Here is a 55,023-nt window from a genome sequence, read left to right on the forward strand (position 1 = left end):
CCTGCGCCCGGTCCTCCCGCACGGCGTACAGCTCCGCCAGCGTCATCGGCCTCTCCGGCGCGGTGGCCCCGCTGCCGAGCCACCGGCGCGCCTCGGCGGCCGACAGCGGCTCGAACGCGACCTGGCTCAGGCACCGGCCCGGGCGGGTGATCGCCGGGTGCAGGCGGCCGACGTCCTCGTTGGTGGTGAGCAGCACCAGCACCCGCAGCCCGTGGCCGAGGATGCCGTCGCAGAGGTTGAGCAGCCGGCCCAGCGAGGCGCCGGCGCGCAGCTTCGCGTCCGCGCGCAGGTACTCGTCGCAGTCCTCGGCGATCACCAGGCGCCACTTCCCGTCGTCCCGGTCCGCGCCGGCCCCGGCCACGTCCAGCAGGTACTGCGGGCCGTCGAACAGCCGCTCCGGATCCATGACGTAGTGCGTCTGGCACCACCCCGCCCACGCCCGCGCGAGCGCGCGGGCCGCCGTCGTCTTCCCGGTGCCCGGGGCGCCGTGCCAGAGCACCAGCCGGCCGGCCCGGGTGGCGGGCGAGCGCAGGGCCATGAGGTCGCCGAGCGCGGCCGCCGTCCGGGCGGTGTAGTTGCCCGCCACCTCCTCCCACGCCGGCGCCTCGACCCGGCGGGTGGTCATTGAGCCCTCGCCGTCCCGCTCGGCCCAGAAGCGCATGCGCACCGAGCCCTCGGGCAGGGTGGCGGCGCGCCGGGCGCCGTCCGCGAGGTGCGCCACCGCCGCCTCGACCTCGGCGCGCTCCCGGCCGACGACGTCGATCTCGGTGACCTGCCCGCCCCCGTCGATGCGGGCGAGCACCCCGCCCCAGGCGGCGACGACCGTGCGCTGGTCGCTCAGCTGCTGGTCCAGCCGGATCTCCGCGCCCTCGGGCAGCAGCGCCGGCGGGTCGGCCACCGCGCCGGCGACCTCCGCGTCGCGGGCGTACCGCATGCCCTCCCACTGGGCGCGCACCAGCAGGCCGGTGCCCACCTCGCTGAGGTAGCTCAGCCAGTAGTGCGCGTCCAGCCCGTCGTCCCCCATGACGGCCACGCTACGGCGGAGGACCGACGGTCCCGGCCCGGCCGGCGGCGCTCAGAGGGCCGGCGGTGCGCCGCGCAACCGGACGACGGCGGCGCGGTGGTTGCGGCGGCCGACCGCGCGCCACGCGGTCCGGACGGCGGGCGGGAGGGCGGCGAGCACGCGGGCGCGGTCGATGGCCGAGGCGTCCTCGAGCACGAGGCCCAGCACCAGCATCTGCTCGCGGCCCGAGAGGGTCGACCCCGACGCGCGGATCGCGGCGGCCCACTCACCGGCCGGCAGGTGGGCGGCGAGCAGCGGCAGCAGGTCGGCCTCGTCCGCCGCGGTGGGCTCCGCCACGGCGTCGGCGACGAGCCCGCAGGCGCGGACGAAGGCGTCGCGCGCGGGGCCCGTGCCGGCCACGGCCCACTGCCGGGTCGCGGTCGAGAGGTCGCGGAGCCGGGAGTCCAGCGGGGCGGTCCGGTCCGTCCATGCGAGCAGGTGCCGCCGGGCGCCGTCCACCTCCGCGGCCGGCAGCGACCGGAGCAGCGCGGGCCACAGCCGCTCCCGCTCGACCGCGTGGTGCGCGAGCAGCACCCGTGCGACCAGGTCGGCGTGCTCGGTGAGCTCGGTCGTGCGGCCGGCGTCGTCGGTGGTCGCCCACGACGCGAGCTCGGCCAGCAGCCGGAGCTCCCGGTGCACGGCCCGGTGCAGCACCCGCTGGTAGGCGGTCGCGGCGCCGCCCGGCGCGGGCGGAGCAGGAGAGGAGGGGACGGGGGTCGGCAGCTCGGGGCGGGGGAGGACCGCGGCGGTCATGGCACCTCGTCGGGAGTCGGCTGGAGCTGGGGTCGACGCTAGGGACGGGGACGTCCCGGCCGACAGGGGCGGACGTCCCGGTCCGGACGGGACCGTTTCGCGGAACGGGGCTCCGGGACGACGACGCACCGGCGCCCGGGCGGAGGCCCGGGCGCCGGTGGTCGGGAGTTGCTGCGAGGCTGGACGCATGCCGCCCGTCCGCAGCTCCGGCGTCCTGCTGTTCCGCCGTGGCGGGAACGGCGTCGAGGTGCTGCTCGGCCACATGGGCGGCCCGTTCTGGGCGCGCAAGGACGACGGCGCCTGGTCGATCCCCAAGGGCGAGCACGGCCCGGACGAGGACGGCGAGGCCGCCGCGCGCCGCGAGTTCGCCGAGGAACTCGGCCGGCCGGTGCCCGCCGCGGCGCTGCACCCGCTGGGCGAGGTGCGGGGCCGCAAGCTGCTCACCGTCTGGGCGGCCGAGGGGGACCTCGACGCGACGGCGATCAGCAGCGGCACCTTCCCGCTGGAGTGGCCGCCGCGATCGGGGCGCGTGCAGGAGTTCCCGGAGATCGACCGGGCCGCCTGGTTCGACCTCACCACCGCGCGGGCGAAGATCGTGCAGGCGCAGCTGCCCTTCCTCGACCGGCTGGCCGCGCACCTCGCCGGCTGACCACTGCGAGGGGATCACCCGGCCGGGGTCTCAAGGTGGGATCGCGCGGTTCCGATGTACGACGGGTGAGCCGCTCCCGAGCGCCCGAGGTGGCGACGCTGCGCGTCATGGCGCAGACGCTCGCCATCCTCTACGGGTTCGGCGGCGCGGCCGGGCTGCTCATCACCGCCGGGGCCGGGCCGGGCGCGCACCGCCCCGTCCTGCTCGTCCTGGCGCTCACCGCGCTGGCCGCGGCGGCCGGCGTCGGCCGCTGGGGTGCCCGGTGGCCGCGCCCGGTCTTCGACGTCGTCGTGGGCTCGGCGACCGTGCTCATCTCGATCGGCGTGCTGGTCAGCCCCGACCCCGCCACCGCGCTGGCCGCCGCCGCGCTCATCGCCTTCGTGGTGGTCGACGCGCACCTGTTCTTCTCCGGCCGCCGGGCGTGGGTGCACCTGGCGCTCGCCGTCGGCGCCGTCACCGCGGCGATGCACGCCTCCGGTCAGGTGCCGCCGGCCACGGCGCTGGGCCTGGACGCGGTCCTGGTCGGCCTCGGCGTCGTCATCCGCCGGCTGGTCATCCGCGCCTCCGGCGCCAGCCGCGACCCGCTGACCGGGCTGCGCAACCGCCGCGGTTTCGACGAGGCGCTCGACGAGCTGCTGTCGGAGGCGGCCCGCACCCGCGAGCCGCTGTCGGCCGCGCTCCTCGACGTCGACCACTTCAAGCAGGTCAACGACACCTACGGCCACGAGGCCGGCGACCGGGTGCTGTGCCGGGTCGCCGACGTCTGGCAGGCCGAGCTGCCGGCCGGTGCGGTGCTCGCCCGGCACGGCGGCGACGAGTTCTCGCTGCTGCTGCCCGGGACGCGCGGCCTCGACGCGCTCGCCCTCGTCCGCCGCATCTGCGCCCTGCACCCCGACGTCCCGCTCTCCTGCGGCGTCACCCAGCACGCGACCGGCGACAGCGCCTCCCAGCTGATGCGCGGCGCGGACCGCGCGCTCTACGACGCCAAGCTCCTCGGCCGCGGCCGGGCGGAACTCTTCCCCGGTCCCGCCGCCCGCCCCGACGGCGCGATGCCCGGGGTGCGGCCGCCTCGCGGCTGAGGAACCGCAGGTCACCGCGCTCTCACCCGGGAGTTCCCGAACCGGGTCACCCAGCAAGTCGGATGCATCGCAGTCCGTGACGGCGCGCACGGTCGTGATCGCGGCGAGACAGAGCATGGCCTGCGGCACCCGGCTCCCTGGCAGGTTCGCCCGCATTCCACGGGGAGTCGATCGAGGGAGAACAGGGATGCGGTACTTCAAGGCGGCGGCGGGTGCAGCCGCGGCCATGGCGCTGGTCGTCGTGTCACCGGCGGCGGCCGGCGCGGACGACGGCAAGGGGCACGCCCCGGGTGGGGACGTCACCACCGTCGTCGGAGGGCTCGACGGACCACGGCAGCTCAGCGAGTACAAGGGGCGCCGGCTTATCGTCGCCGAGGCCGACACGGGGGAGGTGACCTGGATCGACCCGCGCGGGGGGCGGTCCCACACCATCCTGTCCGGCCTGGGCAACGCCCAGGGCGTCGACTACGTGCGCGGCCTGATCTACGTCGCGATCGGGGAGTTCGCCGGTCCGCCGGAGGCGGGCGAGGGCCTGCCCAGCCAGCAGGTGGTCGAGGCGACGCCGGGCGGGGAGATCCTGCGGACCTGGGACCTCCTGCAGTACGAGCTCGACAACAACCCCGACGGCCAGCAGCAGTTCGTCGACGGCGAGCCGTTCGAGACGCTGTCCAACCCGTTCTCGGTGCTCGCCCAGCCGCACCGGATCCTCGTCTCGGACGCCGGTGCGAACGCCGTCCTCTCCATCGACCGCAAGACCGGGGAGATCAGCACCTTCTTCGTCCCGCCGGTGGTCACCGACGTCGAGGGGTGCGCGGAGGCGTTCAACAACCCGGGCACGGTCGGCTGCGACCCGGTGCCCACGGAGATCACCGAGGGGCCGGACGGGAAGATCTACGTCGGCACGCTGGGCGCGGAGGTGCCCGGCGCAGCGCGGGTGTACGTGCTGGACCAGCACGGCACGCAGGTCGGCGTCATCGATGGCCTGACCGGCGTCACGGGGGTGGCCGTGGACCGCAAGGGCACGGTCTACGTCTCCAACGTGCTCGAGGGCGCGCCGATGGGTGAGGGCCCGCCGCCGACGGACTTCGACCCGTCGACGGTCGGCGAGCTCACCCGGATCGAGCGGGACGGCGACCGGTCCACCGCGCAGGTCACCATGCCGACCGGCCTGGAGATCGAGGGCGGGGACCTCTACGCCTCGGCGTGGAGCATCGCCGGCTTCCTCGGCATCCCGTCGGCCGGTGAGATCCAGCGGGTCGGCCCGGGCGCCTTCACGACGGCGGCTCCCTGATCCGGCGGTAGCACCGGGAGGGCGGTCGGGGATCTCCCCGGCCGCCCTCGCGGTCTGCCGGGGTGGGGTCAGGGCAGCCCGGCGTGCGGGACGGCGACCTCCGTGGCCACCAGCACCGCCTCGCGCGCCGGCGCCCGCGTGTGCTCGTAGAAGTCGGGCGCGCAGCACAGCAGCAGCGTGCGGCCGTCGTCGCCACCGAGCGCGCAGGCGTAGGTGCCCAGGCCGTCCGGCGCGGCGATCTCCTCGACCACCCGCCCGCCGGGTGCGACCCGCAGCACCCGCGAGCCGAAGCCGTCGGCGACCCACACGTGCCCCTCGGCGTCGAGGGTGCACCCGTCCGGGACGACGACGACCTGGCCGAGCAGCTCCTCGACCGAACCGCCCACCGGCTCGGGACCGAACTCGGCCCACGTGCGTCGTGGACCCAGCGAGCCGTCGGCGGCGATGTCGAAGGCCGAGAAGCGGTTGCCCCAGGTCTCGCCGACCAGCAGCGTGCCGCCGTCCGGGGTGATCACCGAGCCGTTCGGGAAGCGCAGCCCCTCGGCGACGACGGTGACCGTGCCATCGGGGTCGACCCGCTTGAGCGACGCCGGGGCCGGTGCGCCGCCGCCCATGAGGTCGAAGCCGAAGTCGCCGACGTAGGCCCGGCCGGCGGCGTCGACCACCATGTCGTTGAGGTGTCCGCCGCAGACCGCGGACAGGTCGGCGTGGGTGGACACCTCGCCGTCGGTGAGCCGCAGCAGCCGCTGGTCCTTCATGGAGACCACCAGCAGCGAGCCGTCGGGCAGCCAGCCCAGCCCCGAGGGCTGGTTCTCCACCTCCAGGACGACGGTCTCCGGGCCGCCCGCGGCCGCCACCCGGCTCACCGTGTGCCGGTAGAAGTCCGACACCCACCACTGCCCGTCGCGCCACCGCGGCGCCTCGAAGTAGGAACCGCCCTCCAGCATCGTCCGGAACGCTCGATCAGCCATGCCGCCGGACGCTACGACCATCCGGACCCGTCGACCACCTGCGGTTTCCACCTCCGGAGGCCTGGGCAGGGGGTAGGCCATGGCGACGGAAGACGCGCACCGGTGAGCGTCCGGGACCTCCTCGAGCGCGCGGTGGACCGCGTCGAGGCGTGGCAGGTGCTCGACGCGCCGGGCTACCAGGTCGAGCACGGGGTCTCGCTGACCTTCCTGCTGGCCGGCCGGTACGCCCGCCCGCTGCAGGACCTGCTGCACGGTGTCTGGCTCGGGCACCCGCTGCACCCGGTCCTCGTCGCGGTACCGATCGGCTCGTGGAGTGCGGCCGCCCTGCTCGACGGCCTCGACGCCACCGGCCGCGGCGGTCCGGGTGCCGGGCAGGCGGCCCGCGCGGTCGTCGGTCTGGGGATCGCCGGCGCGGTTGGCTCGGCCGCGACCGGGATGACCGACTGGCAGCACGCCCACGACGAGGCCCGCCGGGTCGGGATGGTGCACGGCGCGCTCAACAGCGCCGCGCTGGCGCTCTACACGTGGTCGTTCGCCGACCGGGGCCGCGGGCGCGCCGCACGGGCGCGGGTGACCGCCGCCGCCGGGTACGCCCTCGTGCTCGCCAGCGGCTACCTGGGCGGCGTGCTCTCCTACCGCCACCGGCTGGGCGTCGACCACTCCGCGGCCGGCCGGTCGCCGCGGGTCTTCACCCCGGTGGCCCGCCTCGCCGACCTCCCCGACCGCGAGCCGGTCGAGGTCACCGCCGACGGGGTGCCGGTCGTGCTGGTCCGCACCGACGAGGAGGTGCGGGCGCTCGGCGGTCGCTGCCCGCACCTGGGCGGCCCGTTGGCGGAGGGCTGGCTGCACCGCGACGAGCTGGTCTGCCCGTGGCACGGGTCGCGGTTCGACGTCGGTACCGGGGAGCCGGCGCAGGGGCCGGCCACGGCGCCGCTGCCCTGCTACGACACCCGGGTCCGCGACGGCGCGGTCGAGGTGCGGCGGCGGGCCCGCCGGCGCCCCCCGACGGCGATCACCACGGGGGCGGAGGCGGCCCGGTGAAGGCCGACGAGGTCCTGATCGCACACCACGACGTGCTGCGCGGGCTGCTCCGCGAGCTGGCGGAGACCACCGACGACCAGACCGGCCGGCGCGAGGAGCTGCGCGACCGGTTCCTGCGCGAGATCGAGATCCACGCCCAGATCGAGGACGAGCTGTTCTACCCCGCGGTCCCCGACGTCTCGCCGCTGCTGGCGCTCGCGCACGCCGAGCACCGGCAGATCGACGACCAGGTCGCCACCGTGATGCGCCTGGACGTCACCGACCCGGAGTTCACCACCGAGGTCCGCATGCTGGAGAAGACGGTGCGCCACCACACGATGGAGGAGGAGCAGCGGATGTTCCCCCAGTCGCACGCCCTGGGGGAGGAGCGCCTCGAACAGCTCGGCGAGCAGCTGCGCGCCCGGAAGCGGGAGCTCGAGGACTCCGGCGGGATGCGGCTGATCGTGCGGCTGAAGCGGGCGACGCTGCGCCACGCGTAGCCGCGCGGCGGTCTCCCCGCCGCGCCGCCGTCCTCGGCCGCGCCGCCGTCCCCGGCCGTGCCGCCGTTCCCCGGCCGGGCGCGCACGGCCGGGGAACCGGAGCCGGTCAGACGACGCGACGCGCCGTGTTGTAGCCCCACATCGAATCCACCGGCACGACCGCGACCGGGTTGCCGTAGGTCGAGGAGTGCACCATCAGGCCGTCGCCGATGTACATGCCGACGTGGCCGACCGGGTCGTAGAAGAAGATCAGGTCGCCGGGCTGCAGGTTGGCGCGGTCGACGTAGACCCCGGCCGTCGACTGGGCCCGCGAGGTCCGCGGGATCTCGACGCCCGCCGCCTGGTAGGCCGACCAGGTCAGGCCGGAGCAGTCGTAGCCGCCCGGGCCGGTGCCGCCCCAGACGTAGGGCTTGCCCTGCTGCGCCAGGGCCGTGTCGACGGCGACCTGCGCGGCGTGGTTCGGGGCGACAACGGTGCTGGTGACGACGGGCCCCGTGCCGCCGCCCCCGGCGTCACCGGTCGAGGCGGTGGCGGCGAACGGGGTGAGGGCGATGCCTGCACCGGTGAGCAGGGCGAGCGCCGCCCCGCGGGCGGAACGACGGGTGGTGGACGTGCGAGTGGTCGTCATGGACGACGGTTTCTCCTGTTCTCCGACAACCGCCTACCGGGTGAGCTGACGGGTTCGGGCGGGGAACGCGCCCGGCGCCCCGGACTGGCCGGTGGCGCTTCACCCCAGAACTTCGGTGGGTCCCCGGTCCGCGCGACGGCTTGTGCCGGTGCACGGTTCGGCGGTGTCCGTCCGGGTGTCACCGGGGGTGGTGACGGCGGGTCCCGGCCGGACCGCGGGGAACGCTAGGTCGGTCACGGATAGGTCACAACGCGACCGACACGCCGCCCGTCGGCGCTCCTCGGTGCTGCCCGGCTCGTCGCCGCCGACCGCGACTCGCGAGCCGACCACCGGGGTTGCGCCGGCGGCCGGAGGCCTGCGTCGGGGTCCGGTGACGGACCGCTGTCGGCCGTGTACTTCTCCGGACGGCGGTGTGGCTCAACGCTGCGTGCTCGACCCATCGGGCCTCCGTAGCCGCGGGCCAGCGACCGTCGCAGCGTCCGCCGCGTCGTAGCGGTCGGTCGACGTCGGCCGGGTCGCGACGTCAGCCCCCGTCGCACCGGTCAGCCGACGTCGCAGCGGTCAGCCGACGTCGCAGCGGCACGGGCAGTCTTCGGCGTGCACCGGCCGGCCGCTCCGGTCGTCCAGCTCGTCGCACTCCGGCGGGCACGCGCACGTCCAGCCGTCGTCGATGTGCCGGAAAGCCCCGGCCTCGAAGCGCCGCTGCAGCTCCTCCTGCCGCCGTCGCGCGGCGCCCGCCCGCCGGGCCGCGGCGCGCTCCTCCGGGGCATCGCCGGGCTGGGGGAGGAGGTGGTCGTCCGGGCGATCGCGGGTGCGGTCGGCGGCGTCCTCCCACGGGCTTCGCCGGTCGAAGGTGTACGTCGGTCGCGGTCGCCCGGGCTGGTGCTCCCACCGCCATGCGCGTTCCTCGCTGAGCATCGTGTCGAGATGGGCGGGGAACCGCCGACCGGCCCTGTCGCGGACGGCGCCCGCGGCCATGCCTTCGACCGGGCGACCCGCATCGTCGAGCAGGACGAGCCGGAGACCGGCGAGGTCCGCCGCGGCGGCGAGCAACCGGGCGTCAACGCCGCGGGTCCCTGCCTCCATGGCGGCCACGGCGGACTTCGAGACGCCCAGCCGGGCCGCCATTTCCCGTTGGGACAGATCGGCCCGGCGGCGGATCCGCCGCAGCAGACCGCACAGGTCGAACTCCGTTGGCACACGGTCGTCGGGCACCCGCCGAGCCTGTCCACCGGGCCCGGCCAGGTGCGACCCCATGTGCCCTTCTGTGGATAGTCACGCTCTGCCCACACCCGCGGGGCAGAGGGGTACTGGGCCGGGAGGGCGCCGGACGCAGCTAGATCTCTGCCCACTGCGGCGGGGCGGAGGGTGACTGTGCCCGGAAGGAGTGTGGCGGTGGCGCGCTGGCTGTCTGCCCACTGCGGCGGGGCGGAGGGTGACTGTGCCCGGAAGGAGTGTGGCGGTGGCGCGCTGGCTGTCTGCCCACTGCGGCGGGGCAGAGCGTGACTGTCTTCGAGGAACCTCTCCCCGTCCGGCCCGGGCAGCCGCCGCGCCTCCGACGGCGCCGGGCCGAGGGGTACGAATGCGGCGGGACCCGCGGCGGTTTCGCGGGAGGGCGCGGCCGACGGTGGCCGGCACCACAACGGGGTCCGGGGCACATGGCAGCATCGCCGGGTGGCCCGTCTGCTGATCGCCAACCGCGGCGAGATCGCCGTCCGCATCGTCCGCGCCGCCGCTGCCGAGGGCTGGACCTCGGTCGGCGTCGCCGCCGCCGACGAGCCCGACGCACCCCACCTCGCCGCCGCTGACGAGGCGCACCTCCTCCCCGGCAGCGGACCGGCCGCCTACCTCGACGCCGCCGCGATCGTGCAGGCCGCGCTCGCCACCGGCTGCGACCTCGTCCACCCCGGCTACGGCTTCCTCTCCGAGACCCCCGATCTGACCCGTGCCTGCGCGGAGGCCGGCCTCACCGTCGTCGGGCCGGACGCCGAGGACCTGGCCGTCCTCGGCGACAAGGCGCTGACCCGCAGCCGGGCCGCCGAGGCCGGCGTGCCCGTACCGCGCGCGGCCGACGGGGACGCGGCCGCGGTCGCGGCACTCCTCGACGAGGTCGGCGCCGTCATGCTCAAGGCCCGGTTCGGCGGCGGCGGGCGGGCGACTCGGGAGCTGCGCCGGAGGGACGACGTCGCCGCCGCGCTCGACGCGGTGCAGCGCGAGGCACGTGTCGCTTTCGGCAGCGGCGAGGTGCTCGCCGAGGAGCTGGTCGAGCGGGCGCGCCACATCGAGGTGCAGCTCCTCGGGGACGGCCGGGGGAGTGTCGTCGCGCTCGGGGACCGCGACTGCTCGCTGCAGCGCAACCGGCAGAAGGTCGTGGAGATCGCCCCCGCGCCCCGGCTCCCCGACGGCGTCCGCGCCGAGCTCGCCCGAGCGGCGCGCGCCGTCGTCGGCAGCGCCTTCCGGGGCCTGGCGACCGTGGAGTTCCTCGTCCCCGCGGACGACCCCGCCGCGTTCGTCTTCCTGGAGTGCAACCCGCGCCTGCAGGTCGAGCACACCGTCACCGAGGAGACGCTCGGGCTGGACCTCGTGCGGCTGCAGCTGCGGGTCGCCGCCGGCGCCACCCTTCCCGACCTCGGGCTGGCCGACGGCGCGCCGCGGCCGGTCGGCACCGCCGTCCAGGCCCGGGTCGTCGCGGAGACGGTCACCGCCGACGGCGCCGTCCCCTCGGCCGGCACGATCACCGCCCTCGCGCTGCCCGGCGGCCCGGGCGTGCGCGTCGACACCGCCGCCCGCCCGGGCGCCGAGCAGAGCCCCCGCTACGACCCGCTGCTGGCCAAGGTGGTCGTGCACGAGCGCGCCGGCTCGCTCGCCGACGCCCTGCGCCACCTGCACCGGGCGCTCGGTGAGGTCCGGGTCGACGGCGTCCCGACCAGCACCGACTTCCTCCGCGCCCTGCTCGCGCACCCCGGGGTCGCCGAGGCCACGACCACCTTCGTCGAGGACCACCTCCCGGAGCTGGTGGGCGACGAGGCGCCCGCGGCGGAAACAGGTGAAGGGCTGCGTGCACCGGTGCCCGGCACCGTCGTCGCGATCGAGGCGGCCGACGGCGCGACGCTCGATCCCGGTGCAGCGGTCGTCGTCCTCGAGGCGATGAAGATGGAGCACGTCGTCGCGCTGCCCGCCGGCGGCACCGTGCGGCGCATCGCGGTGCGGATCGGCGAGACCGTGCGCCAGGGCCAGCTGCTGGCCGACGTCGCGCACGCCGACGGGGACGCCGCGGCCGACATCGCCGCGATCGACCCCGACGCCGACCGCCCGGACCTCGCTGAGGTGCGCCGCCGCCACGAGATCGGCCTCGACGAGCACCGCACCGACGCGGTCGCCAGGAGGCACGCGCAGGGCCGGCGCTCCGCGCGGGAGAACCTGGCCGACCTCGTCGACGAGGGCAGCTTCCTGGAGTACGGGCCGCTGGTCTTCGCCGCGCAGGAGCGCCGCCGCAGCCGCGAGGAGCTGCAGGAGCGGACCCCGGCCGACGGCGTCGTCGGCGGGCTGGCCGACATCGACGGCGACCCGGCCGTCGTCGTCTCCTACGACTACACCGTGCTCGCCGGCACCCAGGGCATGCGCGGGCACCTGAAGAAGGACCGGCTGTTCGAGCTCGCCGAGAAGCGGCGGCTGCCCGTCGTCCTCTTCGCCGAGGGCGGGGGTGGGCGGCCCGGCGACGTCGACCACCCCGTCGTCTCCGCGCTCGACACCGCCGCCTTCTCCCTCTTCGGCCGGCTCTCGGGCCTGGTGCCCACCGTCGGCATCGCCAGCGGCCGCTGCTTCGCCGGCAACGCCGCCCTGCTGGGCACCTGCGACGTCGTCATCGCCACCGAGGACGCGAACATCGGCATGGGCGGCCCGGCGATGATCGAGGGCGGCGGGCTCGGCGTCGTCGCTGCCGAGGAGATCGGGCCGATCGACGTGCAGCACGCCAACGGGGTCGTCGACGTCCGGGTCGCCGACGACGCGGCCGCCGTCGCCGCGGCCCGGCGGTACCTCTCCTACTTCCAGGGGCCGGTCGCGGACTGGACCGCACCCGACCAGCGGCTGCTGCGCCACCTAGTGCCGGAGAACCGCAAGCGGGTGTACGACGTGCGTGCCGTCCTGCACGCGCTCGCGGACGAGGGCAGCGTGCTCGAGCTCCGCGACGGCTGGGGCGCCGGCATGGTCACCGCCCTCGCCCGGGTGGAGGGTGCGCCGCTCGGCGTGATCGCCAACGTGCCCACCCATCTCGGCGGCGCCATCGACGCCGACGCCGCCGACAAGGCCGCGCGCTTCCTCCAGCTCTGCGACGCCCACGGCCTGCCGGTGCTCTCGCTCTGCGACACCCCGGGCTTCATGGTCGGCCCCGAGTCGGAGAAGACCGCGACGGTGCGCCACTTCTCCCGGCTGTTCGTCACCGGCGCCAACCTGTCGGTGCCGATCGGCACGGTCGTCGTCCGCAAGGCCTACGGGCTCGGCGCCCAGGCCATGGCCGGCGGCAGCACCAAGGTGCCGCGGTTCACCGTCGGCTGGCCCACCAGCGAGTTCGGGCCGATGGGGCTGGAGGGCGCGGTGCGCCTCGGCATGCGCCGGGAGCTCGCGGCCATCGAGGACGACGCCGAGCGGGCGGCGGCCTACGACGCCGCGGTCGCCGCCGCCTACGAGAAGGGCCGCGGGCTCAACGTCGCCGCGCACTGGGAGATCGACGACGTGATCGACCCGGCCGACACGCGCCGCTGGATCGCTACGCTGACCCGCGAGGTGGCGGCCACGCCGCGGCCGGCGGGGCGGGTGCGCCCGCACGTCGACACCTGGTGAACCACCCGGTCGTGTGGTTGGCGAACTGCGCGGCGGGGCACGGAGGACGACGAGCACTGCGCCGGCGGCAGCCGGTGCGACGACGAGGAGGCACGACATGGGAATGATGCGGAAGCTGATCGCGTCCGGGGTGGCGGCCAAGGTCTTCCAGGAGGCCAAGAAGCCGGAGAACCAGGCGAAGATCAAGAAGTTCATCGCGGACTTCCAGAACAAGAGCGGTGGTGGCGGCAGCGGCAAGGGTCGCGGCGCCGTCCGCTGACCTGGCCCCGCACCGTGCGGAGCCGCGGAGCGACCCCCGATCCCGAGGCGACCGCCTCGCGGACGGGGGTCGCTCCCGTTGCGGGGTCCGCCCACGGGGCCCCGGGGAGGACCCGCGAGGAGCGCTGGCAGGAACGGCTCGCCCTGCCGGTCCTCGTGGCGGCGCTGGCCTCGGTCCCGGCCATGTTCCTCACCGTCGCCGAGGGCACGCTGGGCACCGCCGGGCACGTCGTCGACCTGGTCAGCGGTCTGGTCCTCGTCGCCGAGACCGTCATCCTGCTGGTCGTCGCCGAGAACAAGCGCGCCTGGATCCGCGGTCACCTCGGCCTGCTCGCGCTCACCGCCGCGGTGGTCGTCGCCGTCGTCTTCGCCCTCGGCCCGGTGCAGATCCTCCGGCTGGTGCGCACCGTCGGCGCGCTGCGCATCCTGCGCGCCGGCCGCATCGTCAAGGCCGCCCGCAGCGTCAGCGACCGGATGGGCTTCAGCGGGCGGCTCGCGCACGTCGCCGCCGCGGGGGCCGGGGTGCTGGTCGCCGTCTTTGTCGGGGTGGTCCTCGCCGACCCGACCTCCCGCTCGCGCGACCTGCTCACCGCCGTGCTGGGCGACGTCGGCACCCCGGCGATCGTCGTCCTCTCCGCGGTCGCCGGGGTCGTCCTCGGCGTGGCCACCTACCTGCTCGCCCGCGACCCCGGCGCGGGCGCGGACGCCGACGACGGTGTGCGGCCCGCGCGATGACGCCGCCGTGACAGCTCGGCCCCGGACGCATGGACGCCCCGGGAACGGGCACCCACCCCCGCATGGGAATCATGAGCAAGCTCGTCAAGGGTGGCATGGCCAAGAAGGTCGTGGACGAGGCCCGCAAGCCGCAGAACCAGCGCAAGATCAAGGACGCGATCTCCAGCTTCACCGACAAGGGCAAGGGCAAGGGCAGCGGCACCAAGCCGCGCTGACCTGCCCGAGCACAGCGGAGAGGATCAGCGATGACCGAGGGATCCATGACCGGCCGCCCGTACGGCGGCACGAACGACAAGTCCGCCGAGCAGGGGCTGCCCGGCGAGACCCCGGAGCACGACGAGGTCGGCGCCGCGCCGGAGCAGTCGCCGCGGGCGGCGCAGGGCGAGATGTCCGACGACGTCACGCGTAGGCCGGCCGACGGCGACGAGCCGGGCGGCATGGCCGACGCCACCGGGCCGCAGGGCTGAGCATCCGGTAGACCTTCGGACGTGCACCGCATCGCCGTCCTGGACGACCACCAGTCCGCCGCCGCCGAGTACTGCGACTGGTCGCTGCTGCCCGGGCCCGTGGAGGTCGTCGAGTTCCACGACACCGCCGCGGGCCCGGACGCGCTCGTCGTCCGGCTGCGCGGCTTCGACGTCGTCCTGGCCATGCGGGAGCGCAGCCGGTTCGACCGCGGCGTGCTCGAGCGGCTGCCCGACCTGCGGCTGCTCGTGACCACGGGCATGCGCAACAAGTCCATCGACGTCGCCGCCGCCGCCGAGCTCGGCATCACCGTCTGCGGCACCGCCTCCTCGGCCACCTCCACCGTGGAGCTCACCTGGGCGCTGGCGCTGGCCAGCCTCCGCCACCTGCCGCAGGAGGACGCGTCGATGCGCGCCGGGGGGTGGCAGACCACGATCGGCGGCGACCTGCACGGCGCTCGGCTCGGCGTCATCGGTCTCGGCCGGATCGGCGCGCAGGTGGCCCGCGTCGGGCAGGCGTTCGGCATGGACGTCGTCGCGTGGAGCCAGAACCTCACCGACGAGCGCGCCGCCGAGGTCGGGGTGCGCCGGGTCGAGCGTGACGAGCTGTTCGCGACCTCCGACGTCGTCACCGTGCACCTGCTGCTGTCCAAGCGCACCCGCGGGCTGATCGGCGCCGACGACCTCGCGCTGATGAAGCACACCGCGGTGCTGGTGAACACCAGCCGCGGCCCGATCGTCGACGAGGCCGCGCTGGTCGACGTGCTGCGCCGCGGAGCGATCGCCGGCGCCGGCCTCGACGTCTACGACGCCGAGCCGCTGCCGCCAGACCACCCGCTCCGCGAGCTGCGCCGGGCGGTGCTCACCCCGCACCTGGGCTACGTCACCCGCGGCACCTACGAGGTCTTCTACCGCGAGTCGGTGGAGGACGTCGCGGCCTGGATGGCGGGGAACCCGGTCCGGGTGATCGAGCCCGCGTAGCCGGCTCACCGCCCTCCGGGCAGCCACGTCACCCGGCGTCCCGGCGCAGCAGCGACCACCCACCGGCGGCCAGGGCCGCCGCGGCCCAGCCGGCGAGCAGCGCCGTGGCCTGCCCCGCGGTCATGTCCGGCTCGCCGAGCAGGGTCCAGACCGCCCCCGAGCCCGGCAGCAGCTCGCCGACGTCGGCCGCCCACGCGCCGAAGGCGGGCAGCAGCACCGGCAGCACGAGCAGCAGCAGGAACACCGCCGCCAGCGCGCCGGCCGTGCTGCGCAGGAGGAAGCCGAGGCCGGCGGTCAGCACCCCGGCGGCGAGGAGCACGCCGGCGATCCTGCCGAGGCTCCCGGCCAGCTCCCCGGAGGAGAGCACCAGGTCCGGCGCGAGCAGCTTCGCGAGGACGTCGGCGGCGAGGGCGAGCAGCACCGCGGCCGCGGTGGCGACGGCGACCGGCACGGCCACCCGCGCGGCGAGCAGCACGCCCCGGCGCGGGGTCCACTGCAGGGTCGGCGCGATCGCCCCGCTGCCGTACTCGGAGGTGACCGCGAGCAGCACGAGCACCAGCAGCGCGAACTGGCCGACCAGCGTGCCGTACTCGCCGGCGACCGTCGCGGCCACCGTCGTCCCGGAGGCGTTGGCCATCTCCGCCTCGTCCTCCGCCTCGTCCAGGGCGGAGAGGGTCCCGATGCCGACGGTCGCCACCGCGGCCGCGAGCAGGCACCACCACGTCGTCCGCACGGTGCGCAGCCGCAACCACTCGGCGATCGCGGCCCGGGCGAGGACGGTCGCGGTGCCCGGCTCGGCCACCCGGGCGGTCGCGGCGGTCATGCCCGCACCTGCCCGGCCGGCTCGGGGGCGCCCGCCACCCGGTACTGGACGCTGTCCCCGGTGAGGTCGAGGTAGATCTCCTCCAGGGAGTGCTGCTGCTCGGCCAGCCGGTGCACGGCCACGCCCGTCTCCAGCGCGACGTCCCCCACCGTCTCGGCGGAGGCGCCCTCGACGAGGAGGTCGCCGTCGCCGGTGGGGTGCACCCGCAGACCGCGCCGCAGCAGCGCGCCCGCGAGGTCGTCGGTCGACGGCGTCCGCACGACCACCTTCCGGCCGGCGTGCTCCCCGCGCATGACCTCGGCGATCGGCGCGTCGGCGATCAACCGCCCGCGGCCGATGATGACCAGGTGGTCGGCGGTCTGCTCCATCTCGCTCATCAGGTGGCTCGACAGCAGCACCGTGCGGCCCTCGCCGGCCAGGTCCCGCACCAGCCGGCGGACCCACCGCACCCCGTCGAGGTCCAGCCCGTTCATCGGCTCGTCGAACAGCAGGACGGCGGGGTCGCCGAGCAGCGCACCGGCGATGCCGAGGCGCTGCCGCATGCCCAGCGAGTAGCCCTTCACCCGCCGTCGGGCCGCGGGGCCGAGCCCCACCTGCTCGATCACCTCGTCGACCCGGCGCAGGGGGAGGCCCTGCGTCCGGGCGGCCACCCGCAGGTGGTCGCGGCCGCTGCGGCCCGGGTGCACCGCCTGGGCGTCGAGCAGCGCGCCGGCCGCCCGCAGGGGCTCGCCGAGCCGGGGGAACGGCCGTCCGCCGACGAGCGCCGAGCCCGAGGTCGGCCGGTCCAGGCCGAGGACCATGCGCATCGTGGTGGACTTGCCCGCACCGTTGGGGCCGAGGAAGCCGGTCACCGCACCGGGGCGGACGTCGAAGGTGAGGTCGTCGACGGCGCGGACGGCACCGTAGGTCTTGGTCAGCCCGCGCACCTCGATCACGCCGGGCTCCTGGAGAAGGATCTGGTCATGACCGGCAGCCTGTCCCGCGAGAGGGACCGCGCGGATCACCCCACGGCGCCGACCTGGGTCCCCCGCGCGGGGGAGGACCGGAGCGCCCGCGCGGGGGAACCGCCGGGCGCGCCGGTCGGCGAGGATCGGGCCGTGCCTCCCTCGACCTTCCCGCGCACCGCCGCCGAGATCGCCGCCCGGCTGCGCGCGGTGGTCGTCACCGCGGCCGGCCCCGGTTGGCCGGGGCGGGTCCTCTACGCGCTGGCGGCCGTGCCGATCGGCGCGCTGTGCCTGGCGATCTACGCCGCCCTGGTGGGCGCCGTGGTCGCGGTGGTCTACGGCATCGGGGTGCTGCTGATCCTGCTCGTGCTGGCCAGCGTCCGCGGGTTCGCCGGCCTGGACCGACGGCTGGCCCGGACGCTGCTGGCCGTCGACATCCCCGACGGCGAGCGGGTGCGCCGGCTGCCGGGCGTCCTGACCCGCCTGCGCCGGCTGGTCCTCTCCGCGGGTACCTGGCGGGCGCTCGGCTGGGTGGGGGTGCGGGTGCTCCTGGGGGTGGCCACGATCGCCACCGCGTTCTTCGGCACGGCCGTCCTCGTCGGGCTCCTCGACGAGGTCGGCTGGAACCTGGTCAACGCGCTGCCGCTGCTGGCGCTCGCCGCCCTCGACGTCGTCGTCACCCTCGTGGTGCTGGACCTGGTCGTCCGGCTGGCCGCCTCGGTCGCACCGCGCCTGCTCGGCGCCGGGGCCGAGCAGCAGATCGCCGCGCTCCAGCAGAGCAGCCGCCGCCTCGCCGACCGCAACAAGCTGGCCCGCGACCTGCACGACACCATCGGGCACTCGCTGACCGCCAGCCTGCTGCAGGCCACGGCCGCCCGCCGCACGCTCACCCCCGCCGACGGCCGCCCGGTGCAGCCCGACTTCGCCCGCCAGGCGCTCGGCCACATCGAGACCAACACCCGGGCCGCGCTCGCCGAGCTCGACCGGGTGCTCACCGTGCTGCGTGACGGGGACGGCCCGTCCGAGGGCCCGGCGTTCGCCGCGCCGTCCCTGGCCGACCTCGACGACCTGCTCGCCGGCCTGCGCGACGGCGGCCTGCCGGTCGCCCTCGTGATCGACGGCGAGGTCGACGACGTGCCGCCGGGCGTGCAGGAGCTCGCCTACCGGGTGGTGCAGGAGGGGACGACGAACGTGCTGCGGCACGCCGGGTGCCCGCTGACCGTCGCGCAGGTGGTGCGCAGCGGCGACACCCTCGACATCCGGGTGGTCAACGAGCGGGCCTCGCAGCTGGACAGCCGGCCGGGGCCCGGGGGCGGCCGGGGGCTGGCCGGCCTGCGCGAGCGGGCCGCGGCGGCCGGCGGCACGCTGCGCGCCGAGCCGACCCCCACCGGCGGCTTCGAGCTGTGCGCCACGCTGCCGCTGGCGGGGGCCGCATGACCCTGCGGCTGCTCCTCGTGGACGACGACGTGCTCGTCCGCTCGGGCCTGCGGGTGATCCTCGAGAGCGAACCCGACCTCACCGTCGTGGGCGACGCCGGCACCGGGCGGGAAGCCCTCGACGTGGCGGCGCGCACCGATCCCGACGTCGTGCTCATGGACGTGCGGATGCCCGACATCGACGGCATCGCCGCCACCCGCGAGCTGGTCGCGCGCGATCCGCAGCGCCCGCGCGTGCTGGTGCTGACCACCTTCGAGGACGATGACTACCTGTTCCGCTCGCTGCAGGCCGGGGCCAGCGGGTTCGCGCTCAAGCGCGCCGACCCCGACGAGCTCGTCGACGCGATCCGGGTGGTGGCGCGCGGCACCTCGCTGGTGCTGCCCGACCTCACCCGGCGGCTGATCGCCTCGCACGCGCCGTCCCGTGCCCGGGGGGACGCCGCGCTGCCCGAGCTGACCGGGCGGGAGGCCGACGTCCTGCGGCTGGTGGCCGGCGGGCTGTCCAACGCGGAGATCGCCACCGAGCTGTTCCTCAGCCGTGAGACGGTGAAGACCCACGTCAGCAGCGTGCTGCTCAAGCTGCGCGCCCGGGACCGCACCCAGGCGGTCATCGCCGCCTACGAGAGCGGCTTCATGACCGCCTGAGTGCACGCCGTTTCGCGGGGGTCGAGCCGCTCCACCGGACGTCCAGCCGCGCCGTGACGCGGCTCGACGTCCGGCGGGCCGGCTTGACCCGCCCGTCGGCAGCGGAGTCGAGGAGGTGCTCAGACGAGGAAGCGGTAGGCCGTCGTCCCCGGGGCCACGAGCTGGATGCGCAGCGGGCTGGCCTCGCACCGCGCCAGCAGCGCGGGCAGCCCGTCGGCGCTGCCCAGCTCGATGCCGGTGAGCGCCGCGCCGGTCTCCCGGTTGTCCCGCTTCACGTACTCGAACAGCACGATGTCGTCGTCGGGGCCGAGCACCTCGTCGAGGAAGCGGCGCAGCGCACCGGGCTCCTGCGGGAACTCCACCAGGAAGTAGTGCTTCAGCCCGCGGTGCACCAGCGAGCGCTCGATCACCTCGGCGTACCGGCTGACGTCGTTGTTGCCACCGGAGAGCAGGCAGACGACGGTCTGCCCCGGCTCCACGCCGGCCAGCCCGCCGTTGACCGCCGACGAGGACAGCGCGCCCGCGGGCTCGGCGATGATCCCGTCGGCCTGGTAGAGGTCGAGCATCTCGGTGCAGACCTGCCCCTCGGGCACCGTCAGCAGCTCGGCGCCGGAGTCGCGCACCAGGGGGAGCGTCACCGCGCCCACCCGCCGCACGGCCGCGCCGTCGACGAAGGTGTCGATCTCCGGCAGCTCCACCGGCTTCCCGGCGGCCAGCGCCGCCGCCATGCCCGCCGCGCCCGCCGGCTCCACGCCGACCAGCCGGGTGCCGGGGGAGTGCCGGCGCAGCCACGTGCCGCACCCGGCCAGCAGCCCGCCGCCGCCCACCGGCAGGACGACGACGTCGGGTGCGCACCCGAGCTGCTCGAGCACCTCCACCGCCACCGTCGCCTGCCCGGTCACCGTGCTCAGCGCGTCGAAGGCCGGCACCAGCGTCGCCCCCGTCGTGGCGGAGTCGGCCGCAGCCGCGGCGGCGGCCTCGTCGTAGGAGTCGCCGACGACGACGAGGGTCGCCATGTCGCCGCCGAGCGCGGCGATCCGCTCGCGCTTCTGCCGCGGCGTCGTTCCCGGCACGTAGACCCGCCCGCGCACCTGCAGGGCCCGGCAGGCGTAGGCCACCCCCTGCCCGTGGTTGCCGGCGCTGGCGCACACCACCCCGGCCGCGCGTGCGGCGCCGTCCAGCCCGGCGATGGTGTTGTAGGCACCGCGGATCTTGTAGGAGCGGCCCACCTGCAGGTCCTCGCGCTTGAGCCACACGTCGGCGCCGGTGAGCCCGGAGAGGCGGGCGTTGCGCTGCAGCGGGGTCCGCTCGGCCACCCCGGCGAGCCGGCGTCCCGCCTCCCGCACCGCGCTGGAGAAGTCGTCGGGCGACGCGTCGTCGCGAGGAGTACCGCTCACACCGCCCATCGTCGACGACACGCCCCCGGGCCGGGGCGGGAGGTCACGGTTCGGTGCGTGATGTGCCCCACGGGCTCGCGCGCGGGCCTACGGTCGGCGCCCCCCTTGGAGGCGGCGCGCGAGGCGGTGAGGTCGGTGGCCGGAGCCCTGGTCGTCTACGAATCGGTGGTCGGCGATGCGAGACGGGTCGCGATGGCCGTGGCCCACGGGTTGTGCAGCCGGCTGGAGGTCGACGTCGCCTGCGCGCGCGAGGCCCCGATGCTGCTGCCCGCCGACGTGCGGCTGCTCGTGGTCGGCGGGCCGGCGCACGCGTTCGGCATGCCGCGCCCGGCCACCCGCGAGGGCGCGGTCCGGGACCACGCGGCGGTGATCCCCGACGTTCCCTTCGGCCTGCACGAGTGGCTGGGCGCCGTCCGCCTGCCCCGCGGCACCCAGGCGGCGGCCTTCGACACCCGCACGGACCTCCCGGTGCTGCTCACCACGCTGGACCACGCGGCGCGGACGGAGGAGACGCTGCTCCGCCGGCTGGGCGCCACCCTGGCCGCGCCCGCCGAGCACTTCCTGATCGCCGACGTCGCCGGCCCGCTGGTCGACGGCGAGGAGGACCGCGCCCGCCGGTGGGGGCAGGCGCTGGCCGAGCTCGTGGCCCCGCACCGCATCCCGGTCCGCGGCTGACCGGTCCGCCGAGGGATGGTCAGCGCGGGTCGAGCAGCCGCAGGGGCGGCTGGGTGACCAGCCGCTTCTCGAAGGTCACCCGGTGCCGGCCGTCGTCGTCCTGCACGAACCGCAGCTGGTCGACCAGCGCGCGCATGAGCACCAGCCCGCGCCCGCGGTCGTCGAGGGGGGAGGTGGGCGCGTCCGCGGCGGTCGCCGGGTCGAACCCGGCACCGTCGTCCACCACGCTGATCCGGCACGTCTCGTCGTCGATCTGGACGTCGACCTGGTAGGCCTCGTGGTCGGCGGCGTGGTCGACGACGTTCGCGCAGGCCTCGGTCAGCGCCAGGACGATCTCGTCGACGACCGCCTGCGGGACGGTCAGGTGCTCCAGCGCCTGCCGCAGCAGACCGCGCACCAGCGGCACGCTGTGCGCGTCGGTCGGCAGGCGCACGTGGAAGTCGATGTTCACGGCCGTCCAGCCTCCTCCTGCACGGTGGCCTACCCTCGGACGTCCGGGACGACGCGCTGAGGGAGGTGAACGGTGCTCTTCGACGTGGAACGTGCGACGGTCGCCGGGCGTCCGGCGCTCACCGTACGGGGTGAGCTGGACCTCGCGACGGCCCCGCAGCTGACGGAGGCCGCCGAGGCCCTGCTGAGCAGCGGTCCCGCGGGCATCGTGGTGGACCTGACGCCGACGGTCTTCCTCGACTCCTCGGGTTCCCGCACCCTCATCGCCATCGCCCGCAAGGCCGCCGCCGCAGGCGCGGAGCTGCACGTGGTGGCCCCGCGGAGCAACCGTCCCGTCCGGCTGCCGATCGACCTGCTCGACCTCGGCGCGGTGGTGCCGATCGTGAACTCCGTCGGCGAGGTGCCCAGCCCCGCCATCAACCGCGACGCCACGTGACGTCGCCGCGGTGACGAGCTCCGCGGCCGGCCAGGCGCCCACCGTCGACGAGGAGGCGCTGGCCCGCTGCGCCGACGAGCCGATCGCCGTCCCCGGTGCGGTGCAGCCGCACGGTGCGCTGCTGGCGGTCAGCGAGCCCGATCTCGCGGTGGTCGTCGCCTCCGCCGGCGCCGCGGACCTGTTCGGCGGCCCGGTCGCCGGTCGCGCCATCGACGAGCTGCTCGACCCGGCCGACGCCGAGCGCCTGCGGGCGGGGCTCGCCGGCGACCTCGCCGAGCTGAACCCGCTGCGGGTGCGCGTGGGCGGGGAGGACGTCGACCTCGTGGTGCACCGGGCCGACGGCCTGCTGGTCACCGAGTGGGAGCCGGTCCGGGGCGCGGAGGAGGCCGGCAGCGCCTGGCACCGCCGGCTGCCCACGGTGCTGCAGCGGCTGTCGGCCAGCGCCACGCTCGACGAGCTGTCCGGCGTGCTCGCCCGCGACGTGCGCGCGCTGACCGGCTTCGACCGGATCATGGTGTACCGCTTCGACGCGGAGTGGAACGGCGAGGTCATCGCCGAGGACTGCCGCGCGGACCTCGAACCCTTCCTCGGCCTCTGGTTCCCGGCGAGCGACATCCCCGCCCAGGCGCGGGCGCTGTACGCGACCAACTGGATGCGGCTGATCCCCGATGCCACGTACCGGCCGGTGCCGCTGGAGCCCGCGATGGTCGGCGGGCGCCCCCTCGACCTCTCCGGGGCCATGCTGCGCAGCGTCTCGCCGGTGCACCTGGAGTACCTGGCCAACATGGGGGTGCGGGCCTCGATGTCGGTCTCGCTGGTCGACCGCGGGAAGCTGTGGGGCCTCATCGCCTGCCACCACTACGCCGGTCCGCACCGGCCCTCCTACACCGACCGCACCGCCGCGGAGTTCCTCGGCCGCACCGCCTCGCTGCTGCTGCCGACGAAGGTGGACGCCGGCGAGCAGGGCGGCGTCGTGGAGGTGGCGCAGCGCCAGGCCCAGCTCGCCGCGGTCATCGGCCGCACCCCGCGGGGCCTCGCCGCGGCCCTCACCGACGGCGAGGTCACCGCGCTGGACCTGCTGCCCGCCGCGGGCGCCGCCGTGCGGCTCGGCGGCCAGCTGCACCTCCTCGGGACGACGCCCCCGGCCGAGCGGATCGGCCCGCTGGTGGGCGACCTGCTGGCGGCCGGGATCCGCGCCACCGACGCGGTGAGCCGGGCCGTCCCGGCGGCGGCCGGCCTCGTCGCCACCGCCAGCGGCGTGCTGGTCGAGGAGGTGGCCGGTGGCCGCGGTGACTACCTCGCCTGGTTCCGGCCGGAGACGCTGCGCGAGATCACCTGGGGCGGCAACCCGTACACGTCCAAGACCGCGCAGACCGACGCCGGGCCGCGGCTGAGCCCGCGCCGGTCGTTCGACGCCTGGAGCGAGACGGTGCGGGAACGGTCGCAGCCGTGGCTCGACCACGAGGTGGCGGCGGCCCGCGGCCTGGCCGCTCTGCTCACCGCGACCGCCGCGAACCGGGCGACGGAGGACGACCGCCTGGCCACCGCGCTGCAGCGGACGCTCCTGCTGGAGCAGCTGCCGAAGGTGCCCGGCGTCGACCTGGCCGCGCGGTACCTGCCCAGCGCGGACGACGTCGTCGGCGGTGACTGGTACGACCTGGTGCCGCTGCCCGGGGGCCGGGTATCGGTCGTGCTGGGGGACGTCGCCGGGCACGGGCTGGCCGCCGCGGCGATCACCGCCCAGCTCCGGCACGCGCTGCGCGCCCACCTGCTGCGTGCGGCCGGCCCGGCCGCCGCGCTCGACGGGCTCAACGAGGTCATCGGCGCGCTGCTGCCCGGGGAGCTCGCCACCGCCGTCGTCGCCGAGCTCGACCCGGCGACCGGTGAGGTGCTCGTCGCCAACGCCGGGCACCTGCCGGTGCTGCACGCCACCGGCGGCGGCGCCGGGTACCTGCACGAGGGGCGGGGTCCCGCGCTCGGCCTGCTGGACGCCGCCGGTTACCGGGAGACGCGGCTGACCCTGGCCGGCGACGACCGCCTGCTGCTGGTGAGCGACGGGCTCGTCGAGCGCGGGCCCGGTGGGCTGAGCACCGGGCTGGACGAGCTGCGCGCCGCCGTCGCCGGCGGCCCGGTGGCACCGCAGGCGCTGCTCGACGCGGTGCTCACCGCCCTGGACCCGCCGCGCACCGACGACGTGACGCTGCTGGCCCTGGCGCGCACCTGAGCCGGGTCACGGCCGCGACACGATCCGGCCCGCGGCGGTGCGGCGCGGCGGAGGAGCCGGCGCCCGCGCCCTAGCCTCGCGCGGACGACCGGCGTCCGGCGGTCGGACCGTCGACCGGGGAGCCGCCAGTGCCGCCGACCGCCTTCCGAGCTCCCCGCCGCCGGGGCCGCCGGCTGGCGGCCGTGCTGCTCGCCTCGGTCGCGCTCACCGCGTGCGCCGGCCCCGCGGCCCCGGCCGCCGCACCGACGACGACGACGCCGGCCCCGCCGCCTCCACCGCCTCCTCCGCCCCCGCCGGTGCTGTGGCCGCTGACCGGTGTGGACAGCGCAGGCGCCTACGCGGAGCGGCCCGCCCTCGCGGTGAAGATCGAGAACTCGGTCGACGCCCGCCCGCAGACCGGCCTGAACGCGGCCGACATGGTGTGGGAGCAGGTCGTCGAGGGCGGCATCCCCCGCTACGTCGCCGTCTACCACTCCACGGTGCCGGCGGAGATCGGGCCGGTGCGCTCGGTGCGGCCGATGGACCCGGCGATCGCCGCGCCGCTGCGCGGGGTGTTCGCGTTCTCCGGAGGGCAGCGTCCCTACGTCGACGCCATCGCCGCCGCGGGCCTGCAGGTGGTCAGCCGGGACAGCGGTGCCGGGGGATTCCACCGGCTGGCCGGCCGGTCGGCGCCGCACGACGTCTACGCCGATCCGCACGCGCTGCTGGCGCAGGCCGATCCCGCCCACCTCGCCGCGCCGCCCGGCCAGTTCCTGCTGGCGGCCGACGGTGCGCAGGCCGGCGCCGTCCTCGCCGGGGCGCCCACCGGCGTGGTGGACCTGAAGCTCTCGGGCATCAGCCGGCCGAGCTGGACCTGGAGCCCGCCCGACGGCCGCTGGGTGCGAACCGAGGCCGGGACCCCCGCGGTCGAGGCCGACGGCACGCCGCTGCGCGCCACCAACGTCGTGGTGCTGCGGGTCGAGGTGGTGAACACCTCCGCCACCGACCCGGCGGGCAACCCGGTGCCGGAGACGGTGATGGTCGGCGGGGGAGAGGCGCTGGTGGCGACCGGTGGGAAGACGCTCGCCGCCACCTGGGCCAAGGGCTCACCGGCGGACCCGGTGGCCCTGACCGGCCCCGACGGCAACCCGGTGCTCCTCGCCCCCGGGACGACGTGGGTGGAGCTGGTCCCGGTGCGGACCGGCGCGGTCACCCTGCGCTGAGCCCGTGTCCGCCGGCGGCGGCGCCGGGGATGGTGACCGCCTGCGGGTAGTAGCGCCCTGCCCACCCGGGCGGGGCAGAGGGCTGCTGGGGTCGGGGCAGGGGGCTGCTGCCCGGCGAGGTCCCCACCCCGATCGGGGTCTCCCGCGGAAGCTCTGCCTCTGAGTGCACGGTGCACTCAGAGGCAGACCATGCCGGGGTGGTGCGCTGCCCACCGCCGGGTCGGGACCTGGCGGACGCCGGGGTCACACCGTCTCGGATACCCGCAGGCGGGCCAGGACCAGGTCGAACTCGGCCATGCCGGTGATCTCCGTGCCGAGCTCCCGGGTGATCTGCTCGCGCATGCCGCGCACCGTCTCGGCCGAGGCCTCCATGTCGTGCCGGCCGGCGTAGGTGGCGGCGAGCGCGCCGAGCTCGGTCCGCCGGTCGACCAGGAGGCTCACGCTGCAGAAGCCCGGCAGCTCGTCCAGGCGCGGCAGCACCCCCCGTCCGCACCGCATCGACCGAGCGGTCGGTGTCCGCTGGGTCGCCGCGGGTCCAGGTGACACGGGTGCACGCACCCTCCGGGGCCTCGCCGCGGACCCGGCTGTGAACCGGCTCCGGCGCCCCGACCCTGCGAGCCGGTCAGCCCGTGAGCAGGCCGTCGGAGGACGAGGTGAGCCGGCCGGCGTCCAGCGCGGCGGCCAGCGCCTTCTCCAGCACCGGGGTCACCGACGCGGCCCGCCGCTTGTAGCCGAACACCGTGGCGGTCGCGGTCAGCAGCTCCTCGCGGCGCATCCCGGCCGCGGCCCGGCAGAGCGCCGCCATCGCGTTGGCGACCTCCTCCGGCGCCACGTGCTCGATCGGCCGGTCGGTGCTCGACACCTGCCGGCGGAACCCGGTCCAGGTGGCCCGGTCCACCCCCTCGGGCCACAGGTGGTCGCCGTCGACGGCCGAGGGCGGCAGCAGCGAGAGCAGCACCTGCTTGCGTGCCTCGGTGGCCCGGTTGAGGCCGAACGCGCCCACGGTGAGCTTGGCCAGCCGGTCGACGTGGATCGGTCCCTCGGCCTTGATGCCGGCGACCAGCACCCGCCGCACCGCCCGCGCGGCCTTGGACACCGGCAGCTCGTCGAGCACCGACTTCTCACCGGCGGTCTTCGGGATCCACGGCACGAACGGCGTCTCGCCCTCCAGGGCGGGGGCGGCCGCGGGCTTCGCGGCCGCGGCCGGCTTCGGCGCCGGCCGGGCGGTCACTGCGGGCACCGCCATCGAGGTCACCGAGGAGCGCAGCGCCGCCACGCCCTTGAACGACTCGACGGCGGCCGTGGGCAGCGGCACCGGCGCCACGGCCGGGCGGCTCGGCACCGGGGCCGCATCGAGCGCGGCCACCAGCCGGTCGACGACGGACGCCGGGTCGGCCAGCCACGCGGGCAGCCACACCCGCTGCACGACCGGCCAGCGCAGCATGTCGCCGAGCACCTCCGGCGGCAGGCCGTCCCGGTCACCGACCGTGCCGCGGCGCGCCCAGGCCGGCCCGTCCAGCAGCACGGCCATGACCGGCGTCGCGGGGTCGGCGGGCCGGCTCACCGAGAGGTCGACGCGGAACTCCGAGAGCCCGACGTCGGTGCGCACCACCAGCCCGCGCTCGCGCAGCGCGGCCGCGATCTGCTCCCGGTGCCGGTCGACGACGGCGGCCGACCGCGGCGAGCGCGGCAGCACGTCGGTGCCCTGCTCGGCCATGTCGAGGTAGGCCCGCAGGTGCTTGATGCCCACCGAGGAGGTCTCCTCGGCCCGCAGCTGCGCGGGGTCGAAGGAGGAGAAGACGACGACCTGGCGCCGGGCCCGGGTGATCGCGACGTTCAACCGCCGCTCGCCGCCCTGCCGGTTCAGCGGGCCGAAGTTGAGCGGCAGCGTGCCGTCGGCCGTGGGGGAGAAGCCGGTGGAGAAGAAGATGACGTCGCGCTCGTCTCCCTGCACGTTCTCCAGGTTCTTGACGAACAGTCCCTCGCCGTCGGTGCGGTCCAGCGCGGCGGCCAGCCGGTCGTCGTCGGCGTCGCGCAGCAGCGCCTCGATGTAGGACCGCTGCTGGGCGTTGAAGGTGACCACGCCGATCGAGGGGACGGCGTCGATGCCGTCCCACTGCGGCACCGCGTCGAACCGGCGGCGGATCTCGGCGACGATCGCCTTCGCCTCGACCGGGTTGGTGCGCAGCAACCGGCCCGCCCCGGAGCGGTGGAACGTGCCGGGAACGCGCACCAGCGAGACGCCGCGCCCGTCGGCCTCGGCCGAGGCCCGCCCGTGCGTGGGCGCCGGGAAGGAGGAGAGCCGGCTGTCGTAGTACTGGGTGTTGGAGAAGGCGATGAGCGACTCGTCCTGGCTCCGGTAGTGCCAGGAGAGCCAGTGCCGCGGCACCCGCGCCTGCACGCACTCGCCGAGGATCGACTCCTCGTCCTCGACCGCGGTCTCCACGACCTCCACCGGGTCGTCGCTCGCGGTGGTCGTCGGCTCGAGGAACGACGTCGGCGGCATCTGCTTGGAGTCGCCGACGACGACGGCGGCCTTCGCCCGGCCCAGCGCGCCGATGGCGTCGGCTACCCGGATCTGCGAGGCCTCGTCGAAGACCACCAGGTCGAACAGGCCGGCCTTCGCGGGGAAGAAGCGGGCCACCGAGTCCGGCGACACCAGCACGCACGGCATGGCGGCGGTGACCAACTCGCCGTACTGCGCGAGCAGCTGGCGCACGCCCAGCCCGCGGCGCTGCTTGGCCAGCTCCCGCTGCAGCGCGCCGACCTGGCCGGTGCCCATCGCGGCGTCGAAGGGCCGGGCGGCGAGCACCGACGCCGGCAGCGCCTCGGTCAGGTGCGCGCGCACCGCCCGCGAGGCCTCGGTGAAGCGGACGATCGCCGCCTCGTGGGCGTCGACGTCGAAGAGGTCCAGGCCGCTGGCGTCCAGCCGCTCGGCGACCGACGCCGCCGCCAGGCCGCGGTCCAGCGCGCGCACCGCGTCGTCGGCGGCGACCGCGCCGGTGATCAGCATGGTGCGGGCGTCGAAGAGCCCGGCGTAGCGCAGCGGCTCCAGGGTGTCGAGGAAGGAGACCCAGCGGCGCAGCGACATCAGCACCGAGTTCTCGACGCCGCGCTCGGGGCGGGTCATCGACCAGCGGAGCACCAGGCCGTCGTCACCGGCCCAGGCGGCGAGCTGGTCCGAGGAGCTGCGGCAGACGGCCAGCAGCGAGACGACGGCGTCGCGCAGCCGGGCGACGGCGGCGGCGGGTGCCGGCGCGGCGGGCGTGCCGGCGACGATGACCTTGCGCAGCGCCACGTGGAAGGCCGAGGAGCCGTCGACGGCGGCGCCGGCCCGGCGCAGCCACTCCACCTCGCGCTCCAGCAGCCCCGGGTCGGTGAACGGATTCCACGCCCCGGGGACGGACAGCCCGGGGACCGAGTCGACCCGGCCGGCGATCGCCTGGACCGCCGTCTGCACCCGCCACAGGTTCTCCACCAGCAGCGGGACGTCCTTGGGGCGCACCTTCGCCCCGGGACGCAGGCAGCCGGCGATCTCCTCGCGGACGGCGATCAGCCGCTTGCGCCGCCCCCACCAGCCCGACGCCGCCGCCGTCTGCGCGCGCACGTAGACCTCGGCCAGCGGCAGCCCGAGCACCTCCGGTTCGGCGACGTCGAGACCGGGGTGCCGGAAGGCCGTGAACGCGGCCACCTCGCCGAGCACCGCGCCGGTCGCGGTCGTCCAGCGGCCGCTGAAGGTCTCGTCGAGCACGTCGAGGCCCACCGGGGGGCCCGAGAGCAGGTGGACCAGCGCGTCGAGGTCCTCGGGCGTGCGGGCGTGGCGCAGCACGCCGCCGAGCTCGGGGAAGCCCGCGGCCTCCCGGACGGCCGCGTCCACCTCCGCCGCCGCCTCGCGGGCCGCCGGCAGGTCGATCTCCGGGGAGTCGACGAACGCCCACGGGTGCCGCGGCGAGGGCCGGGTGAGGTCGGCGATGTCGGGCAGCAGCGCCAGCGCCCGGCGGACCGCGGTGAGCACCTCGGCCGGTGCGTTCGCGACGAACGGCTCGGGCACCGGGAGGGCCGGGACGTCGGTGCCGGCGGTCAGCTCAGCGGTGCGCGCCGTGTACAGCGAGAGACCGGCGGCGTTCTCGGCGTGCAGCCGGTCGGCGTAGCGGGCCAGCTGGCGGCGGGCCGAGCGCAGCCGCTCGCCGTCGGCGGCCAGCCCCTGCTCGTCGACGGCGACGGCGTGCTCCAACGCCAGCCGGATCTGCGCCCGCACCATCGAGGCGCGGGACCCCTTGTCGTGCAGGTCGAGGGCGAACATGCCCATGCCCACGGCGTCCAGCCGGCGGGCCACGACGTCGAGCGCGGCGCGCTTCTCGGCGACGAAGAGGACCCGCTTGCCGTCGGCGACCGCGCGGGTCAGCAGGTTGGTGATCGTCTGCGACTTGCCTGTGCCGGGCGGGCCCTCCAGCACGAACGTCCGGCCGGCGGAGGCCTCGGCGACGGCGCGCAGCTGGGAGGCGTCGGCGGGCACGGGCAGCCGGGCGGCCAGGTCGTCGAGGTCGACGTGGGCGCCGGAGTCGCGGGCCGGGTCGAGGAAGGGCTCGGTCGGCTCGTGCACGAGGTGGTGCACCAGCGGGTTGCCGGCGAAGTCGCCCCAGTGCTCGTCCAGGTCCTTCCACAGCCGGTACTTGGCGAACTGCAGGATCGCGAGGTCCGCGGTCGCCTCCACCCGGTAGGGCAGGCCGTGGCCGACCAGCCCCACCCGGACCGCCTCCAGCGCGCGCTCCAGGTCGGGGGTGCTCTCGGCGGTGTCGCTGAGGGCGGGCACCACGAGGCCGTGCACCTGGCGCAGCTTCTCCAGCAGGCAGTAGTTCGGCGTGCTCGCGCCGGACTCGTCGAGCGACAACCGGTAGGAGCCGGTGCGCCCCACCGGGGCCAGCACGACGGGCACCAGCAGCAGCGGCGAGCGCAGCGGCCGGCCGTCCAGCTCCCACACCAGCGAGCCCAGCGCCAGGTACAGGTTGTTGGCGCCGGTCTCCTCCTGCACCGTCTTCGCGCGGTAGGCGAGGTTGCGCAGCCGCGGCAGGTACCCGCCCTCGGTGACGTCGGCGTGCACCTCGCGGCGCTCGACGAGCAGTTCGGTCAGCTGCTCGGCGGGCAGCTCCCCGGCACCGGTGAGCCCGCGCTCGTTCTGGACGGCGGCCAGCCGGTCGCCGGGGAGGAGGGTGATCGGGGTGCCGTCGTGGAGGAAGTTGTCCAGGATCGGCAGCGCGGTCGCGGGCAGCGTCAGCGGCAGCCCGGCGCGCTCGGTGTAGTTGATCAGCCGGTTGCGCAGGCTCAGGTCGAGCAGCGCGTTCTTCCACTGCTGCACCCGGGGCGGGGCCTCGGGGCGCTGCGGCGTCGCGCTCGCGATCGGGGCGGGGAGCGCGGGGGCTCCGTGCTCGGCCGGGCGGTACTCGACGACCTGCAGCAGGCCCTCCGGCGTCCGGGCGCGCGCCGGCAGCGGCAGGATGCCGTCGCGCCGGGCGCGGTGGACGTCGGTCACGCCGAGGACGCGGTCGAGCTCGCCGGCCAGCCAGCGCTCGTGGGCCGGGGCGTGCAGGTCGGCGACGGGCTCGCCCCCGCCGGTGAGGAGCGTGGTCTCGACCAGGCCGATCAGGCCGAGGTCGACCAGGTTGGCCAGCGGTGCGGCGTCGGTCGTGGCGGCAGACTCGGAGCTGCGCTCCTCCCGCCAGTAGCCGAGGAAGGCGTGCGCCCCGCCGGCACGGCTGCCGCCGGCACCCTCGGCCAACCACAGCAGCGGCCGGATGCCGGCCTGCTCCAGCGCGGCGGCGAGGAGGACGACGGCGTCCAAGGGCGTGGCGACGCGCCAGGTGAGGACGTCGCCGGGGGAGCGCACCTGCTGACCGAGATCGGCCCAGCTCAGCGGCGGCTCGGAGTGGCGCACCCCGCGACGGCGCAGGACCTCGGCCAGCGCCGCGACGACCTCGTCGACCCGCTCGGCGGTGGCCGCGTAGCCGGCCAGGGCGCCGCTGCCGGTCCGCTCCTCGAGCAGCCCGGCGGCCTCGGCGACCAGCCCGGTGACCGCCGGGTGGTTGGGCATGACGTGGGCGGCGAGCATCTCGAGCGCCAGGGGGAGCGGGCTGGCCAGCCACTGGTTGGCGGCGAGCACCTGCACCGGCGCGGTCGCCTCGCCGACCAGCACGTCGTCGTGCCACACCTCGACGTCGACCACGCCGGGGCGCTGCTCCTCGACGTGCAGCATCGCCGCCGGGTCCATGACCAGCCCGATGCCGGTGAGCACGGTGGTGCGGCCGCCGTCGACGTCGGCGAGCAGCTCCACCGCCTGCGCGATGGGGCCCTCGGCGTCGCGCACCGTCAACCGCACGGTGGCCCCGCGCAGCGTGTGCCCGGAGGTGAGCGCCAGGCGCGACACGACCGGGATGCGGTTGTGGGCCAGCGCGTAGCTGAGCACCGGGGTGGAGGTCAGCTCGATGGAGACCACCGTCGGCGGCGCGACGACATCACCGAGCTGGATGTCGGCGGGGCTCTCCATGTCACCTGTCTACCGGGTCGGACGGACTGGTCCGCCCATGGTCCCCGACGGGAGGGGTGGATGTGACGGGAGAGGCCGAACGTTGCCGGGGATCACAGATCCGGACTCGGCCGACCGTTCCGGTCCTCGCCGGTCCTGCCGATGACGCGCGGCCGGCCGCCGGTACGGCAACACGTGGGCGGTCCTGTGGGACATCACCACTCGGGTCGAGGCCCTGACGCACGGGTCTCCCTCACGACGTGGGTGTGGTGGGTCGCGCGAGCCCGTCACCGGCCGACGACGTGCGCTCACGCCCGCTTCTGGCCCCTCGGGAAGTGGGCGTCATCGCACATCATCGGATGCTCGATCGTGCCGGGCAGCCCGTCTCACCCGTCTCACGAGGGGGCGCACAGGTCAGAGGGCTGGTTCGAGCGTCGACCCGGTGCGGAAGTCCCCCATCAATGCCCACGTGTTGCCGCACAGGGCCGGCCGGGGGGGCTCCCCGGGACGCTCGCGCTCTGCCCACCCCGGCGGGGCAGAGAGTGACTGTCCCCGGACCTGGTGGCGCAGCCTCCCGGGTGGGGTCGGGGACGCTCTGCCTCTGGTCCGCAGGGGAACCAGCGGCAGAGCGCCGCCGGACTTCCCCATGCAGCGAGTTCGCGCTCTGCCCACCCGGGCGGGCAGAGCACGACGTGCCCCAGGGACCCTGCCCGGACACCGCGCCCTGCCCTGCCCGGCCCGGTCTTGCCTGTTCCTGTTCCTGTCCCGCCTGCCCGGAGCCTTGTGCCCTGCCCACCCACGTGGGCAAGGCGCAAGCGTCCGGGAGGTGTGACCGGGACGCCGGGAACCCCGGCTTGCCGTGGGACGGTCCGGCGGGAGAGGTTGCCCGTCATGGACGCCATGCGACGGCACGACTCCGGGCTGCTGGTCGAGGAGCGCGGGCACGTCCGCGTGCTCACCCTCGACCGGCCCGAGCGGCGCAACGCCCTCTCCACCGAGGTGCAGGCCGACCTCGTGGAGGAGCTCCTCCGGGTGGTCGAGGACGGCGTGCGCGCGGTCGTCCTCACCGGCACGGGGCCGGCCTTCTGCGCCGGTCTCGACCTCAAGGAGATCCGCGCCGCCGACGAGCGGGGCGAGCGGTTCCGGCCGCCGATGAGCCGGCCCGTGCGGTCGCTGTTCGAGGTCGTCACCGAGACGCCGGTGCCGGTGCTCGCCGCCCTCAACGGCCCGGCAGTGGCGGGCGGCTTCGAGCTGGCGCTCGCCTGCGACCTGCGGATCGCCTCGCCGGCGGTGCGCTTCGCCCTGCCGGAGGCCGTGATCGGCATGGGGGCCAACTTCGGCTCGGTGGTGCTGCCCAAGCGGATCCCGGTCGGGATCGCGCTGGAGATGCTCTTCACCGGCGACCCGATCGACGCTACCGAGGCGCAGCGCTGGGGTCTGGTGAACCGGCTGGTCGAGCCCGACCGGGTGCTGCCCACCGCGCTGGAGCTCGCCGACCGGATCGCCGCCAACGCCCCGATCTCGGTCCGCCGGATGAAGGAGACCGCGGTCAAGGCCCTGGAGCTGCCGCTCTGGCAGGGGTTGCGCCTCGACGTCGGGCCCAACCCCTACCTCAGCGACGACCGCAGGGAGGGCATCGCCGCCCGGCTGGAGAAGCGGGCCCCGCGCTGGACGGGCCGCTGACCGGGCGCCGGGCGGATGCGGGTGGTCAGCCCCCGCCCGGCGCGGCCGGTCAGCGGAACCGCTGCTCGAGCTCCACGGCGATGGATGCGCTGAACAGCGGGTTCCGCCCCCAGGTGGTCCGGCAGGCGTGCGCCGACCGGACCGCCGGGCTGCACGAAGCGAACCTGGCCGACCTCGACGCGAAGTACGCCGACGTGATCGAGCTGGCTCTGGTTCTGGCGCGGCTGGACGACCGGGATGCGGTACCGGGCCGTTCATGACTTTCGGGTAACGGCTCGTCCCACCCGTCAGATCGGGCTGACGCCGGGGGGTGCCGGCTGCGAGGGTCCGCCCGTCCGTGCCGGTACCGACCCCGAGGAGACGTCATGAACTGCGCGCACTGCGGAGCCGTGCACCAGCGAGGCCGCTTCTGCGTCGGCTGCGGCAGGACGATGCCGCCGTCGTCCCTGCCGCCCCGCCCGGTCCGCCTCGCTCCGCGTCCGCCCTACGAGGTCACCGACGACATGACCCAGCCGGTGCTGCGCTTCGACGTCCAGCAGCGGCGCGCGCCGGCCGGGGAGCGGCTGCAGGCCCGCGTCGGCTGACCGGTCCGTCCGCGCGGGCGCCGCTCCTCCCGGGGGGCGGCGCCCGCGCGCATTCCCGGGCGCCGTTCACCCGTCCGGGTGACGAGGCTCACTGCTAGCAATCCGCTTGCAGTTGTTAGCACGCCGGGGATCCGGGGCACACACAGAACCGTCAGGTCATCCCCGAACCCTGGAGCTGTGTCCCGCCATGACCGACAACAACGCCAAGATGATCAACCAGCTGCGCGCCCTCGTCCTGCTCACGCAGACCGAGGAGCAGATCGCACGCACCCGCATCGGCCAGGCCCGCACCGACGCCGTGCGCCGCGAGCTCACCCAGAACGCCGACAACGCCGCGGCCCGCTCGCTGGAGATCACCGAGCAGCTGCGCGCCCTCGGTGGCGTCCCCGACGTCGTGACGCCGGTCGTCGGCCGCCTCTCCGCCGTCCTCAAGGCCACGTTCGAGCAGACCACCTCGGTCGAGGAGGCCCTGCTGCAGGACCTCCAGCTGGAGCACCAGCTGCTCGACCGCGCCACCTACCTCAAGGTGCTCGCCGAGACCGCCGGTGAGACGAAGACCCAGCGCCTCGCCGAGAAGCTGGTCGAGGCCCACGCCGCGACCGTCGAGTGGCTGACCGTCGTCCTCGCCGAGGAGGCCCTGGGCGGCCCGGCCGCGCTGGTGCCCACCCCGGTGCAGAAGGTGGCCGGCGGCGTCGCCCGCGCGGTCAACGCCCCGGTGCGCTTCTGGGCGAACACGGTGAACAACGCCGTCGACACGGTCCGCCACGCCGGCGAGGAGACCTCCGACCGGTTCTCCGCCGTGGGCGACCGCGCCTCCGCGCTCTCCGGCGCGGTGCGCGAGACCCTCACCGCCGGCCGCGCCGCCTCGCTGCGCCGCGCGGAGCGGATCGCCGAGCACGAGGGCAACGACGACGCCGCCGAGGCGGCCCGCGCGGCCCGCGAGGAGCTGGGCGACGTCACCTCCGACGAGCTGCCGATCAAGGGCTACGACTCGATGTCGGTGCAGGACGCCGTGAAGGCGATCAAGCAGCTGAAGACGCCGCACGACATCAACGTGATCATCCGCTACGAGGAGACCCACAAGAACCGGTCCAACGTGGCCAGCGCCGCGCAGACCCAGCTGGCCGCCCTGGCCAAGGAGGCCGTGGGCGTCACCAAGTGAGGCACGGCCCCGTCCGCCTCGGACGGGGCCGGGTACGCGGAGGGCCCGCATCCCCACGGGGGGTGCGGGCCCTCCGCGTGCGCCAGATCGCGTGCCGCCGGAGTTTGGCACGCCAGCGAGGAAGGGGCAGCCTGCAACCCTGTGCATCACACCCGAGGCCCTCGAGGCGGAGTTCTCGCTGACGACGGCCGCGACGCGGCTGGACTTCCTCAGCCGCCGCGACAACGGCGACACCGCGCTGAACATCGTCCGCGACGACGCCGACGCCGACGACTGGTCGGCGTCCATGCGCGACACCGGGACCCAGCTGGACGTCGACGAGGCGCTGGAGCTCCTCGCCCTGGGCGAGGTCGTCTCGCGCCGCGCTCACGACAGCCAGCTGGTCGGGATCCGTGCCGCGCTGCGCGGCGGGGCGGAGTGGGCGCAGATCGCCGCCGCGCTCGGCGTCTCCCCGCAGCAGGCGTGGGACTCCTTCACCGAGTCGATCGAGCGACAGCTCGAGTCCGAGGCCGCCGAGCGCGCCCGCGAGCTCGCCGGCACCCGCCCGGGCCGCTGAGCCGGAGCGGCTGCCGGCGCACCGGGGTCAGCGCACCTCGACGCCCCGCCAGAAGGCCACCCGGTCGGTGATCTCCCGCGCGGCGTCCTCGGGCTCCGGGTAGTACCAGGCGGCGTCCGGGTTCTGCTGCCCGTCGACCTCCAGGGTGAAGTAGGAGGCGGTGCCCTTCCAGGAGCAGACGGTGTGCTTCTCCGAGGGGCGCAGCACGTCGTCCCGGACCGAGTCGCGGGGGAAGTAGGCGTTGCCCTCGACGGTGACGATGTCGTCGGACTCGGCGATGACGACGCCGTTCCAGGTAGCGGTGGTCATGCCCCGATGGTCCTCCGCCCGCGACCGCGGGGCCGGTCGCGCTCGAGGGGCGTGACGCGCGGCGGCGTGGGCATGGAGGAGGGCGTGGCCGTCCGGTCACCCCGCCGATTCCCGGACCGCAGGAGGAACCCGATGGCGCAGCCCCACCAGCACGGTGACCGCGACCGGAGCGAGGGGGAGGGCACCCCGAAGGGCAGGCGGCTCGGTCGCGTGCTGATCCCGCTGGGCATCCTGCTGGTGATCCTGGGGATCTTCACCTACATCCTGGTCGTCACCTTGGGCGCCACCGGCGACGACGAAGATGTCCTCGACAACGAGGGCGCGGCGACCGCCGTCGTCCTCGAGGTGCCGGTCCCCGCCCTCCGCTGAAACCCCGCCGGCTCAGCGCTCGAGCAGGGCGAACGTCGCCACGGCGTGCACCAGGGCCTTCCCCTCCTGCTCCACCTCGGCCTCGCACGCCGTGAGGTGCTCCCCGCGGGTGCGGGCGCACGCCCCGGAGCCCGGGACGGCTGGGGCGGGTGGGGTGCGCGGCACGCCTCGTGACCCCTCCGAGGCATGGGGTCGTCCCACGTGACCACCGGTGCCGCGCCATGAGCAAGGATCCCCGGGTACGCACCACGTCCAGTGATCTCAGGAGCACCCATGAGCCACCCCGGGAACGGCCCGGACCAGAACCCGTCCGGCCGGCAGCCGGGCCAGCCCGGCCCGTTCGGCCAGCCGGGTGAGCCGGGCCAGCCGGGTCAGTACGGTCAGCCGGGTCCGTACGGCCAGCCCGCGCAGCCGGGTCAGCCGTACCAGCCCTTCGACCAGGCCGGTCAGCCCGGTCAGCCGGGCCAGCCGGGTCAGCCCGCCGGCGGTTGGGTGCCGCCGCAGGGCGGCGCGACGCCATGGGGCCAGCCGGAGCAGAAGGGCAGCCCGGCCAAGAAGGTCCTGCTCGCCGTGGGCGGCGTCCTGGTCGCCCTCGTCGCCGTCGGCCTGCTGTTCAGCATGCTCGGCGGCGGCGAGCCCGAGGTCGGCGACTGCGTGGCGAACCTCGACGGCGAGGAGGTCGAGACCGTCGAGTGCGAGGCCGCCGAGGCGGAGGCCCGCATCGTCGGGATCGACGAGCAGGAGCTGAACTACGCGGACTTCCTGGAGCAGGAAGTCTGTCTGGACTTCGCGTCCGCCGTCGGCGCCATCTGGGTGGGTGCCGACGAGACCGAGCCCGGCACGGTCTACTGCGCCGAGCCGGTCTGATCCCTCCGCTGCGCCGAGTGCCCCGCCGGTCCGCCGGCGGGGCACTCGCCGTTCCCGAGCCCGGAGGTCAGGCCTCCTGCGCGGCGGGGTCCTCGTCCGTGCGCCGCTCCAGGAAGAAGGCGCCGAGCGCACCGGCGAGCGTGGCGAACACCGCCACCGAGTAGGTGGCCAGGGCGATGTCGAGCACGCGGGCCAGCCCGCCGTCGGCCGTGAGCGGCTGCCCGACGATCGTGGCCAGGGCGGCGTCGTAGAGCGCGGTGCCGTAGGAGTCGTAGGCGCCGAGCACGTACAGCAGCTGGCTGGTCGCCAGCACCACCACGACCGTCACCGCGCCGAGCCAGCCGATGCGGCCGCCGAGCAGGCGCCCGGCCGACCGCGAACCGCGGACCGCCGCCGACACGACGCCCCCGACGCGCGCCGCGCGCAGCAGGGTCAGGGCGCGGGCGAACCGCAGGAACGGCACCGCCAGGAAGACGACCTGCCACCAGTTGCGCACCCAGAACCGGCGCTGATCGCGGGCGGTGACCGCCCGGTGCACGAACTCCGCCACGAACACCGCCCACAGCACCCAGCCGACGACGCCCAGCGTGGTGGTCAGCCAGGGTTGCCGGGCCAGCGACTGGCCGAGGACGACGAGCACGAACACCAGCCCGAGCGCGCCCATCGGCTTGTCCAGCCGCCGGGCCAGCCCCGTCTGCTCCGGGGTGTCGTCGAGCTCGGGGACGTGCTGCCCGGTGGAGCTGTCCGGGCGATCGGGGTGCGGGCGCTGCATCGACGTCCCCTACCCCGCGCGGGCGGCGGTGCGTCCCCGGATCACGGCAGCCGCCGCAGCAGCACGCGGGCGACCGCGGCCGCCTCCGGCGACGGGACCCCGGCGGCCGCCGCGCGCAGCCAGGCGGCGAGGGGGCCGGCGAGCGCGGGGGAGAGCGCACCGATCCAGGCCGCGCTCCGGGCGCGCGCCTCGGCGACGTGCTCGGTGCGGCCGCCGGGGCCGTGGGCGACCACCTCGGGACGGCTGGCCAGCAGCCCACCGAGGCGCCACTCGCCGGGCGTCGTGGCGGTGGCGAGCGCCTCCAGCCGGTCCGCGGCCTCGTGCAGCAGCGCGGCGTCGTCCGCCGGGTCCCGGGTGCTCTGGGCCGTCACGCCGTCCATTGCACCGCACGGCGCGGCGGAGGTGGGGGGCTCGTCGACGTGGGTGCGGGCATGCTTAGGTGTGCCTCGCCTATCTCCAGGAGGATCCACGTGACCAGGCTCGGGCGCACGACCGCCGTCATCTCCACCCTCACCCTCGCGGCCTCGTTGGCCGCCTGCAGTTCCGACGCGGACACGCTCACCGTCTACAGCGCCCAGCACGAGAGCCTGGTCCGCACGATGCTCGAGGACTTCACCGAGGAGACGGGCATCGAGCTCGAGTTCCGCGACGCCAACGACTCCGAGCTGGCCAACCAGATCATCGAGGAGGGGGACGCCTCGCCGGCCGACGTCTTCCTCACCGAGAACAGCCCGGCGATCGACGTCGTCGACCGGGCGGGGCTGCTCGCGCCGCTGGAGGAGGAGACGCTGTCCCAGGTCGGTGAGCAGTACCGGCCGTCCTCGGGCAACTGGGTCGGTTTCGCCGCCCGCTCGACCGCGCTGATCCACAACCCGTCGGAGATCTCCGAGGAGGAGCTCCCCGCCTCGATGCTCGACCTCGCCGACCCCGCGTGGCAGGGCCGGGTCGGCATCGCCGCCGGCGGGGCGGACTTCCAGGCGATCGTCAGCGCCGTCCTGGCGCTGGAGGGCGAGGAGGCCACCCGGGAGTGGCTCGCCGGGCTGGAGCGCAACGCCGAGATCTACGCGAGCAACACCGCGATCATGAAGGCCGTCGACGAGGGCGAGGTCCCGGTCGGCATCACGTACCACTACTACTGGTTCCGCGACCAGGCCCAGAACGGTCTCATCGGCGACGACGCCGCGCTGCACTACTTCCGCAACCAGGACCCGGGCGCCTTCCTCAGCGTCTCGGGCGCCGGGGTGCTCGCCTCCTCGGACCAGCCCGAGCAGGCCCAGCAGCTGGTCGCGTACCTCACCAGCCGCGCCGCCCAGGAGCGGCTGGCCGACAGCAGCGCCCTCGAGTACGCCGTCGGCACCGGCGTCGCCTCCGCCGACGCGCTGCCGCCGCTGGCGGAGCTGCAGGCGCCCCCGGTCGACCCGGGGTCGCTGGACGCGCCGAAGGTCACCGAGCTGATGCAGGAAGTGGGCCTGCTCTGACCCCTCCCGCGCTCCGCACCCCGGGCCCCGGAGCGCCGGCCCCGCCGGCGGTCCGGGGCTCCGGCGCGTCCGCGAGCAGGGGACGGCGACCGCTGCGGCGGTCACCGGTCACCCTCGCGCTGGCCGCCTGCGTCGCCGCCCTGGCCCTGCTGCCGCTGCTCCACATCGCCGCGTACACCGTGGACGTCGGCTGGGCGGGGGTCCGCGAGCTGGTGTTCCGGCCGCGGGTCGCCGAACTGCTCTGGAACACCACCCGCCTGGCCCTGGGCACGGTCGCGGTCTGCGCGGTCCTGGGCGTCGGCGCGGCGTGGCTGGTGGCGCGCTCGTCGGTGCCCGGACGGCGCCTGTGGCACGTGCTGCTGGTCGCGCCGCTGGCCGTGCCGGCGTTCGTGAACAGCTTCGCCTGGATCTCCCTCCTGCCCGGGCTGGACACCTATGCGGGGGCGCTGCTGGTCGTCTCGCTGTCGTACTTCCCGTTCGTCTACCTGCCGGTGGTGGCCGCGTTCCGCGGCCTGGACCCGGCGCTGGAGGAGACGGCCCGCGGGCTGGGGCTCTCCGGCTGGGCGGTCTTCCGGCGGGTGCAGCTGCCGCAGCTCCGCGTGGCGCTGCTGGGCGGCGCCCTGCTCGTGGCGCTCCACGTGCTGGCCGAGTTCGGGGCGCTGCAGATGCTGCGCTACCCGACCTTCACCACCGCCATCTACGACCAGTACCGGGCCACCTTCAACGGCCCGGCCGCCACCGCGCTGGCCGGGGTCCTGATCCTGCTGTGCCTGGTCCTGCTGCTGGCCGAGGTCCGGTTGCGGGGGCACCGCGGATACGCCGGCAGCGGCCGCGGCGCGGCCCGTCCGGTCCGGCCGGTGGAGTTGGGCGCGCTGACCGGGCCCGCGCTGCTGGCGCTGGCCGGGCTGGTCGGCCTGGCGCTGCTGGTCCCGCTGGGTGCGCTGGCCTACTGGCTGGCCGGCGGCGCCTCGGCCGGCCTCTCCTGGGGCGACCTCGCGGCGACGACCGGGACGACGCTGGCCCTGGCCGCCGCCGCGGCCGCGGTCACCACGGCCATGGCCCTGCCCACCGGGTGGCTGGCCGTCCGCGCCCGGGGGCGCACGGCGACGCTCCTGGAACGGGCGACGTACGTGGGCAGCTCGCTGCCCGGCATCGTCGTCGCGCTGGCCCTGGTCACGCTGAGCATCCGGGCGACGCCGTGGCTCTACCAGACCGTGCCGGTGCTGCTGGCTGCCTACGCGATCCTGTTCCTGCCCCGGGCGATCGTCCCCGTCCGTGCCGCGGTCGAGCAGTCCCCACCCCTCTACGACGACGTCGCCGCCTCCCTCGGGTCCTCCGGCGCCGACCGGTTGCGCCGCATCACCCTGCCGCTGCTCGCGCCCGGCCTGGGCGCCGGCGCGGCCCTGGTCTTCCTCGCGGTGGTCACCGAGCTCACCGCCACCCTGCTGCTCGCCCCCACCGGGACGGCCACCCTCGCCACCGCGTTCTGGTCGGCGAGCAGCGCGCTCTCCTACGGTGCGGCCGCGCCGTACGCGGCCGTCATGGTGCTGCTCTCCGCGCCCGCCACCGTGCTGCTGTCCCGCCACACCCGACGAGGTCCGACCCCATGAGCTCTCTCACCGTGACCGGGCTGACCAAGGCCTTCGGCGCCACACCGGTGCTCACCGGCGTGGACCTCCACGTGCCGGCCGGCGGGTTCACCGCCCTGCTCGGCCCCTCGGGTTGCGGCAAGACGACGCTGCTGCGGCTCGTCGCCGGCTTCGACGACCCCGACCGCGGCACCGTCGGCCTCGGTGACCGCGTCGTGGCCGGTGCCGGGCGGGGCGTGCCCGCCCGGCAGCGGGGGATCGGGTTCGTGCCGCAGGAGGGCGGGTTGTTCCCGCACCTCAGCGTCGCCGGCAACGTCACCTTCGGCCTGCCGCGCCGCCGGCGCGGCGATCGGGGACGGGTGGCCGAGCTGCTGGCCCTGGTCGGGCTGGACGCCGACCTGGCCGACCGGGCGCCGCACCAGCTCTCCGGCGGCCAGCAGCAGCGGGTCGCCCTCGCCCGGGCGCTGGCCCCCGAGCCGGCGCTCGTGCTGCTCGACGAGCCGTTCTCCTCCCTTGACGCCGCGCTGCGGGAGGAGACCCGGCGAGCCGTCCTGGCCGCGCTCACCGCCGCCGGGGCGACCGCCGTGCTGGTCACCCACGACCAGGCCGAGGCGCTGTCGATGGCCGACCAGGTCGCCGTCCTGCGCGACGGCCGGCTGGTGCAGCTCACCGATCCGCGCACCCTCTACCGGCGCCCGGCCGACCTCGACGTGGCCGCGTTCGTCGGGGAGTCGGTGGTCCTCGACGCGGAGATCCGGGACGGCAGCGCGCTCTGCGTCCTGGGTGCGCTGCCGGTCGCCGGGGCGGTGGCCGACGGGCCGGCCCGGGTCCTGCTGCGGCCGGAGCAGCTGCGGCTGGGGCCGCCGCTCGGCACGGGCGCCCGGGCGCGGGTGCGGGAGGTCGACTTCTACGGCCACGACTCCCGCGTGTGGCTGACCCTGTCCGACGGCGGGACGGTGACCGCCCGGCTGGAGGGGGCGGAGCTGCCGGCGGTCGGGCAGGAGGTCACGATCGAGGTGGCCGGCACGGCCCTGACCTTCCCCGCCGCCGGGCGTGTCGGGCGCGCAGTCCTGGCCGATCCGGCTTTGTGAGCGGCGCGCCGTGACCCGGCCGCGCGCGTAGGTTAGGAAAGCCTAAGCTGCCGCGCATGGACCTGTTCCTCTTCACCGTCGACCCGCAGTGGGGGCACGACGTCGTGGCCGCCGGCGCGGCCGGCATCGTCGTCGACTGGGAACGGCGCGGCAAGCTGCGGCGCCAGGCGGGGGAGGGCACCCAGGTCAACGGGGACACCCCCGAGGACCTCACGCGCGTGCGCTCGGCGACCTCCGGGCGCGTGCTCTGCCGGATCAACGGCTTCGGCCCGTGGACGGCCGGCGAGGTGACCGACGCGGTCGCCCGCGGGGCCGACGAGCTGCTGCTGCCGATGGTCCGCTCCACCGAGGAGGTCGACCGGGCCCTCGACCTCGTCGCGGGGCGGTGCGGCCTGGGCATCCTCGTGGAGACCCAGGACGCGGTGGACCGGGCGGCGGAGCTCGCGCGGCGGCCGCTCTCGCGGATCTACGTCGGCCTCAACGACCTGCGCATCGACCGCCGCTCCACCGCGCTGTTCGCACCCCTCGTGGACGGCACCGTGGAGGCGGTGCGGGCGCAGGTGACCGTGCCGTTCGGGGTCGGCGGCCTCACGCTCCCCGGCGGCGGGTTCCCCGTGCCCGGTGACCTGCTGGCCGCGGAGCTGGTCCGCATCGGCACCCAGTTCACGTTCCTGCGCCGCTCGTTCACCGCCGACATGGCCGGCCGCGACCCGTTCGTGGAGGTGCCGAGACTGCTCGCCGGCCTCGACGAGCTGCGCCGGGCCGGTGCCGAGCGCGCCACCGAGCGCCGCCGGGCGTTCGTCTCCGCCGTCACGGCCATGGGCCGGGAGGCCGCGGCGCGGGTGGCGCAGCCGGCGTGAGGGCGCTCGTGACCGGGGCCGGCGGGTTCGTCGGCCGGCACCTGGTGGCGCGTCTCGAGCGGGACGGCTGGCACGTCACCGGGCTGGCCCGCCGGGACGTCGACCTGGCCGATCCGGTCGCCGGTGCGGCCGCGGTCCGGGCCGCGGACCCCGACGTCGTCTTCGCGCTCGCCGCCGGCCGGGCGAAGGCCACGCCGGAGGAGCGCGCCGCCACGACGGCGGTCAACACCAGCCCGTGGCTGGTCGACGCCCTGCCCGACCGCTGCCGGGCCGTGGTGCGGCTGGGCTCCTCGACCGAGTACGCCGCCGCACCGCACCCGCTGGCCGAGGACGCCGCCCTGGAGCCGCGCGGCTTCTTCGGCGCCACCAAGGCCGCGGGCTCGCTGCTCCTGCAGGCGGCGGCCGCCGAGCGCGGGATCCGGGCGGCGGTCCTCCGCGCCTTCCAGGTCTACGGACCGGGGGACCACCCCACCCGCCTGGTCCCCGTCGTCATGGCCGCCGCCCGCAGCGGCGGCACCGTGGCGCTGCCCGCCCACGTCAGCCGGCGGGACTGGGTGTGGGTGGGCGACGTCGTCGACGCCTGCATCCGTGCGGCGGTCGACGACGGGCTGCCCCCCGGCGCCGTGCTGAACATCGGCACCGGTGTGCAGACCGGCACCGAGGAGCTCGTGGCCCTCGCCGAGCGGGTGACCGGCCGCCCGATCGCGACCGCACCGGGCGCCCACCCGGGGCGCGGCTGGGACACCGCCGACTGGGTCTGCGACCCGGCGCTGGCCCGGCGGCTGCTGGGCTGGACCCCCGCCGTCGACCTCGCGGAGGGCCTGGCCCGGACCTGGGCGGCCGGGTGACCGCCGGCGGGGGAGCCGGTCCCCGGGTGGCGGTCGTCGTCCCCGTGTACGGCAACGAGGCGACGCTCGGGGGGCTCGCGGACCGGCTGGGTGCGGCGCTGGCCGGCCGGCCGTGGCGGCTGCGGTTGGTCGTCGACGCGTCACCGGACGACAGCGCCGCCGTGGCGCGCGCCCTCGCCGCCCGGGACGCCCGGATCGCGGTCACCGAGCTGGCGGTGAACGTCGGGCAGCACGCGGCGCTGGCGCGCGGGCTCGCCGAGGAGACGGCCGCCGACGTCTGGGTCTGCCTGGACGCCGACCTGCAGGACCCGCCGGAGGCGGTGCCGCTGCTGCTGGACCGGCTGGCCACCGGGGACGTGGCGGCGGTGTTCGCCGGGCGGCGCGGCCGCTACGAGTCACCGCTGCGGCGGCTCACCGGCACGCTGCACCGGCGCGTGGCGGGGAGGCTGACCGGTCTGCCGCCGGACGCCGGGGCCTTCCTCGCCATGAGCCCGGCCGTGCGGGCCGCCGTCGTCCCCGCCGTGCAGGACCAGGGAGCGCCGAGCGTGGTCCTCGCCGTCGGCCGCTCCGGCCGGCCGGTGGCGAGCGTGCCGGTCGTCCGGGACCGGCGCCCGGTGGGCCGGTCGGCCTGGACGGCCCGGGCCCGGGTGCGGCAGTCGCTGCGATCGCTGTCCTGGGCGGCGCGCGGCCACCGCTGACCACGGCCGGTCAGCGGCTCCAGAGCTGCAGGACCAGGTCGGTCTTGCCCGCCGGGAAGTCGTACTGGTCGACCATGCGCAGGCCCGCCGCGCGGAGGATCGCGTCGTCGTCGGTGGGCTCGGGCTCGCCGTCGAGGAGCCGGCGCACCACCCAGACCCGGTCCTCGCCCGGCGGCGCGTCCTCCGGGGGGAGCACGACGTCCGGGCGCAGCTGCGGGGCCAGGGTGCGGACGTAGTGGTCCAGGCCGGTGGCCGACCGCTGGTCGGCGGCGACGATCGGCTCGCCGCTCTCGTGCGCTTGCGCCAGCACCGCGACCAGGTCGTCGGCCCGCTCGCGCGGGCCCCGGTCGGCCAGCGGGGCGGAGGCCAGCAGGGAGCAGGCCAGCAGGAGCGCACCCACCGGGACCCGCGCCGGCCGCGGCAGCGCCATCGCACCGGCCGCCGCCAGCACGCCCAGCCCCAGCAGCCCGGCCAGCAGGTAGCGGGGCAGGTACACCGGCCGGACCAGCTCGGTGGCCACGAGCAGCAGCAGGGGAACCACCACCCAGCAGGCGCCGACCACCCGGGCACCGGCCGCGCGGAACGCCCCGACCACGGCCAGGCCCAGCCCCAGGTAGAGCAGCGGGGTGCGCCCCCCGGCCCAGGCCTCGGCGGCGAGGGCGACCAGCCGGCCATCGGTGTCGCGCAGGTGCTCGGCGTTGCGCGCCCCCGTCCCGTTCAGGACGGCGAGCCCCACGAAACCCACGGCCGGCAGCGCGGCCAGCGCCCCGGTGAGCGCGACCGGGAGGGCGCGCCGGCGCCGCAGCAGCACCGCGGCGGCGACGAACGCCGCGAGCACGGTGACCGCGTACCAGTGCGCCAGCCCCATCCCCGCCCCCGCGAGGCCGAACAGCAGCAGGCCGCGGGGCGGCTCCTGCAGCCAGCGCACCAGCCCCAGCGCCGTCGCCCCGGTGGCGAGCACGGCCAGCCCGTAGCTGCGGGCCTCGACCGACTGCTCGAGCACCAGCGGGTTGGCGGCGAGCACCAGCCCCGCCAGCACCCCGGTGCCCCGGCCGGCGAGGCGGGTGAGCGCCCGGGTGATGAGGGTGAGGCCACCGGCCGTCGCCAGGAGGGAGAGGAGGCGCAGCGAGGTGTCCCCGCCGAGGCCCGGCACCGAGGTCCACAGGTACGTGACCAGGTAGTACGGGGCGTTGTAGGACGGCGGCACGCCGGCCAGGTAGCTGGCGGTGCCCTCGCCGGTGGCGATCGCGGTGAGGATGTCGCCCAGCGGCAGGCGGGCCACCTCGGCGGTGAACAGCTCGTCGAACCACAAGCCGTGGCCCGGCAGCAGCAGCCAGCCGCCGAGGAGGGCCACGAGCACCGCGGGCAGCAGCTCCACCGGCGACCAGCGCAGCGGCGCCGCTGCGCTCCGGTCCCGGCCGGAGGGAGCGGTGGCCTGCGGGGGCCCCTCCGTCACCGTCGACACCCCTGCAGGTTAGGCGACCCTGTGCGGGCGCCCGGGCGCGACACCGGGGACGCCGGCCCGAGCCGATCAGGCGGGGTCGCGCCGCATGGGCACGTGGGGGATGCCGTCCTCGACGTAGCCCGGCCCGCTCCGGCGGAAGCCGAACCGCTCGTACCACTGCTCCAGGTGGGCCTGGGCGCCCAGGGTGAGCGGCCCGTCGCCGTAACTGGCCAGGGCGGCCTCGATGAGCCGTCCGGCCAGCCCGCGCCCACGCGCCGCCTCGGCGGTGGCCACCCGGCCGATGGCCCGCGTCGCGCCGTCGTGGAGCACGCGGACGGTCGCCAGCACCTGGCCGGCCTGCTCGAACCAGAGGTGCTCGGTGGTGGGTTCGACGTCGCGCCCGTCGAGCTCGGGGTAGGGGCAGGTCTGCTCGACCACGAAGACGTCGACGCGCAGCCGGCACAGGGCGTAGACCTCGAAGGGCGTGAGGTCGGCGAACCGGGCGCGGCGCAGCAGCGGTTCGGGGGCGGTCCCGGCGGAGGTCATGCCGACGTTTGTAGCCGAGGCCCCCGGCGCGCGATCGGAGGGGAGGACGGCGCCTTCCCGGGGTAGGCACCGCGCATGTCGATGTCGAGCCCGTTCGAACCACACCTCCGCGACCAGGACGAGAGCATCCCCGCGGCCGACCCGGGAGCGGGCGCCCCGCCGACCGCCGACGGGTTCGGCATCGGCGGGGAGGAGCCCGATCGCGCGCCGGAGACCGACCGCCCCGGTCCCGGCACCGAGGACGTCGATCCGCCGGAGGACCCGGCGTTCCGCACGCCCGACCCGCACGACGTCGGGCCGGCGTCGGAGAACTGAACGGCCCGGGCCGTCAGCCGCCCAGCGCGGCGACGACCCGGTCGACCAGCTGGTAGTGGCCCACCGCCCAGAAGACGACGCCCGCCAGCGCGAGCCCGCCCACGGTGACCGCGGTCGAGCTGACCGGGTGCTGGCGGGCGTGCCGCCACGCGTCCCGCGCCTTGCGCTTGAAGGTGGTGAAGAAGCGGCGGGCCCAGGCGAACTCGGTGGACCACACCCACAGGCCGGCGAGCACCGGCGGGATCGTCAGCGGCCCGGGCAGGACCGTCAGGGCGAGGCCGATCAGCACCAGCAGCAGCCCGGCGGTGAACACCGCGACGCGGTAGGCGATCGCGACGGTGGGGTTGCTGTGCACCCGCGCGCGGAACGAGCCCGGTTCCACGGGGCGGGGCTCGCCGAGCCCGTCGCTGCAGTGCACGCAGAGGGTGCTCCCGCTGCCGCCGGCGGCGGACTGCTCGGCCGCCCGGTTGCCGGCGAACCGGTGGTCGGCGGGGCGGTGGTCGGCGGGGCGGGTGGTCTGCGGGGTGGACGGCACGGGTGCTCCCACGGCGGAGTGCTCCTGGAGGACGGCGAGGAGAACTCCTCGGTGGACGGGGCCGCCGGAGGGAGTACCCGGTCGCTGTGCGCCCATGCCGGTCGTGCGCAACCGGATCGCGCCGCCCCTTCGCGGGTCAGCCGGCGTAGCGGGCGGCGGACCGGGCGCGGGCCTTGGCGGCCTCGGTCTCCCGGTCCTTGGGCGGGGCGGTGGTGACCAGGGCGTCGAGCAGCCGGGCGGAGGCGGCGGCCACCTCGGCCACGGCCTGCTCGAACGCCTCGGCGTTGGCGCGGGAGGGCTTGGTCGTACCGCTGATCTTGCGCACGTACTGCAGGGCCGCGGCGTGGATCTCGTCGTCGGCCGCCGGGGGCGCGAAGTTGGCCAGCGGGCGGATGTTCCGGCACATGCCGGGCAGCGTAGGGGCGCGGCCGCCCCGCGGGACGGCTGCGGAGCACGGTCCGGGAGACGGAGGAGGACGACGCGGTGGCGGTGCTGCTGGTGGACGTGGCGAACGTGGTCGGGTCGCGCCCCGACGGCTGGTGGCGGGACCGGGCCGGCGCGGCCACCCGCCTGCTGGACCGGCTGGCCGGCCTGGCGGGCAGGCCGCTCGCCGGCCCGGACGGGGAGGCGCTGACGTGCACGGGGGTGGTCGCCGTCGTCGAGGGCCGCGCGCGGGACGTGCCCGCGCCCGAGGGGGTGGCGGTGGTGCGCGCCCCCGGCAGCGGGGACGACGCCCTCGCCGCGGCGGCGGCCGACCTCGCGGCCGGCGGCGAGGACGTGCTCGTGGTGACGGCGGACCGCGGGCTGCGCGCCCGGTTGCCCGACGGCGCCGTCGCGACCGGGCCGGGGTGGTTGCTCACCGAGCTCGACCGGCGCACCGCATGACCGCGGGGCCGCTCGGGTAGCCGGTTGCGGACAACCGGTGTTCCCGGGCACCGATCGCCGCCCCAGCGAGGAGCTCCCCGTGCCGATCCCCGATCCGAGCGGGTTCCCGCTCACCGTGCTGATCACCGGCGCGTCCAGCGGCATCGGCCGGGCGACGGCGGTGCGGCTGGCCCGCCGCGGCGCACGGCTGGTGCTGGTCGCTCGCGGCCGCTCCGCGCTGGAGGAGACCGCCGAGGAGCTGCGCGCCGCCGGTGCCGCCGCGGTGACGGTGTGCCCGGCCGACGTCCTCGACGAGGAGGGGATCGCCGCGGTCGTCGCCGCCGCGGTGCGTGAGTTCGGCCGGCTCGACGTCGTCGTGCACTCCGCCCAGGTGATGGCCTACGGCCGGATCGAGGACGTGCCCAAGGAGGTGTACGAGCGCGTCGTCGACACCTCGCTGCACGGCACCGCCACCCTGGCCCGCCACGTCCTGCCGGTCTTCCGCCGCCAGCGCGCCGGGCACCTGGTGATCGTCAACTCGCTGCTGGGCACCGTGACCACGCCGGTGCTGGGCAGCTACTCCGTCGCCAAGTGGGGGCAGCTGGCGCTGGCCCGGGTGCTGCAGCAGGAGACCCGCGACGAGCCGGGGATCTCGGTCTCGGTGGTGCAGCCGGGGGGCGTGAACACCCCGATCTACTACCAGGGCGCCTCGTACGCCGGCTCCACCGGGCGCCCGCCCCCGCCGGTCTACTCCGCGGCGCGGGTGGCCCGCCGGGTGCTCGCCACGCTGGACCGGCCGCGCCGGATGGTGCAGGCCGGGGCGCTCAACCACGTGGTCACCGCGGGCTTCCGGCTGTTCCCCGGGCTCTACGACGTGCTCGTCGAGCCGCTGCTGCGCACCTTCGCCCTCGCCGGGGACGACGTGCCGCCCACCGAGGGCAACGTGTTCCGGTCCCGGCCCGAGGGCAACGCCACCGAGGGGCGCTGGCGCAGCATCTGAGCCGGGCGTGTGAACAGCGTGTTCCGTCCCGTCGCAGGGCATTGCCCCGACGGGGGCGCAGGGCCAGGCTGACCCCACCCGACCTGCGGGGGCTCATCCGGAGGCCGGGCCATGACCGCGGAACCACAGGAACGTCACACCCGGCCGGTCGCCCGGCACGGCGTCGAGGCCGAGGCGGTGGAGGTCGGCTACCACCAGAAGCGGCAGCTGCGCACCGGGACGGCGGGCTGGGTGCTGCTGGCCGGGCTCGGCGTCGCCGCGGTCATCTCCGGTGACTACGCGGGCTGGAACTTCGGCCTCGCCGAGGGCGGCTTCGGTGGGCTGCTGATCGCCGTCGTCCTCATGGCGGTCATGTATTCGGCGATGGTCTTCGGCCTCGCGGAGCTGGGCTCGGCCCTGCCGACCGCGGGCGGCGGCTACACCTTCGCCCGCCGGGCGCTCGGCCCCTGGGGCGGGTACGCCACCGGCGTCGCGGTGCTCATCGAGTACGCCATCGCCCCGGCCGCGATCGCCACCTTCATCGGCGCCTACGTGGAGTCCCTCGGCCTGTTCGGGATCACCGACGGCTGGTGGATCTATCTCGCCGTGTACGCGCTCTTCATCGGCATCCACCTCATGGGCGTGGGCGAGGCGCTCAAGGTCATGCTCGTCATCGCGGGCATCGCCGTCGCCGGGCTCGTGGTCTACCTGGCCGGGGCGATCCCGGCCTTCGACTCGGCGAACCTGCTGGACATCGCGCCCACCGGCGCCGCCGGCGCCTCGGACTTCCTGCCCTTCGGCCTGATGGGCATCTGGGCGGCGTTCCCGTTCGCCATCTGGTTCTTCCTCGCGGTGGAGTGCGTGCCGCTGGCCTCGGAGGAGGCCCGCGACCCCGCCCGGGCCATGCCGCGCGGCATCGTCGCCGCCATGGGCCTGCTGCTCGTGCTGGCCCTGCTCATGCTGGTCTTCACCGCGGGCGCCGGGGGCTCGGCGGCGATGTCGGCCAGCGGCAACCCGCCGGTGGAGGCGCTGGAGGTGGCGGGCTCCGCCTCGGCGCTGGTCACGGTGGTGAACTACGCCGGGCTCTTCGGGCTGGTCGCCAGCTTCTTCTCGATCATCTACGCCTACTCGCGGCAGACCTTCGCGCTCTCCCGCGCCGGGTACCTGCCCCGCGCGCTCTCGGTGACCAACGGCCGCAAGGCCCCGGTGCTGGCGCTGCTGGTGCCCGGTGCCATCGGCTTCGTGCTCTCGCTCACCGGCCAGGGCGCGATGCTGCTCAACATGGCGGTCTTCGGCGCCACGGTCTCCTACGTGCTGATGATGGTCAGCCACATCGTGCTGCGCCGCCGGGAGCCCGACCTGCCGCGCCCGTACCGGACGCCGGGCGGCACGGTCACCACCGGTGTCGCGCTGGTGCTGGCGGCGGCCGCCGTCGTCGCCACCTTCCTGGTCGACGAGGTCGCCGCGCTGTGGACGCTCGGCGCCTACGCGGTCTTCCTCGGCTACTTCGCCCTCTACAGCCGCCACCACCTCGTGGCGTCGGCCCCCGAGGAGGAGTTCGAGCTGCTCGCCGCGGCCGAGGAGGAGGTGCGATGACCGTGCGCCGCACCACCCTCGGCGGGCGCACCTACGAGTTCCCCTCGCTGGCCGACCTGCTCGCCAAGGCGACCCCGGCCCGCTCCGGTGACGTGCTGGCCGGGTGCGCCGCCGAGTCGGCGGCGCAGCGGGTGGCCGCGCAGGCGGTGCTGGCCGACCTGCCCCTGGCCACCTTCCTGGAGGAGCAGGTCGTCGGCTACGAGGAGGACGACGTCACCCGGCTGGTCCTCGGCACCCACGACCCGGTCGCCTTCGCCCCGGTGGCCGGGCTGACCGTGGGGGAGTTCCGCGACGAGCTGCTCACCTGGGCCGCCGAGGGGGACGAGGCCTCGATCAGCGCGCTGGCCCGCGGCCTCACCCCGGAGATGGTCGCGGCCACCTCGAAGCTGATGCGCAACGCCGACCTGGTCGCGGTGGGGCGGCGGGCGCGGGTGGTGACCGGGCTGCGCAGCACCCTGGGCCTGCCCGGGCGGCTGGCCTCCCGGCTGCAGCCCAACCACCCGACCGACGACCCGGTTGGGGTGACGGCGTCGATCGTCGACGGGCTGCTGCAGGGGTCGGGCGACGCGGTCATCGGCATCAATCCGGCCACCGACTCGCCGGCCCGGACGGTGGCCCTGCTCGAGCTGGTCGACGCCGTTCTCCGCCGCTACGAGATCCCCACCCAGTCCTGCGTGCTCGCCCACGTCACCACCACGCTGCGCGCCATGGAGCAGGGGGCGCCGGTGGACCTGGTGTTCCAGTCCGTGGCCGGCACGCAGGCGGCCAACCGCGGCTTCGGCGTGACGCTGGACCTGCTGGCCGAGGCCCGGGCGGGCGCGCTGGAGCTCGGCCGCGGCACCGTCGGGCGCAACGTCACCTACTTCGAAACCGGGCAGGGGTCGGCGCTGTCGGCCGACGCGCACCGCGGGATCGACGGGGTGCCGGTGGACCAGCAGACCCTGGAGTGCCGCGCCTACGCGGTGGCCCGGCACTTCGAGCCGCTCCTGGTGAACACCGTCGTCGGGTTCATCGGGCCGGAGTACCTCTACGACGGCAAGCAGGTGGTCCGCGCCGGGCTGGAGGACCACTTCTGCGGCAAGCTGCTCGGCCTGCCCATGGGCGTGGACGTCTGCTACACCAACCACGCCGAGGTCGACGCCGACGACACCGACACCCTCACCCTGCTGCTCGGGGCGGCCGGCTGCTCGTTCGTCATCGCCGTCCCCGGGTCCGACGACGTGATGCTGCACTACCAGTCGCTGTCGTTCTCCGACGTCCTCACCGCCCGGCGGGTGCTCGGCCTCCGCCCGGCCCCGGAGTTCGAGGCGTGGCTCGCGCGGATGGACCTGCTGGACGCCGACGGACGGGTGCGCACGCTGACCGCGGACGCCCCGGCGGCGAAGGCCCTGCTCGCGGCGGCGCAGGCGTGAGCGGCGGGGTGGTCGACCCGGCCGGCCCAGACCCGTGGGCGGTCCTGCGCGGCGCGACCCGGGCCCGGGTGGCGCTGGGGCGGGCCGGCGACGGGTTGCCGACCGCGCGGGAGCTGGAGTTCCGGCTGGCGCACGCGGTCGCCCGCGACGCGGTGCACACGCCGCTCGACCCGGCGGTCGTGCGGGCGGGGCTCGACGGGGTGCCGGTGGTCGAGGTCCGCTCCGCCGCCGCTGACCGCGCCGGGTACCTGCAGCGGCCCGATCTCGGCCGGCGGCTGGCGCCGGGCTGCACGCTCCCGCGGGACGGGTCCGACGTCGCGATCGTGCTCGCCGACGGGCTCTCGCCGCGGGCGGTGCACGAGCACGGGGCGGCCCTGGTCTCGGCGCTGCTGGACCGGCTGGCCGGCTGGACGGTGGGCCCGGTGGTGCTGGCGACGCAGGCGCGGGTGGCGCTCGGTGACGAGATCGGCGCGGCGCTGGGGGCCCGCGTGGTGCTGGTGCTGATCGGCGAGCGGCCGGGGCTCTCCTCGGCGGACTCCCTCGGCGTCTACCTCACCTGGGACCCGCGGCCGGGCCGGGCCGACAGCGAGCGCAACTGCGTCTCGAACGTCCGGCCGCCGCACGGGCTGGGCTACGCGGAGGCGGCCGACGTGGTGGTGCGGCTGCTGGCCTCCGCCCGGGAGCTGGGCGCCTCGGGTGTCGCGCTCAAGGACGAGGGGCCGGCCCTGGGTGCCTGACGCGGGTCAGCCGACCCAGCGGTAGCCGTTCTCCGGCTGGCCCGTGCCGCCGTACCGCGGCAGCACCGCCGCCCGGCCGGTGCGCTCCAGGTGCTCCAGGTAGCGGCGCGCGCTCACCCGGGCCAGGCCGCACCGCTCCGCCACCTCACCGGCGGAGAGGTCGACGGCCGGGTCGCTGCGCAGGGTGCGCGCCACCGCCTCGAGGGTCCGCGGCGAGAGGCCCTTCGGCAGGTCGGTCACCGACCCCGCGCCACCGCCGCGGCGCCGGCCGGCCAGCAGCCGGTCGACGTCGCTCTGCTCCAGGCCACCCGCGGTGTCGCCGCTTCGCCGCAGCACCTCGGCGCGGTGGGCGCGGTAGACCTCCAGCCGCTCCCGGAAGGTCGCCAGCGAGAAGGGCTTCACCAGGTAGTCCACGACGCCGCCGGTCATGGCCTGGCGCACCGTGTCCACCTCACGCGCCGCGGTGATCGCCAGGACGTCGGGCTGCGGGCCGGCTGCGGCGCGGATCCGGCGGAGCACCTCCAGGCCGGAGATGTCGGGGAGGTAGACGTCGAGCAGCACCAGGTCCGGCCGGAGCGCCTGCACCGCCTCCACCGCCTGCACGCCGCGGTGCACCTCGCCCACCACCGCGAAGCCGGGGAGGGACTCCACGTAGCCGCGGTGCACCGAGGCGACGGCGAAGTCGTCGTCGACCACGAGCACCCGCACCACGCCGGTCACGGGGCGACCAGCGCGCCGGGGGAGGGCTGCCGCGATCCGGGCAGCCGCACGGTGACCCGGGCGCCGCCGGTGGGGGAGTCCGTGACCGCCGCCGTCCCGCCCCGGCGTGCCGCGATGCGGGCGACGAGGGCCAGCCCGATGCCGCGCCCGTGGTCGCCGTCGGGCCGCCCCTTCGTGGTCACGCCCACGTCGAAGACCCGGGCCCGGTCGGCGGGGGCGACCCCCGGCCCGTCGTCGTCGACCTGAACCAGCACCGCCCCGTCGTCCTCCTGGCGCACGAGCACCTGCACCTCGCCGCCCTGCCCGGTGGCGTCCACCGCGTTGTCGACCAGGTTGCCGACCACGGTCACGACGTCGTCGCCGAGCCCGGCGGGCAGCCGGCTGTCCGCCCCCAGCACGAGCCGGACGCCCTGCTCCCGGGCGACCGCGGCCTTGGCCAGGAGGAGCGCCGTCACGCCGGGATCGATGACGGTGCTCAGCGGGGCGCCGCCGAGCAGGCGGCCGCCGCCGATCCGCTCGATGAAGGCGACCGCCTCGTCCCGCCGGTCGAGCTCGATCAGCCCTTGGACGACGTGCAGCTGGTTGCTGAACTCGTGCGCCTGCGCCCGGAGCGTGTTGGTGAGGTTCCGCTGGCCGTCGAGCTCGCGCATCGCGCCGAACAGCTCGGTGCGGTCGCGCAGGGTGAGGACGTCGGCGATCCGGCGGCCGCCGACGACGGCGGGGGTGCGGCTGGCGACGAGCAGGCGCTCCCCGGAGAGCACCAGCTCGTCGGTGACCGGCCGGTCGCCGAGCACGAGCGGGAGCATGGCGGTGTCGAGCACCTCGGCGGCCGGATGGCCGACGGCGTCGGGCGGCAGGTCCAGCAGTCGCGACGCCTCGTCGTTGACCAGGACCACCCGCCCCTTCTGGTCGACGGCGACCAGCCCCTCGCGGATGCCGTGCAGCATCGCCTCGCGGGTCTCCAGCAGCCGGGCGATCTCCTCCGGTTCCAGCCCGAAGATGCGGCGGCGCAGGAGCCGGACC

Annotated in this window: 57 protein-coding genes and 1 riboswitch (2 of these 58 running past the window's edge); of the genes, 36 read left to right on the top strand and 21 right to left on the bottom strand. The window is 76.0% G+C overall.

Annotation, left to right across the window (positions count from 1 at the left end; all coding sequences use genetic code 11):
- Both QOZ88_RS17495 and QOZ88_RS17500 read right to left on the bottom strand, forming a co-directional pair.
- Nucleotides 1-1,024 carry the 5' portion of a DUF5925 domain-containing protein gene (locus QOZ88_RS17495; protein ID WP_306000995.1) on the bottom strand. The gene continues 38 nt to the left of window position 1, outside the view, so 1,024 of the gene's 1,062 nt are visible here — the first part of the coding sequence; it begins with the start codon at nucleotides 1,022-1,024; its stop codon lies off the left edge, out of view.
- Between the two features lie 51 nt (nucleotides 1,025-1,075).
- Nucleotides 1,076-1,816 (bottom strand): hemerythrin domain-containing protein, encoded by a 741-nt coding sequence (locus QOZ88_RS17500; protein ID WP_306000996.1) that lies wholly within the window; start codon nucleotides 1,814-1,816, stop codon nucleotides 1,076-1,078.
- A 187-nt stretch (nucleotides 1,817-2,003) separates the two neighbouring features.
- Here QOZ88_RS17500 and QOZ88_RS17505 point away from each other — a divergent pair, with 187 nt between their 5' ends.
- From QOZ88_RS17505 to QOZ88_RS17515, 3 genes are all read left to right on the top strand, one after another.
- On the top strand, nucleotides 2,004-2,465 hold the full coding sequence (locus QOZ88_RS17505; RefSeq protein WP_306000997.1) for an NUDIX domain-containing protein: 462 nt from the start codon (nucleotides 2,004-2,006) through the stop codon (nucleotides 2,463-2,465).
- A gap of 65 nt (nucleotides 2,466-2,530) precedes the next feature.
- On the top strand, nucleotides 2,531-3,544 hold the full coding sequence (locus QOZ88_RS17510) for a GGDEF domain-containing protein (RefSeq protein ID WP_306000998.1): 1,014 nt from the start codon (nucleotides 2,531-2,533) through the stop codon (nucleotides 3,542-3,544).
- Between the two features lie 187 nt (nucleotides 3,545-3,731).
- Nucleotides 3,732-4,835, top strand: coding sequence for a ScyD/ScyE family protein (locus QOZ88_RS17515; protein ID WP_306000999.1), 1,104 nt, complete (start codon nucleotides 3,732-3,734; stop codon nucleotides 4,833-4,835).
- Between the two features lie 68 nt (nucleotides 4,836-4,903).
- On the opposite strand, the gene QOZ88_RS17520 is transcribed toward QOZ88_RS17515, so the two are convergent.
- Entirely contained in the window at nucleotides 4,904-5,806 is a 903-nt protein-coding gene (locus tag QOZ88_RS17520; protein ID WP_306001000.1) for an SMP-30/gluconolactonase/LRE family protein, read from the bottom strand.
- Nucleotides 5,807-5,908: 102 nt separating this feature from the next.
- Between QOZ88_RS17520 and QOZ88_RS17525 the strand changes: the two genes are divergently transcribed.
- Nucleotides 5,909-6,847, top strand: a complete 939-nt coding sequence (locus QOZ88_RS17525; RefSeq protein ID WP_306001001.1) for a Rieske 2Fe-2S domain-containing protein — start codon at nucleotides 5,909-5,911, stop codon at nucleotides 6,845-6,847.
- Entirely contained in the window at nucleotides 6,844-7,326 is a 483-nt protein-coding gene (locus QOZ88_RS17530) for a hemerythrin domain-containing protein (protein ID WP_306001002.1), read from the top strand. Before QOZ88_RS17525 ends, QOZ88_RS17530 begins: the two co-directional genes overlap by 4 nt.
- 106 nt (nucleotides 7,327-7,432) lie before the next feature.
- Here QOZ88_RS17530 and QOZ88_RS17535 read toward each other — a convergent pair whose 3' ends face one another.
- Complete coding sequence (locus QOZ88_RS17535; protein ID WP_306001003.1) at nucleotides 7,433-7,954, bottom strand: C40 family peptidase; 522 nt, start codon at nucleotides 7,952-7,954, stop codon at nucleotides 7,433-7,435.
- A 15-nt stretch (nucleotides 7,955-7,969) separates the two neighbouring features.
- Nucleotides 7,970-8,127, bottom strand: a riboswitch (cyclic di-AMP (ydaO/yuaA leader).
- Nucleotides 8,128-8,515: 388 nt separating this feature from the next.
- On the bottom strand, nucleotides 8,516-9,169 hold the full coding sequence (locus QOZ88_RS17540; RefSeq protein ID WP_306001004.1) for a helix-turn-helix domain-containing protein: 654 nt from the start codon (nucleotides 9,167-9,169) through the stop codon (nucleotides 8,516-8,518).
- A 459-nt stretch (nucleotides 9,170-9,628) separates the two neighbouring features.
- Between QOZ88_RS17540 and QOZ88_RS17545 the strand changes: the two genes are divergently transcribed.
- The 6 genes from QOZ88_RS17545 to QOZ88_RS17570 all read left to right on the top strand — a co-directional run bounded on the left by QOZ88_RS17545 (nucleotide 9,629) and on the right by QOZ88_RS17570 (nucleotide 15,234).
- On the top strand, nucleotides 9,629-12,796 hold the full coding sequence (locus QOZ88_RS17545; protein WP_306001005.1) for an acetyl-CoA carboxylase family protein: 3,168 nt from the start codon (nucleotides 9,629-9,631) through the stop codon (nucleotides 12,794-12,796).
- A 97-nt stretch (nucleotides 12,797-12,893) separates the two neighbouring features.
- Nucleotides 12,894-13,055 carry a hypothetical protein gene (locus QOZ88_RS17550; protein WP_306001006.1) on the top strand — a complete coding sequence of 54 codons (162 nt, stop codon included), beginning with the start codon at nucleotides 12,894-12,896 and terminating at the stop codon, nucleotides 13,053-13,055.
- Nucleotides 13,056-13,069: 14 nt separating this feature from the next.
- Nucleotides 13,070-13,789 carry a hypothetical protein gene (locus tag QOZ88_RS17555; protein WP_306001007.1) on the top strand — a complete coding sequence of 240 codons (720 nt, stop codon included), beginning with the start codon at nucleotides 13,070-13,072 and terminating at the stop codon, nucleotides 13,787-13,789.
- Between the two features lie 71 nt (nucleotides 13,790-13,860).
- Nucleotides 13,861-14,004 carry a hypothetical protein gene (locus QOZ88_RS17560; protein ID WP_306001008.1) on the top strand — a complete coding sequence of 48 codons (144 nt, stop codon included), beginning with the start codon at nucleotides 13,861-13,863 and terminating at the stop codon, nucleotides 14,002-14,004.
- A 30-nt stretch (nucleotides 14,005-14,034) separates the two neighbouring features.
- Complete coding sequence (locus tag QOZ88_RS17565; protein ID WP_306001009.1) at nucleotides 14,035-14,256, top strand: hypothetical protein; 222 nt, start codon at nucleotides 14,035-14,037, stop codon at nucleotides 14,254-14,256.
- 21 nt (nucleotides 14,257-14,277) lie between these two features.
- Complete coding sequence (locus QOZ88_RS17570; RefSeq protein WP_306001010.1) at nucleotides 14,278-15,234, top strand: D-2-hydroxyacid dehydrogenase family protein; 957 nt, start codon at nucleotides 14,278-14,280, stop codon at nucleotides 15,232-15,234.
- Between the two features lie 28 nt (nucleotides 15,235-15,262).
- Here QOZ88_RS17570 and QOZ88_RS17575 read toward each other — a convergent pair whose 3' ends face one another.
- Together QOZ88_RS17575 and QOZ88_RS17580 are read right to left on the bottom strand one after the other, a co-directional pair.
- Nucleotides 15,263-16,057 carry a hypothetical protein gene (locus tag QOZ88_RS17575; protein WP_306001011.1) on the bottom strand — a complete coding sequence of 265 codons (795 nt, stop codon included), beginning with the start codon at nucleotides 16,055-16,057 and terminating at the stop codon, nucleotides 15,263-15,265.
- Complete coding sequence (locus QOZ88_RS17580; RefSeq protein ID WP_306001012.1) at nucleotides 16,054-16,992, bottom strand: ABC transporter ATP-binding protein; 939 nt, start codon at nucleotides 16,990-16,992, stop codon at nucleotides 16,054-16,056. The genes QOZ88_RS17575 and QOZ88_RS17580 overlap by 4 nt, the downstream gene beginning before the upstream one ends.
- Before the next feature lie 162 nt (nucleotides 16,993-17,154).
- Here QOZ88_RS17580 and QOZ88_RS17585 point away from each other — a divergent pair, with 162 nt between their 5' ends.
- Together QOZ88_RS17585 and QOZ88_RS17590 are read left to right on the top strand one after the other, a co-directional pair.
- Nucleotides 17,155-18,438 carry a sensor histidine kinase gene (locus QOZ88_RS17585; RefSeq protein ID WP_306001013.1) on the top strand — a complete coding sequence of 428 codons (1,284 nt, stop codon included), beginning with the start codon at nucleotides 17,155-17,157 and terminating at the stop codon, nucleotides 18,436-18,438.
- A complete protein-coding gene (locus QOZ88_RS17590) occupies nucleotides 18,435-19,082 on the top strand; it encodes a response regulator transcription factor (RefSeq protein ID WP_306001014.1) in 648 nt (215 codons plus the stop codon). Before QOZ88_RS17585 ends, QOZ88_RS17590 begins: the two co-directional genes overlap by 4 nt.
- A gap of 119 nt (nucleotides 19,083-19,201) precedes the next feature.
- Here the strand turns inward: QOZ88_RS17590 and ilvA are convergent, their stop codons facing one another.
- Nucleotides 19,202-20,488 carry a threonine ammonia-lyase IlvA gene (gene ilvA / locus QOZ88_RS17595; RefSeq protein WP_306001015.1) on the bottom strand — a complete coding sequence of 429 codons (1,287 nt, stop codon included), beginning with the start codon at nucleotides 20,486-20,488 and terminating at the stop codon, nucleotides 19,202-19,204.
- A 126-nt stretch (nucleotides 20,489-20,614) separates the two neighbouring features.
- On the opposite strand from ilvA, the gene QOZ88_RS17600 reads away from it, so the two are divergent.
- Nucleotides 20,615-21,154 (top strand): hypothetical protein, encoded by a 540-nt coding sequence (locus QOZ88_RS17600; RefSeq protein WP_306001016.1) that lies wholly within the window; start codon nucleotides 20,615-20,617, stop codon nucleotides 21,152-21,154.
- 19 nt (nucleotides 21,155-21,173) lie between these two features.
- Here QOZ88_RS17600 and QOZ88_RS17605 read toward each other — a convergent pair whose 3' ends face one another.
- Nucleotides 21,174-21,605: an ATP-binding protein gene (locus QOZ88_RS17605; RefSeq protein ID WP_306001017.1), complete on the bottom strand. Its 432-nt coding sequence runs from the start codon at nucleotides 21,603-21,605 to the stop codon at nucleotides 21,174-21,176.
- A gap of 72 nt (nucleotides 21,606-21,677) precedes the next feature.
- Between QOZ88_RS17605 and QOZ88_RS17610 the strand changes: the two genes are divergently transcribed.
- From QOZ88_RS17610 to QOZ88_RS17620, 3 genes are all read left to right on the top strand, one after another.
- Nucleotides 21,678-22,040, top strand: a complete 363-nt coding sequence (locus tag QOZ88_RS17610; protein ID WP_306001018.1) for an STAS domain-containing protein — start codon at nucleotides 21,678-21,680, stop codon at nucleotides 22,038-22,040.
- A 10-nt stretch (nucleotides 22,041-22,050) separates the two neighbouring features.
- Nucleotides 22,051-24,264 carry a SpoIIE family protein phosphatase gene (locus QOZ88_RS17615; RefSeq protein ID WP_306001019.1) on the top strand — a complete coding sequence of 738 codons (2,214 nt, stop codon included), beginning with the start codon at nucleotides 22,051-22,053 and terminating at the stop codon, nucleotides 24,262-24,264.
- 128 nt (nucleotides 24,265-24,392) lie between these two features.
- Nucleotides 24,393-25,466, top strand: a complete 1,074-nt coding sequence (locus QOZ88_RS17620; RefSeq protein WP_306001020.1) for a DUF3048 domain-containing protein — start codon at nucleotides 24,393-24,395, stop codon at nucleotides 25,464-25,466.
- A 243-nt stretch (nucleotides 25,467-25,709) separates the two neighbouring features.
- Here QOZ88_RS17620 and QOZ88_RS17625 read toward each other — a convergent pair whose 3' ends face one another.
- Together QOZ88_RS17625 and QOZ88_RS17630 are read right to left on the bottom strand one after the other, a co-directional pair.
- Nucleotides 25,710-25,946 carry a hypothetical protein gene (locus tag QOZ88_RS17625; RefSeq protein ID WP_306001021.1) on the bottom strand — a complete coding sequence of 79 codons (237 nt, stop codon included), beginning with the start codon at nucleotides 25,944-25,946 and terminating at the stop codon, nucleotides 25,710-25,712.
- A 142-nt stretch (nucleotides 25,947-26,088) separates the two neighbouring features.
- Nucleotides 26,089-32,007 carry a DUF4011 domain-containing protein gene (locus tag QOZ88_RS17630; protein ID WP_306001022.1) on the bottom strand — a complete coding sequence of 1,973 codons (5,919 nt, stop codon included), beginning with the start codon at nucleotides 32,005-32,007 and terminating at the stop codon, nucleotides 26,089-26,091.
- A gap of 870 nt (nucleotides 32,008-32,877) precedes the next feature.
- Here QOZ88_RS17630 and QOZ88_RS17635 point away from each other — a divergent pair.
- From QOZ88_RS17635 to QOZ88_RS17655, 5 genes are all read left to right on the top strand, one after another.
- Nucleotides 32,878-33,669 (top strand): enoyl-CoA hydratase/isomerase family protein, encoded by a 792-nt coding sequence (locus QOZ88_RS17635; RefSeq protein ID WP_306001023.1) that lies wholly within the window; start codon nucleotides 32,878-32,880, stop codon nucleotides 33,667-33,669.
- Nucleotides 33,666-33,929 (top strand): isochorismatase family protein, encoded by a 264-nt coding sequence (locus QOZ88_RS17640; protein WP_306001058.1) that lies wholly within the window; start codon nucleotides 33,666-33,668, stop codon nucleotides 33,927-33,929. Before QOZ88_RS17635 ends, QOZ88_RS17640 begins: the two co-directional genes overlap by 4 nt.
- Before the next feature lie 105 nt (nucleotides 33,930-34,034).
- Complete coding sequence (locus QOZ88_RS17645) at nucleotides 34,035-34,253, top strand: hypothetical protein (protein ID WP_091931910.1); 219 nt, start codon at nucleotides 34,035-34,037, stop codon at nucleotides 34,251-34,253.
- Nucleotides 34,254-34,440: 187 nt separating this feature from the next.
- The gene (locus tag QOZ88_RS17650; protein WP_306001024.1) at nucleotides 34,441-35,415 is read left to right on the top strand and encodes a ferritin-like domain-containing protein; all 975 of its coding nucleotides are present in this window, start codon (nucleotides 34,441-34,443) and stop codon (nucleotides 35,413-35,415) included.
- A 91-nt stretch (nucleotides 35,416-35,506) separates the two neighbouring features.
- The gene (locus tag QOZ88_RS17655) at nucleotides 35,507-35,971 is read left to right on the top strand and encodes a hypothetical protein (RefSeq protein ID WP_306001025.1); all 465 of its coding nucleotides are present in this window, start codon (nucleotides 35,507-35,509) and stop codon (nucleotides 35,969-35,971) included.
- 27 nt (nucleotides 35,972-35,998) lie between these two features.
- Here the strand turns inward: QOZ88_RS17655 and QOZ88_RS17660 are convergent, their stop codons facing one another.
- The gene (locus tag QOZ88_RS17660; RefSeq protein WP_306001026.1) at nucleotides 35,999-36,280 is read right to left on the bottom strand and encodes a DUF427 domain-containing protein; all 282 of its coding nucleotides are present in this window, start codon (nucleotides 36,278-36,280) and stop codon (nucleotides 35,999-36,001) included.
- Nucleotides 36,281-36,412: 132 nt separating this feature from the next.
- On the opposite strand from QOZ88_RS17660, the gene QOZ88_RS17665 reads away from it, so the two are divergent.
- Nucleotides 36,413-36,649 carry a hypothetical protein gene (locus QOZ88_RS17665; protein WP_306001027.1) on the top strand — a complete coding sequence of 79 codons (237 nt, stop codon included), beginning with the start codon at nucleotides 36,413-36,415 and terminating at the stop codon, nucleotides 36,647-36,649.
- A gap of 12 nt (nucleotides 36,650-36,661) precedes the next feature.
- Here the strand turns inward: QOZ88_RS17665 and QOZ88_RS17670 are convergent, their stop codons facing one another.
- Nucleotides 36,662-36,814, bottom strand: coding sequence for a hypothetical protein (locus QOZ88_RS17670; RefSeq protein WP_306001028.1), 153 nt, complete (start codon nucleotides 36,812-36,814; stop codon nucleotides 36,662-36,664).
- A 108-nt stretch (nucleotides 36,815-36,922) separates the two neighbouring features.
- Here QOZ88_RS17670 and QOZ88_RS17675 point away from each other — a divergent pair, with 108 nt between their 5' ends.
- Nucleotides 36,923-37,516 (top strand): hypothetical protein, encoded by a 594-nt coding sequence (locus tag QOZ88_RS17675; protein ID WP_306001029.1) that lies wholly within the window; start codon nucleotides 36,923-36,925, stop codon nucleotides 37,514-37,516.
- Nucleotides 37,517-37,583: 67 nt separating this feature from the next.
- On the opposite strand, the gene QOZ88_RS17680 is transcribed toward QOZ88_RS17675, so the two are convergent.
- Both QOZ88_RS17680 and QOZ88_RS17685 read right to left on the bottom strand, forming a co-directional pair.
- Entirely contained in the window at nucleotides 37,584-38,288 is a 705-nt protein-coding gene (locus QOZ88_RS17680; protein WP_306001030.1) for a hypothetical protein, read from the bottom strand.
- Nucleotides 38,289-38,329: 41 nt separating this feature from the next.
- Complete coding sequence (locus tag QOZ88_RS17685) at nucleotides 38,330-38,659, bottom strand: hypothetical protein (RefSeq protein WP_306001031.1); 330 nt, start codon at nucleotides 38,657-38,659, stop codon at nucleotides 38,330-38,332.
- Between the two features lie 99 nt (nucleotides 38,660-38,758).
- Between QOZ88_RS17685 and QOZ88_RS17690 the strand changes: the two genes are divergently transcribed.
- From QOZ88_RS17690 to QOZ88_RS17715, 6 genes are all read left to right on the top strand, one after another.
- On the top strand, nucleotides 38,759-39,766 hold the full coding sequence (locus QOZ88_RS17690) for an iron ABC transporter substrate-binding protein (protein ID WP_306001032.1): 1,008 nt from the start codon (nucleotides 38,759-38,761) through the stop codon (nucleotides 39,764-39,766).
- A 179-nt stretch (nucleotides 39,767-39,945) separates the two neighbouring features.
- Nucleotides 39,946-41,376, top strand: a complete 1,431-nt coding sequence (locus QOZ88_RS17695; RefSeq protein WP_306001033.1) for an ABC transporter permease — start codon at nucleotides 39,946-39,948, stop codon at nucleotides 41,374-41,376.
- Complete coding sequence (locus QOZ88_RS17700) at nucleotides 41,373-42,446, top strand: ABC transporter ATP-binding protein (RefSeq protein WP_306001034.1); 1,074 nt, start codon at nucleotides 41,373-41,375, stop codon at nucleotides 42,444-42,446. Before QOZ88_RS17695 ends, QOZ88_RS17700 begins: the two co-directional genes overlap by 4 nt.
- A gap of 56 nt (nucleotides 42,447-42,502) precedes the next feature.
- A complete protein-coding gene (locus QOZ88_RS17705) occupies nucleotides 42,503-43,306 on the top strand; it encodes an aldolase (RefSeq protein WP_306001035.1) in 804 nt (267 codons plus the stop codon).
- Nucleotides 43,303-44,154: an NAD-dependent epimerase/dehydratase family protein gene (locus QOZ88_RS17710; protein WP_306001036.1), complete on the top strand. Its 852-nt coding sequence runs from the start codon at nucleotides 43,303-43,305 to the stop codon at nucleotides 44,152-44,154. The genes QOZ88_RS17705 and QOZ88_RS17710 overlap by 4 nt, the downstream gene beginning before the upstream one ends.
- A gap of 26 nt (nucleotides 44,155-44,180) precedes the next feature.
- Nucleotides 44,181-44,852, top strand: coding sequence for a glycosyltransferase (locus QOZ88_RS17715; protein ID WP_306001037.1), 672 nt, complete (start codon nucleotides 44,181-44,183; stop codon nucleotides 44,850-44,852).
- Between the two features lie 10 nt (nucleotides 44,853-44,862).
- On the opposite strand, the gene QOZ88_RS17720 is transcribed toward QOZ88_RS17715, so the two are convergent.
- Nucleotides 44,863-46,317, bottom strand: coding sequence for a glycosyltransferase family 39 protein (locus QOZ88_RS17720; protein WP_306001038.1), 1,455 nt, complete (start codon nucleotides 46,315-46,317; stop codon nucleotides 44,863-44,865).
- A gap of 66 nt (nucleotides 46,318-46,383) precedes the next feature.
- Entirely contained in the window at nucleotides 46,384-46,842 is a 459-nt protein-coding gene (locus tag QOZ88_RS17725) for a GNAT family N-acetyltransferase (RefSeq protein WP_306001039.1), read from the bottom strand.
- A 75-nt stretch (nucleotides 46,843-46,917) separates the two neighbouring features.
- Here QOZ88_RS17725 and QOZ88_RS17730 point away from each other — a divergent pair, with 75 nt between their 5' ends.
- Nucleotides 46,918-47,157 carry a hypothetical protein gene (locus QOZ88_RS17730; RefSeq protein ID WP_306001040.1) on the top strand — a complete coding sequence of 80 codons (240 nt, stop codon included), beginning with the start codon at nucleotides 46,918-46,920 and terminating at the stop codon, nucleotides 47,155-47,157.
- Nucleotides 47,158-47,170: 13 nt separating this feature from the next.
- Here the strand turns inward: QOZ88_RS17730 and QOZ88_RS17735 are convergent, their stop codons facing one another.
- Together QOZ88_RS17735 and QOZ88_RS17740 are read right to left on the bottom strand one after the other, a co-directional pair.
- Entirely contained in the window at nucleotides 47,171-47,692 is a 522-nt protein-coding gene (locus QOZ88_RS17735; protein ID WP_306001041.1) for a PGPGW domain-containing protein, read from the bottom strand.
- Nucleotides 47,693-47,828: 136 nt separating this feature from the next.
- A complete protein-coding gene (locus tag QOZ88_RS17740) occupies nucleotides 47,829-48,098 on the bottom strand; it encodes a DUF2277 domain-containing protein (protein ID WP_306001042.1) in 270 nt (89 codons plus the stop codon).
- Between the two features lie 77 nt (nucleotides 48,099-48,175).
- Between QOZ88_RS17740 and QOZ88_RS17745 the strand changes: the two genes are divergently transcribed.
- The 5 genes from QOZ88_RS17745 to eutC all read left to right on the top strand — a co-directional run bounded on the left by QOZ88_RS17745 (nucleotide 48,176) and on the right by eutC (nucleotide 53,280).
- Nucleotides 48,176-48,577 carry a hypothetical protein gene (locus QOZ88_RS17745; protein ID WP_306001043.1) on the top strand — a complete coding sequence of 134 codons (402 nt, stop codon included), beginning with the start codon at nucleotides 48,176-48,178 and terminating at the stop codon, nucleotides 48,575-48,577.
- A gap of 79 nt (nucleotides 48,578-48,656) precedes the next feature.
- The gene (locus QOZ88_RS17750; RefSeq protein ID WP_306001044.1) at nucleotides 48,657-49,556 is read left to right on the top strand and encodes an SDR family NAD(P)-dependent oxidoreductase; all 900 of its coding nucleotides are present in this window, start codon (nucleotides 48,657-48,659) and stop codon (nucleotides 49,554-49,556) included.
- A 111-nt stretch (nucleotides 49,557-49,667) separates the two neighbouring features.
- Nucleotides 49,668-51,131, top strand: coding sequence for an ethanolamine permease (eat, locus tag QOZ88_RS17755; RefSeq protein ID WP_306001045.1), 1,464 nt, complete (start codon nucleotides 49,668-49,670; stop codon nucleotides 51,129-51,131).
- Nucleotides 51,128-52,543: an ethanolamine ammonia-lyase subunit EutB gene (locus tag QOZ88_RS17760; RefSeq protein ID WP_306001046.1), complete on the top strand. Its 1,416-nt coding sequence runs from the start codon at nucleotides 51,128-51,130 to the stop codon at nucleotides 52,541-52,543. Before eat ends, QOZ88_RS17760 begins: the two co-directional genes overlap by 4 nt.
- Entirely contained in the window at nucleotides 52,540-53,280 is a 741-nt protein-coding gene (gene eutC / locus QOZ88_RS17765; protein ID WP_306001047.1) for an ethanolamine ammonia-lyase subunit EutC, read from the top strand. The genes QOZ88_RS17760 and eutC overlap by 4 nt, the downstream gene beginning before the upstream one ends.
- Nucleotides 53,281-53,286: 6 nt before the next feature.
- On the opposite strand, the gene QOZ88_RS17770 is transcribed toward eutC, so the two are convergent.
- Together QOZ88_RS17770 and QOZ88_RS17775 are read right to left on the bottom strand one after the other, a co-directional pair.
- A complete protein-coding gene (locus tag QOZ88_RS17770) occupies nucleotides 53,287-54,000 on the bottom strand; it encodes a response regulator (protein WP_306001048.1) in 714 nt (237 codons plus the stop codon).
- Nucleotides 53,997-55,023: the 3' portion of a sensor histidine kinase gene (locus tag QOZ88_RS17775; protein ID WP_306001049.1), read on the bottom strand. It continues 569 nt past the right edge of the window; the window shows 1,027 of its 1,596 coding nt (coding positions 570-1,596); its start codon lies beyond the right edge, outside the window — the gene reads right to left on this strand; it ends in the stop codon at nucleotides 53,997-53,999. The genes QOZ88_RS17770 and QOZ88_RS17775 overlap by 4 nt, the downstream gene beginning before the upstream one ends.

The sequence above is a fragment of the Blastococcus carthaginiensis genome, from assembly GCF_030731085.1.
GTDB lineage: Bacteria > Actinomycetota > Actinomycetes > Mycobacteriales > Geodermatophilaceae > Blastococcus > Blastococcus carthaginiensis.

Coding starts and splice junctions, on each gene's coding strand:
- QOZ88_RS17660 (WP_306001026.1), bottom strand. CDS start 36,280: ATGACCACCGCTACCTGGAACGGCGTCGTCATCGCCGAGTCCGACGAC.
- QOZ88_RS17650 (WP_306001024.1), top strand. CDS start 34,441: ATGACCGACAACAACGCCAAGATGATCAACCAGCTGCGCGCCCTCGTC.
- QOZ88_RS17565 (WP_306001009.1), top strand. CDS start 14,035: ATGACCGAGGGATCCATGACCGGCCGCCCGTACGGCGGCACGAACGAC.
- QOZ88_RS17550 (WP_306001006.1), top strand. CDS start 12,894: ATGGGAATGATGCGGAAGCTGATCGCGTCCGGGGTGGCGGCCAAGGTC.
- QOZ88_RS17630 (WP_306001022.1), bottom strand. CDS start 32,007: ATGGAGAGCCCCGCCGACATCCAGCTCGGTGATGTCGTCGCGCCGCCG.
- QOZ88_RS17500 (WP_306000996.1), bottom strand. CDS start 1,816: ATGACCGCCGCGGTCCTCCCCCGCCCCGAGCTGCCGACCCCCGTCCCC.
- QOZ88_RS17680 (WP_306001030.1), bottom strand. CDS start 38,288: ATGCAGCGCCCGCACCCCGATCGCCCGGACAGCTCCACCGGGCAGCAC.
- ilvA (WP_306001015.1), bottom strand. CDS start 20,488: ATGGGCGGTGTGAGCGGTACTCCTCGCGACGACGCGTCGCCCGACGAC.
- QOZ88_RS17590 (WP_306001014.1), top strand. CDS start 18,435: ATGACCCTGCGGCTGCTCCTCGTGGACGACGACGTGCTCGTCCGCTCG.
- QOZ88_RS17505 (WP_306000997.1), top strand. CDS start 2,004: ATGCCGCCCGTCCGCAGCTCCGGCGTCCTGCTGTTCCGCCGTGGCGGG.
- QOZ88_RS17760 (WP_306001046.1), top strand. CDS start 51,128: ATGACCGTGCGCCGCACCACCCTCGGCGGGCGCACCTACGAGTTCCCC.
- QOZ88_RS17515 (WP_306000999.1), top strand. CDS start 3,732: ATGCGGTACTTCAAGGCGGCGGCGGGTGCAGCCGCGGCCATGGCGCTG.
- QOZ88_RS17705 (WP_306001035.1), top strand. CDS start 42,503: ATGGACCTGTTCCTCTTCACCGTCGACCCGCAGTGGGGGCACGACGTC.
- QOZ88_RS17560 (WP_306001008.1), top strand. CDS start 13,861: ATGAGCAAGCTCGTCAAGGGTGGCATGGCCAAGAAGGTCGTGGACGAG.
- QOZ88_RS17740 (WP_306001042.1), bottom strand. CDS start 48,098: ATGTGCCGGAACATCCGCCCGCTGGCCAACTTCGCGCCCCCGGCGGCC.
- QOZ88_RS17520 (WP_306001000.1), bottom strand. CDS start 5,806: ATGGCTGATCGAGCGTTCCGGACGATGCTGGAGGGCGGTTCCTACTTC.
- QOZ88_RS17675 (WP_306001029.1), top strand. CDS start 36,923: ATGAGCCACCCCGGGAACGGCCCGGACCAGAACCCGTCCGGCCGGCAG.
- QOZ88_RS17575 (WP_306001011.1), bottom strand. CDS start 16,057: ATGACCGCCGCGACCGCCCGGGTGGCCGAGCCGGGCACCGCGACCGTC.
- eat (WP_306001045.1), top strand. CDS start 49,668: ATGACCGCGGAACCACAGGAACGTCACACCCGGCCGGTCGCCCGGCAC.
- QOZ88_RS17725 (WP_306001039.1), bottom strand. CDS start 46,842: ATGACCTCCGCCGGGACCGCCCCCGAACCGCTGCTGCGCCGCGCCCGG.
- QOZ88_RS17535 (WP_306001003.1), bottom strand. CDS start 7,954: ATGACGACCACTCGCACGTCCACCACCCGTCGTTCCGCCCGCGGGGCG.
- QOZ88_RS17645 (WP_091931910.1), top strand. CDS start 34,035: ATGAACTGCGCGCACTGCGGAGCCGTGCACCAGCGAGGCCGCTTCTGC.
- QOZ88_RS17665 (WP_306001027.1), top strand. CDS start 36,413: ATGGCGCAGCCCCACCAGCACGGTGACCGCGACCGGAGCGAGGGGGAG.
- QOZ88_RS17635 (WP_306001023.1), top strand. CDS start 32,878: ATGGACGCCATGCGACGGCACGACTCCGGGCTGCTGGTCGAGGAGCGC.
- QOZ88_RS17700 (WP_306001034.1), top strand. CDS start 41,373: ATGAGCTCTCTCACCGTGACCGGGCTGACCAAGGCCTTCGGCGCCACA.
- QOZ88_RS17730 (WP_306001040.1), top strand. CDS start 46,918: ATGTCGATGTCGAGCCCGTTCGAACCACACCTCCGCGACCAGGACGAG.